Origin of the sequence: Streptomyces sp. SID13031 (assembly GCF_010548305.1) — a bacterium.
In the GTDB taxonomy this organism is placed as follows: Bacteria; Actinomycetota; Actinomycetes; order Propionibacteriales; family Kribbellaceae; genus Kribbella.
This window is the reverse complement of the sequence record NZ_JAAGLV010000002.1, coordinates 568776-626446: the sequence shown is the minus strand read 5'-3', so window position 1 is coordinate 626446 and position 57671 is coordinate 568776. Positions and strand designations below refer to the sequence as shown.

At 67.9% G+C, this 57671-nt stretch carries 49 protein-coding genes and 1 riboswitch (2 of these 50 cut by a window edge); of the genes, 23 read left to right on the top strand and 26 right to left on the bottom strand.

Annotation, left to right across the window (positions count from 1 at the left end; genetic code table 11):
• From G3I17_RS07050 to G3I17_RS07035, 4 genes are all read right to left on the bottom strand, one after another.
• Positions 1-525: the beginning of a geranylgeranyl reductase family protein gene (locus G3I17_RS07050; protein ID WP_164595046.1), read on the bottom strand. It extends 621 nt beyond the left edge of the window; the window shows 525 of its 1146 coding nt (coding positions 1-525); its start codon is at positions 523-525; the stop codon falls past the left edge of the window.
• Positions 526-570: 45 nt separating this feature from the next.
• Complete coding sequence (locus G3I17_RS07045) at positions 571-1389, bottom strand: hypothetical protein (protein WP_203589817.1); 819 nt, start codon at positions 1387-1389, stop codon at positions 571-573.
• 119 nt (positions 1390-1508) lie between these two features.
• Positions 1509-2801: an aldo/keto reductase gene (locus G3I17_RS07040; RefSeq protein WP_164595044.1), complete on the bottom strand. Its 1293-nt coding sequence runs from the start codon at positions 2799-2801 to the stop codon at positions 1509-1511.
• Positions 2802-2893: 92 nt separating this feature from the next.
• Complete coding sequence (locus G3I17_RS07035; protein WP_164595043.1) at positions 2894-3721, bottom strand: SAM-dependent methyltransferase; 828 nt, start codon at positions 3719-3721, stop codon at positions 2894-2896.
• 381 nt (positions 3722-4102) lie between these two features.
• On the opposite strand from G3I17_RS07035, the gene G3I17_RS07030 reads away from it, so the two are divergent.
• Positions 4103-4336: a DUF397 domain-containing protein gene (locus G3I17_RS07030; RefSeq protein WP_164595042.1), complete on the top strand. Its 234-nt coding sequence runs from the start codon at positions 4103-4105 to the stop codon at positions 4334-4336.
• 191 nt (positions 4337-4527) lie between these two features.
• Here G3I17_RS07030 and G3I17_RS07025 read toward each other — a convergent pair whose 3' ends face one another.
• Both G3I17_RS07025 and G3I17_RS07020 read right to left on the bottom strand, forming a co-directional pair.
• A complete protein-coding gene (locus G3I17_RS07025) occupies positions 4528-4713 on the bottom strand; it encodes a hypothetical protein (protein ID WP_020390521.1) in 186 nt (61 codons plus the stop codon).
• A gap of 26 nt (positions 4714-4739) precedes the next feature.
• Positions 4740-4931 (bottom strand): hypothetical protein, encoded by a 192-nt coding sequence (locus tag G3I17_RS07020; RefSeq protein ID WP_164595041.1) that lies wholly within the window; start codon positions 4929-4931, stop codon positions 4740-4742.
• Between the two features lie 472 nt (positions 4932-5403).
• Between G3I17_RS07020 and G3I17_RS07015 the strand changes: the two genes are divergently transcribed.
• A complete protein-coding gene (locus G3I17_RS07015) occupies positions 5404-6279 on the top strand; it encodes a helix-turn-helix transcriptional regulator (protein ID WP_343238222.1) in 876 nt (291 codons plus the stop codon).
• Between the two features lie 19 nt (positions 6280-6298).
• Here G3I17_RS07015 and G3I17_RS07010 read toward each other — a convergent pair whose 3' ends face one another.
• Positions 6299-6925, bottom strand: coding sequence for a DUF2461 domain-containing protein (locus tag G3I17_RS07010; RefSeq protein ID WP_164595040.1), 627 nt, complete (start codon positions 6923-6925; stop codon positions 6299-6301).
• A gap of 173 nt (positions 6926-7098) precedes the next feature.
• Here G3I17_RS07010 and G3I17_RS07005 point away from each other — a divergent pair, with 173 nt between their 5' ends.
• Positions 7099-8049, top strand: coding sequence for a zinc-binding dehydrogenase (locus tag G3I17_RS07005; RefSeq protein ID WP_164595039.1), 951 nt, complete (start codon positions 7099-7101; stop codon positions 8047-8049).
• A gap of 33 nt (positions 8050-8082) precedes the next feature.
• Here G3I17_RS07005 and G3I17_RS07000 read toward each other — a convergent pair whose 3' ends face one another.
• The 7 genes from G3I17_RS07000 to G3I17_RS06970 form a co-directional block, all read right to left on the bottom strand.
• Positions 8083-9243, bottom strand: a complete 1161-nt coding sequence (locus tag G3I17_RS07000; RefSeq protein WP_164595038.1) for an epoxide hydrolase family protein — start codon at positions 9241-9243, stop codon at positions 8083-8085.
• A gap of 63 nt (positions 9244-9306) precedes the next feature.
• Entirely contained in the window at positions 9307-10740 is a 1434-nt protein-coding gene (locus tag G3I17_RS06995; RefSeq protein ID WP_164595037.1) for a PLP-dependent aminotransferase family protein, read from the bottom strand.
• A gap of 27 nt (positions 10741-10767) precedes the next feature.
• Complete coding sequence (locus G3I17_RS06990; RefSeq protein ID WP_164595036.1) at positions 10768-11760, bottom strand: helix-turn-helix domain-containing protein; 993 nt, start codon at positions 11758-11760, stop codon at positions 10768-10770.
• Between the two features lie 178 nt (positions 11761-11938).
• Positions 11939-12199 carry a hypothetical protein gene (locus G3I17_RS06985; RefSeq protein WP_203589816.1) on the bottom strand — a complete coding sequence of 87 codons (261 nt, stop codon included), beginning with the start codon at positions 12197-12199 and terminating at the stop codon, positions 11939-11941.
• A 314-nt stretch (positions 12200-12513) separates the two neighbouring features.
• The gene (locus G3I17_RS06980) at positions 12514-15348 is read right to left on the bottom strand and encodes a TIM-barrel domain-containing protein (RefSeq protein WP_203589815.1); all 2835 of its coding nucleotides are present in this window, start codon (positions 15346-15348) and stop codon (positions 12514-12516) included.
• Between the two features lie 8 nt (positions 15349-15356).
• Positions 15357-18668, bottom strand: a complete 3312-nt coding sequence (locus G3I17_RS06975; protein ID WP_164595033.1) for a TIM-barrel domain-containing protein — start codon at positions 18666-18668, stop codon at positions 15357-15359.
• Between the two features lie 68 nt (positions 18669-18736).
• Positions 18737-20047 (bottom strand): ROK family transcriptional regulator, encoded by a 1311-nt coding sequence (locus G3I17_RS06970; protein ID WP_203589814.1) that lies wholly within the window; start codon positions 20045-20047, stop codon positions 18737-18739.
• Positions 20048-20381: 334 nt separating this feature from the next.
• On the opposite strand from G3I17_RS06970, the gene G3I17_RS06965 reads away from it, so the two are divergent.
• The 6 genes from G3I17_RS06965 to G3I17_RS06940 are packed head-to-tail and all read left to right on the top strand — an operon-like array spanning position 20382 to position 27874.
• Complete coding sequence (locus G3I17_RS06965; protein WP_203589813.1) at positions 20382-21551, top strand: ROK family transcriptional regulator; 1170 nt, start codon at positions 20382-20384, stop codon at positions 21549-21551.
• Complete coding sequence (locus G3I17_RS06960) at positions 21548-22462, top strand: sugar ABC transporter permease (protein WP_164595030.1); 915 nt, start codon at positions 21548-21550, stop codon at positions 22460-22462. Before G3I17_RS06965 ends, G3I17_RS06960 begins: the two co-directional genes overlap by 4 nt.
• A complete protein-coding gene (locus tag G3I17_RS06955; RefSeq protein ID WP_164595029.1) occupies positions 22455-23279 on the top strand; it encodes a carbohydrate ABC transporter permease in 825 nt (274 codons plus the stop codon). Before G3I17_RS06960 ends, G3I17_RS06955 begins: the two co-directional genes overlap by 8 nt.
• Before the next feature lie 28 nt (positions 23280-23307).
• Entirely contained in the window at positions 23308-24564 is a 1257-nt protein-coding gene (locus G3I17_RS06950; RefSeq protein ID WP_164595028.1) for a sugar ABC transporter substrate-binding protein, read from the top strand.
• Positions 24565-24572: 8 nt separating this feature from the next.
• Positions 24573-25715, top strand: coding sequence for a glycoside hydrolase family 15 protein (locus tag G3I17_RS06945; RefSeq protein ID WP_203589812.1), 1143 nt, complete (start codon positions 24573-24575; stop codon positions 25713-25715).
• A complete protein-coding gene (locus G3I17_RS06940) occupies positions 25715-27874 on the top strand; it encodes a TIM-barrel domain-containing protein (RefSeq protein ID WP_164595026.1) in 2160 nt (719 codons plus the stop codon). Before G3I17_RS06945 ends, G3I17_RS06940 begins: the two co-directional genes overlap by 1 nt.
• Before the next feature lie 568 nt (positions 27875-28442).
• On the opposite strand, the gene G3I17_RS06935 is transcribed toward G3I17_RS06940, so the two are convergent.
• On the bottom strand, positions 28443-31544 hold the full coding sequence (locus G3I17_RS06935) for a hypothetical protein (RefSeq protein ID WP_164595025.1): 3102 nt from the start codon (positions 31542-31544) through the stop codon (positions 28443-28445).
• Positions 31545-31894: 350 nt separating this feature from the next.
• Between G3I17_RS06935 and G3I17_RS06930 the strand changes: the two genes are divergently transcribed.
• Together G3I17_RS06930 and G3I17_RS06925 are read left to right on the top strand one after the other, a co-directional pair.
• Positions 31895-33442 carry an aldehyde dehydrogenase family protein gene (locus tag G3I17_RS06930; RefSeq protein WP_164595024.1) on the top strand — a complete coding sequence of 516 codons (1548 nt, stop codon included), beginning with the start codon at positions 31895-31897 and terminating at the stop codon, positions 33440-33442.
• Complete coding sequence (locus tag G3I17_RS06925) at positions 33439-34836, top strand: acetyl ornithine aminotransferase family protein (RefSeq protein ID WP_164595023.1); 1398 nt, start codon at positions 33439-33441, stop codon at positions 34834-34836. Before G3I17_RS06930 ends, G3I17_RS06925 begins: the two co-directional genes overlap by 4 nt.
• Positions 34837-34858: 22 nt before the next feature.
• Here the strand turns inward: G3I17_RS06925 and G3I17_RS40505 are convergent, their stop codons facing one another.
• Positions 34859-35041 (bottom strand): hypothetical protein, encoded by a 183-nt coding sequence (locus tag G3I17_RS40505; RefSeq protein WP_239062222.1) that lies wholly within the window; start codon positions 35039-35041, stop codon positions 34859-34861.
• A gap of 801 nt (positions 35042-35842) precedes the next feature.
• Positions 35843-36022, bottom strand: a complete 180-nt coding sequence (locus G3I17_RS40500) for a hypothetical protein (protein WP_239062221.1) — start codon at positions 36020-36022, stop codon at positions 35843-35845.
• A gap of 114 nt (positions 36023-36136) precedes the next feature.
• A riboswitch (cobalamin riboswitch) is annotated at positions 36137-36350 on the top strand.
• Positions 36351-36478: 128 nt separating this feature from the next.
• Here G3I17_RS40500 and metE point away from each other — a divergent pair.
• The 4 genes from metE (at position 36479) to G3I17_RS06900 (ending at position 41803) form a co-directional block, all read left to right on the top strand.
• Positions 36479-38794 (top strand): 5-methyltetrahydropteroyltriglutamate--homocysteine S-methyltransferase, encoded by a 2316-nt coding sequence (gene metE, locus G3I17_RS06915; RefSeq protein ID WP_164595022.1) that lies wholly within the window; start codon positions 36479-36481, stop codon positions 38792-38794.
• Positions 38795-38889: 95 nt separating this feature from the next.
• Positions 38890-39963 carry a HoxN/HupN/NixA family nickel/cobalt transporter gene (locus G3I17_RS06910; protein ID WP_203589811.1) on the top strand — a complete coding sequence of 358 codons (1074 nt, stop codon included), beginning with the start codon at positions 38890-38892 and terminating at the stop codon, positions 39961-39963.
• Between the two features lie 108 nt (positions 39964-40071).
• A complete protein-coding gene (gene rocD / locus G3I17_RS06905) occupies positions 40072-41274 on the top strand; it encodes an ornithine--oxo-acid transaminase (protein ID WP_343238221.1) in 1203 nt (400 codons plus the stop codon).
• A 4-nt stretch (positions 41275-41278) separates the two neighbouring features.
• Positions 41279-41803: a GNAT family N-acetyltransferase gene (locus G3I17_RS06900; RefSeq protein ID WP_164595021.1), complete on the top strand. Its 525-nt coding sequence runs from the start codon at positions 41279-41281 to the stop codon at positions 41801-41803.
• Positions 41804-42013: 210 nt separating this feature from the next.
• Here G3I17_RS06900 and G3I17_RS06895 read toward each other — a convergent pair whose 3' ends face one another.
• Positions 42014-42451, bottom strand: a complete 438-nt coding sequence (locus G3I17_RS06895) for a HutD family protein (protein ID WP_203589809.1) — start codon at positions 42449-42451, stop codon at positions 42014-42016.
• Positions 42452-42474: 23 nt separating this feature from the next.
• On the opposite strand from G3I17_RS06895, the gene G3I17_RS06890 reads away from it, so the two are divergent.
• Complete coding sequence (locus tag G3I17_RS06890; RefSeq protein ID WP_164595020.1) at positions 42475-42882, top strand: metalloregulator ArsR/SmtB family transcription factor; 408 nt, start codon at positions 42475-42477, stop codon at positions 42880-42882.
• Entirely contained in the window at positions 42882-43862 is a 981-nt protein-coding gene (locus tag G3I17_RS06885; RefSeq protein ID WP_164595019.1) for a cation diffusion facilitator family transporter, read from the top strand. The genes G3I17_RS06890 and G3I17_RS06885 overlap by 1 nt, the downstream gene beginning before the upstream one ends.
• On the opposite strand, the gene G3I17_RS06880 is transcribed toward G3I17_RS06885, so the two are convergent.
• From G3I17_RS06880 to G3I17_RS06860, 5 genes are all read right to left on the bottom strand, one after another.
• Complete coding sequence (locus tag G3I17_RS06880) at positions 43816-44337, bottom strand: GNAT family N-acetyltransferase (protein ID WP_164595018.1); 522 nt, start codon at positions 44335-44337, stop codon at positions 43816-43818. The two genes, G3I17_RS06885 and G3I17_RS06880, sit on opposite strands and share 47 nt — an antisense overlap.
• A gap of 183 nt (positions 44338-44520) precedes the next feature.
• Positions 44521-45183, bottom strand: a complete 663-nt coding sequence (locus tag G3I17_RS06875) for a response regulator transcription factor (RefSeq protein ID WP_239062220.1) — start codon at positions 45181-45183, stop codon at positions 44521-44523.
• Positions 45153-46328: a histidine kinase gene (locus tag G3I17_RS06870; RefSeq protein ID WP_164595017.1), complete on the bottom strand. Its 1176-nt coding sequence runs from the start codon at positions 46326-46328 to the stop codon at positions 45153-45155. Before G3I17_RS06870 ends, G3I17_RS06875 begins: the two co-directional genes overlap by 31 nt.
• A 7-nt stretch (positions 46329-46335) precedes the next feature.
• Complete coding sequence (locus G3I17_RS06865; protein WP_164595016.1) at positions 46336-46824, bottom strand: hypothetical protein; 489 nt, start codon at positions 46822-46824, stop codon at positions 46336-46338.
• A gap of 129 nt (positions 46825-46953) precedes the next feature.
• Positions 46954-47472 (bottom strand): CGNR zinc finger domain-containing protein, encoded by a 519-nt coding sequence (locus G3I17_RS06860; protein WP_164595015.1) that lies wholly within the window; start codon positions 47470-47472, stop codon positions 46954-46956.
• A 97-nt stretch (positions 47473-47569) separates the two neighbouring features.
• Between G3I17_RS06860 and G3I17_RS06855 the strand changes: the two genes are divergently transcribed.
• Positions 47570-48406: a hypothetical protein gene (locus G3I17_RS06855; protein WP_164595014.1), complete on the top strand. Its 837-nt coding sequence runs from the start codon at positions 47570-47572 to the stop codon at positions 48404-48406.
• A 33-nt stretch (positions 48407-48439) separates the two neighbouring features.
• Here G3I17_RS06855 and G3I17_RS06850 read toward each other — a convergent pair whose 3' ends face one another.
• The 3 genes from G3I17_RS06850 to G3I17_RS06840 form a co-directional block, all read right to left on the bottom strand.
• Positions 48440-50038: an ABC-F family ATP-binding cassette domain-containing protein gene (locus G3I17_RS06850; protein ID WP_164595013.1), complete on the bottom strand. Its 1599-nt coding sequence runs from the start codon at positions 50036-50038 to the stop codon at positions 48440-48442.
• 241 nt (positions 50039-50279) lie between these two features.
• On the bottom strand, positions 50280-51722 hold the full coding sequence (locus tag G3I17_RS06845; protein WP_164595012.1) for a HAMP domain-containing sensor histidine kinase: 1443 nt from the start codon (positions 51720-51722) through the stop codon (positions 50280-50282).
• A complete protein-coding gene (locus G3I17_RS06840; protein ID WP_343238231.1) occupies positions 51719-52402 on the bottom strand; it encodes a response regulator transcription factor in 684 nt (227 codons plus the stop codon). The genes G3I17_RS06845 and G3I17_RS06840 overlap by 4 nt, the downstream gene beginning before the upstream one ends.
• A gap of 195 nt (positions 52403-52597) precedes the next feature.
• On the opposite strand from G3I17_RS06840, the gene G3I17_RS06835 reads away from it, so the two are divergent.
• The 5 genes in view from G3I17_RS06835 to G3I17_RS06815 are tightly spaced (at most 12 nt apart) and all read left to right on the top strand, a layout consistent with a single transcriptional unit that may run on beyond the window.
• On the top strand, positions 52598-54400 hold the full coding sequence (locus tag G3I17_RS06835) for an ABC transporter substrate-binding protein (RefSeq protein ID WP_164595010.1): 1803 nt from the start codon (positions 52598-52600) through the stop codon (positions 54398-54400).
• A gap of 3 nt (positions 54401-54403) precedes the next feature.
• Positions 54404-55393: an ABC transporter ATP-binding protein gene (locus G3I17_RS06830; protein WP_164595009.1), complete on the top strand. Its 990-nt coding sequence runs from the start codon at positions 54404-54406 to the stop codon at positions 55391-55393.
• Complete coding sequence (locus tag G3I17_RS06825; protein WP_164595008.1) at positions 55393-56427, top strand: oligopeptide/dipeptide ABC transporter ATP-binding protein; 1035 nt, start codon at positions 55393-55395, stop codon at positions 56425-56427. Before G3I17_RS06830 ends, G3I17_RS06825 begins: the two co-directional genes overlap by 1 nt.
• The gene (locus G3I17_RS06820) at positions 56424-57347 is read left to right on the top strand and encodes an ABC transporter permease (RefSeq protein WP_164595007.1); all 924 of its coding nucleotides are present in this window, start codon (positions 56424-56426) and stop codon (positions 57345-57347) included. Before G3I17_RS06825 ends, G3I17_RS06820 begins: the two co-directional genes overlap by 4 nt.
• A gap of 12 nt (positions 57348-57359) precedes the next feature.
• Positions 57360-57671, top strand: partial view of an ABC transporter permease gene (locus G3I17_RS06815; RefSeq protein ID WP_164595006.1) — the beginning only. The gene runs 648 nt beyond the window's last position; the window shows 312 of its 960 coding nt (coding positions 1-312); it begins with the start codon at positions 57360-57362; the stop codon falls past the right edge of the window.

Sequence of the window (57671 nt, the reverse complement as noted above, 5' to 3'; positions counted from 1 at the left end):
GGCCCGATCCACCGGCGTCGGCGCATACCCTCGCAACGCCAGCGCCACGGGGCCGGCCTCAACCCCCAGCGCCCCACGGACCAGCGAGTACGCCCCGTCCGCACCAACCACCATCCGCGCTTCAAGCTCATCGACGAGCACCGACGCCGGCTGCACTTCGACCCGCCCCACACGCTGCTTGAGCAGTACCGCGCCCGCGGCCTGAGCAGCCTCGACCAGCCGCTCGTCGAACACGGTCCGCGGCACCACGTAGGCCGGCCGCGCCATCAACCGGTCGACGCCGAGCGATCCACGCCGCAACGACAGCCGGCGGACCGGCGTACGGTCGTCAACCAGCCCAGTGACCCCGACCGAGGCCAGCAGATCGAAGACTTGCGGCGCGATCCCGTCACCGCAGGCCTTGTCCCGGGGGAAGTCGTGCCGATCGAGCAACAGCACCGACAACCCCGGCTCAGCCGCCAGAGCTCCCAACGCTGTCGCTGCCCCGGCCGGACCGGCACCGACCACCACCAAATCCCAGATCACCCAGGCAGGCTACTTCTACTCTGCCGTGTCGATGCGCTGGTCGGGTCAGCGACCGCCTCGGCGACCGGGGCGGCGAGACGGTGGAACTGCCGGGATGCGGCGGGAGCGGGGGGTGCGGCGGTCGGCGTGACCGGTGCCTTCGGAGGAAGGGGCTACCGGGCGGGCCTCGTCGAGGTCGATGACCTTCGGGAGGGGCGGGAGGAAGGAAGGTGGGGTGAGGGCTGGGACCGGCTCTGGTCGGCGTCCGGATTCGCCGGCCGGTTCTTCGAGTGAGTAGTCACCCGAGGCGTTCGCCAGCGCGTCGCCAAGGTCGTCCGGGTCGTCGGCGAAGGAGTCGGAGCGGGCCGGCTTCGCCCGGGCAGCGGCCTCCTTGCTCACCTGAGGTTTCGGCCTGGCCAGGACGGGCGGTGGTACATAGGCCTTCTTCTGCGGGAGTTTTGTCTTGATGTCGATCCCGAGAGTGGTGATCAGGCTGCTGATCACCACGACCATGATCGCCACCGCTAGCACCGTGCAGGCGGCGAACAGGATCGACTGGCCGCCTGCTTTCCAGTTCGACGTCCCGGTCCGGCGCATCGCGGCGACCATCGCGACCACGAGGACGTTGGTGATGCCGACGGCGACGGTCGCCAGGATCGTCCAGACCAGGACCCGCCGTTCCAGCTCGACGTCGTCGGCCGCCGCGACCAGGCCGGCGATCAGCCCGGCCAGCACCGGCACGGTGTAGACCATCGCCAGCGTCAGGCCGGGGTTGGCGAGGAGGTAGAAGACGTCGAAGACGAGCGCGGTGCCGGCCAGTGCGGCCGCGAAGCAGATCACCATCGGCGGGTAGAACCGCACGATGGCCACCGCGTCGGCGGGCACCGTCCTGATCATCCGGAACGCAGAAACGTCAGTACTCCGTTGCTAGAGGCACTATCAACTCCTCATTGTGCCGGTACCCGATGCGTTGAGTCACAATCGGCACGCGTCCGATCACACCTTCAAGGGCAGCCGGTGTTCCTGACGGGCGGGTAGCTGAACTGCGTGCTCCGCGCGGTCTCGTCGGTGGTACCGGTCCGGCCGATCTTGCCGGACAGGAATCCTCCGGCGAGCGGGCTCCAGACCAGCGTGCCGAGCCGCTGATCCACGGCCATCGGCATGATCTCGCGCTCGACGTCGCGACCGGCCAGTGAGTAGTACACCTGCTGGGAGACGAACCGGTTGAGGCCGCGGAGGTCGGCGGCGCCCAGGTACTTCATCATCTGCCACGCCGCCAGGTTCGAGGCGCCGAGGTACCGGATCTTCCCGGCCCGTACTGCGTCGTCCAGCGCACCCAGGGTTTCCTCGACCGGGGTGAGCGGGTCGAAGCTGTGGATCTGGTAGAGGTCGATATGGTCGGTGCCGAGCCTGCGAAGGCTGTCCTCCAGCGCCTGCGTCACCCACAACCGCGACAGGCCCGTCTGGTTGGGGCCAGGGCCCATCCGGGCGAACAGCTTCGTCGCCAGTACGCCGTCGCGGCGGCGGGAGCCCAGCGCGCGGCCGAGGATCTCCTCGGACTCGCCGTTCGCGTAGAAGTCCGCGGTGTCGATGAGGGTTGACGCCGCTGTCGAGCGCCAGACCGACGAGCTCGTCGGCCGCCTTGCCGTCCAGCGCGCCCAGGATCGACCAGGGGGCGTGGTCCCGCCACCGAAGGTCATAGTCCCCAGGGCGATCCGCGAGACGAAGATCCCCGTGGCGCCGAGTTGCGTGTACTGCATGGTCCGCCTTCCGCCGGGTGCGCCGTTCGCACCACCTTGTCGACGGTACGAAGCCGCGGGCCGGCGGACCATCTCGTGGCGTCTAGGAAACTTGCGCGTTCGTCGCGGCCCGGAATTGCTCGGCGACCCAGTCCAGCCGGTCAATCGGTACCGCCGCGAGCGGATCATCGCGGTAGCGGGCGGGCGGCACCCCGGTGACGCGCTTGAAGGCAGTACTGAACGCGCTCTCGGTGGCGTAGCCGAACTCGGATCGCCGAACAGCTGCTCACCGTCGGCCGCCGGGGCCGCCCAGTCGGTGGCGAGCACGAACGTGTCGCGCGCGGCGAGCAGGAAGCAGTCGCCGGCCCGCAGCTCCACCGGGGCGCCGCCGTCGGCAGCGAGCCAGTACGAGCCGGACAGCACCACGCCGATCTTGATGTGGTCGCGAACGGGGAACCAGAGCTTCCAGGAGCCGGTCGCCTCGAACCCGCACAGCGCGGTGGTACGGACGTTCAACGCTGCGAACACATCGGACAGCGGGTCTGGCAACGGCTCCATGTCATCACAATAGAGTCCGTGGCTCCTGACCGCCGGACAGACAAAAGGCGCGCACCCCTAGAAGAGAGGTGCACGCCTTCGGTTGACTGAGGTCAGCCCTTCTTCGCGATCCCTGCCATCAGGATGCGCTGGTACGGCTGCAGGTCGTCGGCGTCCGGTACGTCGCCTTCGGGGTCCTCCGGGAACCAGCGGGCGAGGAAGTCCAGACCCGGCGGGACCAGCGGCAGACCGAGGAAGTGCTCGGTGATCCGCTCCGGGGTCCGGATCCAGCCGTTGCCCAGGCTCTCCAGGCCGGCCTGCTCGATCGCCTTCTGCAGCGGCTCACCGGTGTCGACGAAGTCGGTGATGAACAGGTAGCTACCCGGGGCCAGCGTGTCCATGATCGCGCGGACCCACTCGTCCGGCAGCTCGTCGTCGTGGAAGTGCATGTGGATACCGACGATCAGCAGCGCGATCGGGCGGCTCCAGTCCAGGTGCGCCTTGATCTCGTCGTTGTCGAGGATCTCCTGCGGCTTGCGCAGGTCCGCGGTGACGACGATGGTGCTGTCGTTCGTCGCCAGCAGCGCGCGCCCGTGGGCGAGCACGATCGGGTCCTTGTCGACGTACGCGACCTTGGCCTCGGGGTTGATCTCCTGGGCCGCCTGGTGGGTGTTCTTCTGCGTCGGCAGGCCGCTGCCGATGTCCAGGAACTGGTCGATCCCCGCTGAACGCACCAGGTACTGAACGCCCTTGACGAGCGCGTCCCGGTTGTCGATCGCGCAGCGACCGGCGTCCGGCACGTACTTCAGGTAGGTCGCCGCACCCTCGCGGTCGGCGGCGAAGTTGTCCTTGCCACCGAGCAAAGCGTCGTAGACGCGAGCGATGGTCGGTTGGGAGGTGTCGAACTCCGGAGCGGGATCCGGGCTGTCGGGAGTCGCCATCGACGCAGCCTTTGTCTGGTAGGGAATCGTTGCCGCCATCGTAGTGCATTTGCATACCAGCGGCAGCCTGGTGTGGCCCTGCGATGAGTGTCTGAGAGCCGATTTAACGAAGCCCGCACACCTGCCTGATTCCTCAACTTGGCAACCCCTTGCCGGGTTACGCCGAACGGCCCACCGGCCGTCGCCCGAACGCCCGACACCGGCTCGCGCGAGCCCTCGAGAGGGCCGAAATCGGTCACGGAAAGCTATCTGACAGACCTACCCAACAGGCGTTTGACGACGCTGCGTATTCAGCCAGACACGAGACCCCCAAACGTGTACGATGCAAATGCAAGCCCAAATGCACGTGCATATGCCAAAGACGTACGGAAGGTGCAGCTGATGACTGCTGTCTACAACGGCATGCCCGGCGACTCGGTGGACGAGCTGACCTGGCGGAAGAGTCAGCGGAGTGGCCCCCAAGGCAACTGCGTAGAGGTAGCGAAGCTTCCTGGCGGCGGTGTGGCGATGCGAAACTCGCGTCACACGGACGGACCGGCGCTGGTCTTCACCAAGGCCGAGATCGAAGCATTCCTCGGTGGCGTTCACGACGGCGAGTTCGACGACCTCGCCTGATCAACCGCAAGAGCAAGAGGCCCCTTCACCAGGCGAGTGGTGAGGGGGCCTCTTAACGTGGCCGGGCCTGATCAGGCCCGGCCGGGAACGGCAAAGGCCGGCCTTCCGCTAGGAGGCCGGCCTTTCTTTGCAGTACTGCTACAGCTGCCTAACTGCTACTGCCACTGCTGCTACTGCTGCTACTGCTGCTACTACTGAACAGTGAGCGGCCAGAGCTGCTCGCTGGGAAGCTCGGAGGCGCCAGTGGTCGCCGCACCGTCCACAGTGATCCGCAGACCGGTGAACTTGGGCGTCATCACCCGCTGGTAGCGCGAGGCCCGGTCGGGCTCCGCGACGTACTCGGCGATCAGGTGGTCGCCCAACCAGATCCGCACCATTTTCCGTCCTCCCGCTCGTTCAGTGGTCATCCCAGGCTCACGATCGGGTCGCCGTCCAGCAGGCGCTCCCCGCGGAGCCAGCCTTCGAAGGCCCAGCGCTGCTGCTCCGGGCAGCGCGCCACCAGTTCCTGGATCTCCCGCTCGGTCAGCTCGCCGGGCATTCGCTCGCCGGAAGGGCGGGCAGCGAACTCGACGGCGTCTGTGTCGTCGTCATTCATCGACTCGGGTTCCCCAACCAGTCATGCCGGCCGCACCGCCCGGCGGGTCTGTAGGACCGGCCTGCCGAATCACGCGATGTCACTTTTTGCGAGATTCAGCTCACCTTCTGTGCATGGATCAATCATGGCGGTCGCATGAAACGAATGCAAGCGCCAGATGCACGTGCATCCGCACGTTTTCGACTTGTGACCAACTGAAGGCTCAGCGAGGGGTCTCCGGAAGCTCATCTGAGCGCGAAACGGCCCGAAGACGCTGACCGGGAAGCGATTACCGGTACTACGCGACCTTCGGGCGCCGGCCCGGCACCTCGGGCCGGCGATCACGTACGGTGACATCGGCTGGCATCGATGCCGGACGCCGGACAGCACCCACGAGTCTTATGTAAGAACTTCGACAGATCGGGGCCGGGCCGTGAGATGATTCGGTCGGGGTGGAACGACCGCCATCTGGGAACGAGCTGGGGCGTCGGAGGTGAGTGTGACGGAGTCGGGCGCTCAAAGCGGGCCGACCGCGCTGAGGATCATCCTCGGCGCGCACCTGCGGAGAATGCGTGAGGCGGGCGGGATCACCCGCTCCGACGCGGGCTGGGAGATTCGCTCGTCGGAATCCAAGGTCAGCCGGATGGAGCTGGGCCGGGTCGGCTTCAAGGAGCGCGACGTCCGCGACCTGCTGACGCTCTACGGCGTCGACGACGGCGAGGAGCGCGAGCGGCTGCTGGCGCTGGCCCGCCAAGCGAACAACCCCGGCTGGTGGCACCGCTTCGGCGACGTACTGCCCAGCTGGTTCCAGTCTTATCTAGGGCTCGAGTCGGCCGCGCAGCTGATCCGTACTTATGAGCTCCAGTTCGTCCCCGGTCTGCTGCAGACCCCGGAGTACGTCCGCGCCGTCGTCCAGCTCGGCCGCGGGCTGCTCCCGGCCGAAGAGGTAGAGCGCCGCGTCTCCCTGCGAGTCAACCGCCAGGAGATCCTCCAGCGAGCGACGCCGGTCCGCCTGTGGGCAGTAGTGGACGAGTCAGTACTACGCCGCCCGATCGGCGGCCTCAAAACGATGCGGGTCCAGCTGGAAGCCCTGATCGAGGCCTCCCACCTGCCGAACGTGACGCTCCAGGTGATGCCCTTCGACTCCGGCGGCCATGCAGCCACCGGCGGCGCCTACAGCATCCTGCGTTTCCCGGAGCAGGACCTCCCCGACATCGTCTACATCGAGCACCTGACCAGCGCCCTGTACCTGGACAAGCTCGAAGACCTCGACCAGTACACAGCCACCATGGAAGCCCTCTGCGTGGCAGCACCCCCACCCAGCAAAACCCGCGACAAACTGGCCGCGATCCTCCACGACTTCACCTGAACCGGTTCCGGTCCGGCGGTCAGGCGTTGGTGGTGACCCAGTCCAGGAACGGGGCGGTGGCTCGCCAGGCTTGGCGGATCTCGTTGGCCAGGGCGGCGGTGTGGATGATCGGCTCGAAGCCGTAGGACTTGCCCAGGGTCATCGACTTGTGGCGCAGGAGGTCGATGCGGGGGTGGTCGGCGTTGTAGCCGCGAGGGGTGGTTTTGAGTTTCTCGCCGCCCAGGTCCCAGCCGGCCGACTGGAGTTCGGCGAGCAGCTTCTCGAGTTCCTTGCCTCGGCGGTCCTCATCGATGGCGGTGCGGATTCGCGCGAGGCGGTCGGCGGGGGCCTCGTAGAAGCCTGCGCCGACGCGGACGCCGGGGGCCGCCACCTGGACGTAGTACCCGGTTGACGGGCCGAGGGCGATGAAGGCGCCCTGGGCTGTCTTGTACGGCGTCTTGTCCTTGGCGAACCGGACGTCGCGGTACGGGCGGAAGATCTTCGCCGCTCCGAACTCCTCCTCCAGCCCGGCGAGCAGCGCGACCATCGGCGCGCGCACGGACTCTTCGTACACCTGCTTGTTCGCCGTCCAGAAGGTCTTGCTGTTGTCCATCTCGAGATCGTCGTAGAAGTCCAGCGCAGCCGCCGGAAAGCCGGTGAAACTCATGCGGCCACGATAGTTCGCCGGAGCCGGACCACCGCCGCCTAGGGTGGGCGCGAGCCCTCGGTGAGCCGGTGGCGGCTGAGAGTGAGCGCGGCATTGCAACAAGCTGCAACTCTGCGGCGCGGGAGGTTTACGGCCCTACGGTGGAACCCCCATCGAAAGAACGGAACCATTCCATGCGTGCCATCCAGGTCAGCCGGTTCGGCGGACCCGAGGTCCTCGTGCCTGCCGAGGTGCCGGCGCCGGTCCCGGTCGCGGGCCGGCTGCTGGTCGAGGTCCACGCCGCGGGAGTGAACTATGCCGACACCCATCGCACCGACGGTTCCTCCACCACCGCCACCGAGCTGCCCTTCGTCCCCGGCTCCGAGGTCATCGGCCGGACCGAGGACGGCCGCCGGGTCCTCGCCCCCACTTTCGAAGGCGGCGGGTACGCCGAACTCGCGCTGGTCGCCGCCGCCGACGCAGTGGACGTGCCCGGCAAGGTCGGAGACGCCGAGGCCCTCGCCCTGCTCGTCCAAGGACTCACCGCCTGGCACCTGCTGCGCAACAGCGCTCGCCTGTCACGCGGTGAATCTGTCGTGGTGAACGCCGCCGCCGGTGGGGTCGGCACGCTGGCCGTGCAACTCGCCAGGCACTTCGGCGCAGGCCGGGTGATCGCGGTGGCGTCGACCGATGACAAGCGCAAGCTGGCCGTCTCGCTCGGCGCGGACATCGCCGTCGACAGCGACCCGGACGGGTACGCCGCCAGAGTCGTTGCCGCGAACAACAATCGTCCCGTCGACGTGGTCCTCGAGTCGACCGGTGGCGCGACCTTCAACGCCGCCCTCGGAGCACTCGCCGGGTTCGGCCGGCTCGTCACCTACGGCAACGCCGGCCGCGAAGGCCGTCGCCCACTGCTCGACCCGGCCTTGCTCGCCAACCACAACCTCACCGTCGCCGGCTTCTGGCTCCGCCCCGCCCTCAAGCTCCCCGGCAACTACCGCGAGCCCCTCGCCGAGCTCTTCGACCTGGTCGCCACCGGCAAACTGGAACCGGTCGTCGCCGAGTACCCGCTGGGCGAAGCCCGCCAAGCCCACGAAGACCTCCGGGCCCGCCGCACCACGGGCAAACTCGTACTACGCCCGTAAGGCGCAGGCGATACCCGGATCACCGGCCGGCCGTCACACCTGGCTGACGCCCCGGAAGAAGGCGCGGATGTCGGCGACGAGCAGATCCGGTTCTTCCAGTGCGGCGAAGTGACCGCCGCGGGGGTACTCGGTCCAGCGGACGATGTTGTTCGTCAGTTCCGCGATCCGCCGTAGTGGGATGAAGTTGTCCTCGGGGAAATCCGCGAAGGCCGTCGGCGTCGCGGACGGCTCGATCGGGCTTCCCCAGTAGGCGGCGTGGTGGCGCTCGTAGTAGATCCGCCCAGCCGAGCCGGCGGTCCTGGTGAACCAGTAGAGCGACACGTTGGTCAGCAGATGGTCCCGATCGATCGGGGCCTCCCCCGACCACTCCTCGAACTTCTCCGCGATCCACGCCAGCTGGCCGACCGGTGAGTCCGTCAACGCGTACGCCAGCGTCTGCGGCCGGGTCGCCTGCAGATCGGCGTACCCCTGCTTGTCCTTCAGCCAGGCCTCGAACCGGTGCCACGACGCGAGCGTGCGTGCGCGCTCCTTCGGATCCAGCGCGGCCAGCTCAGCCTCCGTCGGCTCCGAGGTCACTCCAGCACCCGGGATCAGATTGAGGTGTACGCCGACAACGCGCTCGGGATAGAGCCGCCCCTGCTCCCGCGAGATCACCGCACCCCAATCACCACCCTGTACGCCGTACCGGTCGTACCCGAGTCGCTCCATCAAGTCGGCGAAGGCGCGCGCGACCCGGATCGCCTCCCAGCCCGTCTCGCGGGTCGGCCCCGAGAGGGTGAAGCCGGGGATGCTCGGCATCACCAGATGGAACGCGTCGCCCGGCTCGCCGCCGTACCGGCGTGGGTCGGTCAAGGGTCCCGCGATCCGCTGGAACTCGACGATCGAGCCGGGCCAGCCGTGCGTGATGAGCAACGGCGTCGCGTCGGGCTCGGGCGACCGGACGTGCGCGAAATGCACGCGAGCACCGTCGATCGTGGTGGTGAACTGCTCCCACTCGTTGAGCTCGGCCTCGGCTTTGCGCCAGTCGTAGTCGTGGCGCCAGTACTGGACGAGGTCCTTCAGGTGGTTCAGCGGTACGCCGTACGCCCAGCCGACTCCGGGCAGCTCCTCCGGCCAGCGGGTCAGGTCGAGGCGGGCGTACAGGTCGTCCAGCTCGGCCGGCGCGATGTCCACGCGGAACGGTTCGATGCTCATGGCAACACCCTCCCCTACCAGGTCGAGCCGATGCACCTTGTTTTCAAGGCAGTTCAAGGCAGTTCACGGCAGATGGCCGCGGAGCACGGCGAGGGCCTCGTCCATCTGCTCGACCGGCAGCGCGCCGTACCCGAGGATCAGGCCGCGAACCCGGGGAATGTCGGTGACCGAGTGGAACGTGAGAGCCATCACTTCACCGCCGAGTTCTTCGGCCCGGCGCGCCATCGCCAGGTCGTCGAAGCCGGGATCGTCGGACACGACCGAGACGTGCAGACCGGCGAGGCTCGGGAGCGGCCGGAGTACGCCGTCGAAAGTGGAGTGGAGTGCTGCCTGCAGATGGTGGTGGCGCTCGGCGTAGATGCGCCGCATCTTGCGGAGGTGGCGCGCGAGCCGGCCGTCGTCGATGAAGCTCGCGAGCGCTGCCTGCATCGGCTGCACCGAGTGCCAGTCCGCAACCCACTTCGCCTTCCGCAGCGCACCCCACAGCGGCTCCGGCGCGACGGCGAAGCCCAGCCGGATCGTCGGGAGCATGACCTTGCTGAACGAGCCGACGTAGACGACGGATCCCTGCCGATCCAGGCTCTGCAGCGGTTCGAGCGGCCGCCCGCCGAAGCGGAACTCGCTGTCGTAGTCGTCTTCGATGATGGTCGCGCCGGTCCGCGCCGCCCACTCCAGCAACGCCAGCCGCCGCGGCGTGGACATAGGTATGCCGAGGGGAAACTGATGCGCCGGCGTCACATAGACAAGCCGCGCATCATCTGGCAACGCGTCGACGACAAGCCCTTCGCCGTCTACCGGTACGCCAACGACGCGCATCCCCTGCGAGCGGAACAGCACCCGCGGCGGCCCGTACCCCGGATCCTCCACCGCCACCACGTCGCCCGGCTCGAGCAGTACGCGGCTGATCAGGTCGATCGCTTGCTGGATCCCGCTGGTGATCAGGACGTCCTCGAACCCACACCGGACCGACCGCGACACCGCGACGTGCCTGGCCACCGCCGCCCGCAACCGCGGATCCCCCGCCGGATCCCCATGCGCACCCGATCCGACCGCCCCCGCCCGCAACTGGTCCGCCACCGCTGCCCGCCACGCCCCGAACGGAAAGGCCCGCACATCGGGGATCCCCGCCCGGAAGTCGAACCGCGGCGTCGCCGCCGACAAGTCCGGCGGCTCCGCAAGCTCCGCCCACACCGGCCGAATCCGAGTTGTCCTCGGCGGTCTTGATTCGCCGGCCGGCAGCGGCGGTCCGGCCTGCTCGACGTGGTGGCTGACAAATGTGCCCACCCCGGCCCGGGTCTGCACGAAGCCCTCGGCGAACAGGCGTTCGTACGCCGCGGCGACCGTGTTGCGGGAGACCGACAACCGGCCCGCGAGCTCGCGGCTGGACGGCAGCACCTCGCCCGGGCGGAGCAATCCGCCCGCGACCAGCTCGACGATCTGCCGATAGAGCTGACCGGCGAGGTCCCCGCGCCCGTCCAGCTCGATCCGAAGGTCCACCCACACAACGTACCGATGCAGGACGCCTCAGCTCTGCTGGGAGATCGCCGAGTCGCGATCGAGCGTGGACTCGGTAGCGAGCAGCGCCGCCGCCAGCCCCGTCCGCGAGTACAGCACCCGTCGCCCGTCGCGGCGTGCTGTGAGCAGCCCGGAGGAGCTCAGCACCGACAAGTGATCGCTCACCGTCCCCGGAGCCAGTCGCAGCAGGTTCGCCAGCGTCGTAGTACTACGGGGGATGTCCAGCTGCTGCAGGATCGCCGCCCGAGAGCGCCCGAGCAGCGCGGGCAGCCGGCCGCACCCAGAGTCCCTGGCCTCCCAGACCAGCCCGGCCCCGCGAGCCGGGTAGCTGATCACCGGCACGCGACTGATCGGATCGACCGCCACCCGCGGCCAGCGGAACACCGACGGGACCAGCCAGAGGCCCTGCCCGTTGCACGGCACCTTCAGCTCAGTACTCGGCATGTCGACGCGCAGTACGCCGCTCTCGTAGCTGAGCTCGTCATGCAACCCGCCGACCGCCGAGCCGAACCCGTCGTTCGCTAGCGCCCCCGCATGCCGGGCGATGTCGGCGCCGACGATCGCGTCGATGCGCTCCCACAGCGGTTCGAGCACCAGCCGCCAGTACGCCGTCAGCGCGACCGTCGTTCGCTCGATCAGCTCATGCACGCTCATCCGCGCGACCCGGCCGGTCGGGACGAGCCGCCGGAACATCCCCAGATCGCGGCCGGCGACGGCCGGATCGGTCCAGCGCAACCGATCGAACTGCTCCAGTGGCGACGGCGGCTTGGCCCCCGGCTGGGGAGCGAGCAGATCCGGCGTCCACCTGCTGTTGGCCATCAACTCGAGCAGCAGCCGCAGATCGAACCGCGGTGAGCCGGGCAGCCGCTCCCGCAATCGGGTATGCAGCGCGTGGTACCGGGGGTGCACGAGAACCCCCAGGCTGGCGGCTGTCTCCCAGACCGCGTCCGTCGTGAACCTGACCTGCGCCAGGTCGTCCACCCCTACCTCGAACCTGATCATCCGGCCCCCTCCGATCCCCGTTCACTGAGCGCTGCCAGCGTAGGAATTCGCAGTACGGGTCAGTAGATCCGCCGTCCGGCCACTCACACCGGGCCGGTCACGCCCAGGTCACGACGGGCGGAGGCAGAGCAGCGGCGGCTCGCCGGCTCAGCTGCCGGGGCCGGACTGGGAGGAGTCGTCAGGCGGCGACGCGGTCGCGGACTACCTTGACGGTGAAGGCGGCGGCCAGGCAGAGGCCACCGGCGACCAGGACCAGCGTGACCAGGGTGCCCGAGTTGTTCAGGCGTCCGTCGCAGGCCATCGGGGTGATGCCACCGGCCGGCTGGAACACCGACCCGCATGTGGCCCCACCGGCCGAGACCGAGCGGAAGCCGAGGCCCACGCCGGCGAGCACCAGCGTCACCCCGGCGAAGATCAGAACCTTGTTGATCGCCGTCATGCCGGCACCCCTACGGATGCCAGTTCTGGCGGGCATGCCGACGGCACGACCGGACTGCCCCGTTGCACTTCGCTCACTCCTGACTTCGGCTGACACCTCTACGAACTTACGGTTCCCGGGGCGGCGAGCCACCTCCAGAGAGCCGTCAGCACCGAATCTTCACACAGTCCTTACTCAGGACATACCTGCGCGTGATGATGGTCTCAGAGCGCGCGACAGCCGGTGACACTGGCATCACAGTGCCAGGAACTGGACGACCGTCCAGAACCCGGAACGCGCTCTCCGGATACCGGAGAGCGCGTTGCCGCGAGGGTTCAGAGGGTGCCGGCGGTGGTCCCTCCCGAGCCGCTCGCGGGGGTCGTGAACGAGAGGTTCGGATCCGGGCCCCACTGGTCGGCGGTCGCCGGATAGTTCGCTTCCTGGCGTTTGATGCACTTCCATTCAACGGTCGTGCCGGGCGGCAGGTTACTGATGGTCCCCGTCCAGGTCGGGTACGCGGACGGTGCCAGCTTCACCGCGCTCGCCACCGACCAGGCCCCCAACTGCGGCGCGCTGCCCACGACGTACACAGACTGGCCAGTCGTCGTCGTCCCGTTGGCACAGCTGAAGGTCTTCGAAACGACCGCTTGACCGAGGGTGAAAACGAACGACTTCGCCGTACTCGTCGCCAGCGAGGCCGACTTGGCGACGACCAGGCTGCCGCCGGCGTTGTACCAGCCACTGGCCGCCGCGTCGAAGGCCGCCTTGTTCGCGTACTGCGTCAGCGCGGACCCGTTGAGCGTGACGCCCGAAGCCTGCGTGTCGGCCACCAACTCGACCACGTTCTGCCTCGATGCGGGTGCACCGGTGTAGGTGCCTGACGACGCGGCAATACCGACCGTCGCCGTGCTGCCTGACCTCGACTGGGTCAGATCGGTCGTCCGCTTCGCCCCGGTCTGGTAACCGATGGTCGACCCGTCGTCCTCGGCGAGCGTGAACGAGGACGACGTGGTGTCGGAGTACACCCGGGCGACCAGCTCGTTGCGGGTCGTCCCGTCGGCGCGTTTGCCAACCACGTTCATCGTCTGGTCGTCGACGGTCATCTTCGGGATGATCGCGCCGGCCCGGGCGTAGGCGGGCAGCTGGAACTTGCCGTTGCGCCACAGCGGTACGTCGACGAGGTTCTGGCCGGTACTGACCGTCTTGGTGTTGGTGTAGTAGTCGAACCAGGTGCCGGCCGGCAGGTAGACGTCCCGCTTGCGCTGGTTAGCCCCGGCCACGACACCGACGAGCAGGTCCTTGCCGATCAGCTTCTCGTTGCCGTTCTCCCGCACGTTCGAGTCGTTCTGGTACTGGTAGACCAGCGGCGGGATCAGCGGTTCGCCGGTCGTGTTGGCGCGATGCGCGAGCGAGTAGTAGTACGGCGTGAGCTCGTACCGCTGGCGCAGGTTGGCGAGGTTGCTCGGGACGTCACCGATCGAGTCGGGTGAGGTCTCCGCGCAGTTGCAGAGGTTCTCGGTGTGCGGCCGGATCGGGACGTCGAACCAGGACGAGTTCGCGAACCACTGGGTGTAGAGCTCGTTGAGGTCCGTGTTGAGCATCTCGCGACGGAAGCCGCCGATGTCCGAGCCGAAGTAGTCGATCCCCGACATGGACATCTGCATCTGGACGTTCTGCTGCGACGCGAGAGCCGTCAGCTTGGAGCCGATGTCGCCGGACCACATCGCAGTACCGGTCCGCTGGATGCCACCGGCTGCCGATCGGGCGAGCATGAACGGCCGCTGCTGTACTGCGTTGTCCGTGTATCCCTTCGCGATACCGCGAGCCCACTCCAGGTTGTAGAGGTTGTGGTAGTCGGAGTGCGCGTGCTTGCCCGCGAGCAGGCCGGCGGTCCAGTCGTTGGCGTCGTACATCTCGGGCTCACCGAGATCGAGCCAGTGGCCCATCACGCCGTCGTTGATCAGCGGCTGCCGCTGGGTGTTGTGCCACTGCGCGCTCGCGGCCGGCTGGGTCCAGTCGATCATCCCGCCGCGACCCCACCAGTCGTTCCCGGTCAGGTACGCCGGGGTGCAACTCGAGCAGCCCGCGCGGATCAGGTAGCCCGCGCTCGCCATGCTCGTGTGTTCCGGCAGGTTCTTGCCGACGTACGACTCCTCGATCGTCATCACGCCGACGCCGTTGGTGTTCTTGTACGTCGCCAGCTTGGTCGCCGGGTTGGGGAAGTTGACCGGATCCCACTCCAGCGTGCCCATCCGGGTGTTGTCGGAGCCCGCGGTGACGCCGCCGAACCAGTTGACGTCGAGCATCACGCCGTCAGTCGGGAACTTGTTCGCGCGCAACCCGGTCAGCGTGGTGTCGATCTCGTTCCAGTTGTCATAGCCGTACTCCGACATCCACAGCCCGAATGCCTTCTTCGGCGGCACCGGAGGACGACCCGTCAGCTCCAGATAGTCCTTGCGGAGATCGGGCAGGTCGGGTCCGCTCATCACGTACCAGCGGAGCTGATCGCCGAAGGTGTCCATCGTCCACGGGTCGCCGGTCAGATCCCACTGCTGCTTGTAGACCTGGTCGACGAACATGCCGTAGTTCGTGGTGTTGGCGCCGACCGCGAACAGCACCGGGATCTGCGCGTTGCCGACCGGGCCGTTGTCCGTGTCGTACAGCATCGCGTTGCCGTAGGTACCGCCTGTACGCTGCCGGCCGACCCAGTCGCCGTCGGCGCTGCCGCCCATGAAGAACTGCTCGCCCAGCCCGTACGCGTTCTGCATGGACGCTTTTGTGAAGCTCAGCCCCTTCCACGCCTGGCTGAGGTTGCGCGGGCAGGTGGTGTTGAGCAAGAGCTGCGGAGTGCGAGTGGTGTCGTAGACCGTCGCACACAGAGTGCTCGTGTTGACGTCCACCTTGATGCCAGGCGTCGTCAGTACGCCGCCCACCTGGTTGAGGCTGGTCGGACCGGGATAGTTGGTCTTGGCGATCTGCGTGGTGGTGAAGATGGGCGAGCCGGTGCCAGGTCCGGCCCCTGCCCCCATCTCGAAGTGCACCAGATCGTCATCGAGAAACTCCACCACCAGATAGTTGCCCCCGGCAGTGAACTGCACCCGCTGCACCACCGCCTGCGCTGCCTGAGTCGGCAGCACCACCAGCAAAGGCAACAACAGAAGGAATGCCATCAGCCGTTTCATGGCCGCACCACCCCGATGTTGTCCAGGTTGACCCCGCCGCTGCCATAGACCACCTTCACCACACGTTTCCCGGCGGTCAGGCTGGTCGTGAGACTGGCGGTTCCCCAGGTGTCCCAGTTACCAGTACTAGGCAGGTTCACCGACCCGACGCTGACTCCGTCCACCTGGATCGTGCGGGTAGCCGTCGTCGCAGCGCCGTTGGAGTAACGGAGCTTGATCACGTGGCTGCCGGTAACCGCCGCGTTGGCGTCGACCTGAACAGCATCCCCAGCGGTCTCGAACCCATCGACGAAACCGGTGCCGGTGAAGCCCGGGTGGTCGGTGTTCGTCGTAGTACCGGTGTTGCTGCCGAACTCGGCTTCATAAGCAGCCTTGTCGACACCGTTCAGTACTACGCTCCGCGCCGCCGCACTCGATGCGGTCTTGACCAGCGTGAGCTGCTGGACCGGATCCCAGTACCACCCGTCCGTCGCGCCTTGCAGCGCGGCGAGCGTGGCGTGGGCGGTCATCGTCACACCGTCCTTCGTCACCGACGAAGGCTTGCTGGACGCCACCTGCAGCGTGCTCTTGGTGGCGAGCGGCGGGACGCTCACGGTGACCTGGTGACCGGCGAAGTTCTCCGTCGAGGTGACCGTCCTGGTCTGGTTCGCCGAGTCCTCGAAGTACCCGTAGCTCGTCGTCCCGGCCGGGTAGACGCGGAAGGCGAGGTTCGTGTAGGTGTCGACGCTGTTGCCGATGTTCCCGCCCAGCTCGTAGTTCGCGTTCAGGTTGAGCGGGACGATCGCGCCGGCCTTGGCGAAGACGGGGATCGTGCCGGTGTCGGCGTTGTAGACCTTGGTGCCGGCACCTTGCGCCCGGCCGCCGTTCCAGAAGTCGTACCACTCGCCCGCGGGCAGGTAGACGCTCTTGCTGGTTGCGCCCTGCGTGGTGATCGGTGCCACCAGCAACTGCCGGCCGAACATGTACTGCTGGTCCTGCGCCGCCGCCGTCGCGTCGTCGGGATAGGCGATGCTCATCGCCTGCATCATCGGCAATCCCGTGGTGGAGGCGTTCTTGGCTTCCGTGTAGAGGTACGGGATCAGGTTCATCCGGGTGTTGGCAAACTTGCGGAACTTCGGGATCACCGTGGTGTCACCTGAGCGCGCCTGCACATTCCACGGCGTGCGGGCCTCGGAGACGCCCGGGTTCGACTTCTCCGAGTGGTACTGCATGATCGGCGAGAAGGTCGCCTGCGCCGCCGATCGGAGATACAGCTCGCTGCTCGGGAACGTGCCGGTGAACCCGGCCAGATCCCACGACCAGAACGGGACGCCGGACTGCCCGGCGCTCTGCCCGGCGCGGACCGCTTGCTGGAACGCATCGAAGGTCGAGGCCTGGTCGCCGGCCCAGAAGATCGAGTTCGCCTGCGCCCCCGACGTACCGCCCCGGCTGAACAAAGTGCCCTGGGCACCCTTCTTGGTGGTGACGAACTCGTTGTACGCCCGGGTGTACTCGTTCGGGTAGGCGTTGTGCAGCTCGTCGCCCTTGCGACCGGAACCGCTGGTCACGTTGCGCCCGAAGACGGCCTCGCTGCCGTCGGTCTTCAGGCCGTCGATGCCGACGTCGTCGAAGAGGTAGGACCGCTTGCTCATCCACCAGTTGGTGGCGGTGGTCTTGGTGAAGTCCGGCACGGTGCTGTTGCCGAACCACTGCCCAGCCGGGATCCGGTAGGCGCCACCGGCACCGTCACCGAGTACGTAGCCCTGGGCAACGGCATAGTCGCGGTCGTTGACGTGCTGCTGCGGAGCCGTCGGTGGATTCGTGTCGAAGTCCTGTTTCAGCACCGGGATCTGCCAGAGGATCATCTTGAGGTTCTGCGCGTGGGCGGCCGTCACCATCGCCTTCGGGTTGGTCCACGCAGTGCCGGCCGGGAAGGTCAGGTCGCTGTAGGCGAGCGCCTGGCTGCCCGGCTTCGCCGTGTACGTCGCGCCGTGCCACAGGTAGAAGGTCGCCTCGTCGCTCCACTGCTCGAGCACCATCGCGCTGTGCGGGATGTTGTTCGACGTCACGTTGGCGAGCTCGGCGTTCACCTCGGCCTGAGTGTTCCACTCGTTCGCAGACATCCACAGCCCGAACGACCACTTCGGTGGCAGCTTCGGGCGGGCGGTCGTCGCGGTGTACTGGTCGAGCATCTCCGCTCGGGTACCAGTGAAGAAGTAGTAGTCGACGGTCGAGTTGAGCGCGCCACCGGTGTCCACGGTGAACCCCGCCATATCGCTGAGGTGCGTGCCGAGGTTGAACACGGAGTACCGCGTGCTGGGCACGTAGATGCCGTAGCCGGCCGAGTTCGTGAAGAACGGGACGCTCAGGTACGTACGAGCCGTCGGGCCCTGGTCCTGGTACTGGTTGTAGACGAAGTTGTGGACGTCCTTGCCCCGCTGGTTCAGCGAGTCGTACCGCTCGCCGAGCCCCTCGAAGCGCTCAGCCACGGGCGAGAGCCAGTGGTCCTCGACCTTCGTCACCGTCGTGCTGCCGTCGCTCGCCCAGCCCGTGTTGCGGAAGGTCGCCGGGTCGTACTGCCGGGCGATGAGCGTCGTGCCATCGCCCTTGTAGACGGCGACGCGGTACGGAGTCTTCTGGATCTTGAGGACGACCTTGGTGGTGGCGATCTGCAATGTGCCCGCGCTGTCGGTCACCGTGTACGACGAGGAGCCGGTGATGTTGAGACCGCTCCCGGTCGGGGCGACCTGGACGTGGAAGCGATCGATCGCGGGGAAGGCGAAGCGCACCTTCGGCGTGAAGCTGCCGGCGGTGTCTCCGGTGGTGACGTCGACGCTGGTGCCGTTGTTGACGAAACCGGAGACGTTCCCCGTGCCGGAGTAGCTCGTGACGGCGAAGGAGAACGGGCCAGTGGTCTTCTGGTTCGCGCCGTCGACGTCGGCGTTGACCGTGTAGGTGATCTGGTCACCGCGCGCGAAGGTGCCGAGCGGGACCTTCCAGTACGTGTTGCCGCCGCTGTTGTAGTCGAAGGCGCCGCCGATGGGCGTCTGGTTGACGCCGTTCTTGGTCCAGGTGATCCAGACCGTCTGGCCCGACGAGATCGGCCAGGTGTTGGCCTTGACCTCGACGGCCTGGCCGGCCATCGGATCGCGGGGCGCGCGCTCGGTCAGGGCGGTGTTGTAGAGCTCGTCGGCGCCGTACGGGGCGTGGAAGACGCCGGTCAGCGTGCCGGCGTAGGCAGCGGTCGGGGTGAACTGGAAGAGGACCGCTGCGAGCACCAGGAGCGCAGCGACCCACCGCCTTCGCGACGGCGTCAAGACAAACCTCATCTAGGGGCCTCACTTCAGAAAGGAAAGAACAGGCGGTGTGAGGGCGAGGCCTCACACCGAGAGCAGGGTCAGGCGGAGCGCTTGGTTAAAGACGGGCGGTTGGCCTCGTCTGGGCGGAGGTTCGGCTGGAAGAGTTCTCCCAGGAACAGGCCTGCGGCGCCTTGCGCCCAGGCTTCGTCGTCCCAGTCGTCGACGACGATCTCCAGGTCACGCTGGAGTCCGTCGAACACAGCTTGGTTCAGGGCTTCGTCGAAGCCGGGAAGGAAGAGATCGCTCGCCCGGGTTCCCTCACCCGCGAGCACGATCAGTTTGGGATTGAGCAGGTTGACCAGATTGCCGACGGCCGTCCCCAGCGTGCGGCCGACTTGATCGAAGACTTGTTTCACGGCTTGTTCGCCGGCGCGGGCGCGCTCGGCGGCTTGCTCGATGGTGCTGCTCCCGGTCGCGGCCAGGATGGCCGGCTCCCCGATCAAGGCCTCCAGGCAGCCGCGCCCGCCGCAGTCGCAGAGCGGGCCGTCGGCAACAACTTTGGTGTGCCCGAACTCGCCCGCGCCACCACCGGCACCGCGGTACAGCCGTCCGTCGAGCACCATGCCGAGCCCGACACCACGCCCGATGCTCACCACGGCGACATCGGAGACTCCGCGCCCGGCGCCGAACCACTGCTCGCTGGCCACCAAGGTGTTGACGTCGTTGTCGACCACCACGGGCAACCCGGTGCGCTTGGTCAGCAACCCGGCCAGGTCGACGTCATGCCAGTCGGAGTACGTCGCATGCCGAACCAGCCCAGTGGCCCGGTCGATAACGCCGGCGAGCCCAACTCCGACGCCGTACACCGGGCTCGACCGGACCCCACCGCCCGACCCCGCCGAGCCGCTGGACCGGACGCTGCCCGACCCCGCCGAGCGGCTGGACCGGACGCTGGCTGACGCCACCGACCGGCTAGACCGGAGGCTGGCTGAGTCCGCCGAGCGGCGTGAGGCTTCGGCGCAGAGTTGCTTGACCAGGCCCGCGATCGCCCGCACGACGGTCGCGACGTCGTCCTCGGCGATACTCGCGGCGGCCCGCTCGACGATGCCGGCGTTGAGGTCGGTGAGCACGGCGATCACCCTCGTCTCGGTGACCTTGACGCCGATCACATATCCCGCGTCCGGCTTCAAACCGAGCAACACCGGCCGCCGGCCACCGCCGGAGGACGCAATCTCGCGCTCCTCGACAACGCCGGAGCCGATCAGCTCGCCGACGATCTCGGAGATGGTCGGCAGGCTCAATCCGGTCCGCTTGGCCAGCTCGGTCCGCGACACCAGCGCACCCCGCAGCTCCCCCAGCACGAGCGATGCGTTGATCTCCCGGATCAGCTCCTTGCTTCCTGCCCGCACTGGCTGCACCCGCCCACCACCCTTACTAAGGTCACCGAAGGAAGTCTCCGGAAGCTAACCCCGACACCCGACCGCCGTCAACACTTCGTCCCCGCCGACACGCCCCGTCAAGGCACCTCGTCCCGACCAACAGGACATAGTGCCGTTTCCCAGCCCGCTGCACGCTCAGCCCGCCGACTACCTACGGCGTTCGGGCGAGTACTACCTGTCCTCCGGGACGCAGCCTCTTGACGGACCCTTCGAACTGGGCTTACTTTCTGACTAAATTTAGTAGCGAAGTAAGTCGGGAGTGCACGTGGCGAGTGGTCAGGGTCCGATTCCCCGGGGCGATCTGGTGCCTTCGGGGATCGTGGGGTTGCTGGGCACCCAGGGGCCGACCTCGCGGACCGAGATCGCCAAGGGGCTCGGGCTGAGTCCGGCGACGGTCACCCAGGTGACCAAGGATCTGATCGCCCGCGGGCTGGTCGAAGAGCTGGAGTCGGTGCCGTCGAAGGGCGGCCGGCCGGCCCGCTTGCTGGGGCTCGTGACCGACGCGGGGGTTGCCCTCGGAGCCAAGGTCACCGCCGACCACGTCGCGGTGGTGACCGTCGAGCTGGACGGCACCGTGAGGTCGTCCACCGAGCTCGATTACGACCCAGGGGCCGAGGACGCGATCGAGCGACTCGGGCAGATCCTGGCCAAGCAGGTGGCCGAGCTCGACGACCGGCTGCTCGGGGTCGGCGTCGGCGTACCGGGGGCCGTCGACTCACAGGCGTCCGGCATCGTCGACGCGCCCACGCTCGGCTGGCGGTCCGCTCCCGTCGGGCCGGTACTGCGAAGCGCGATCGGCACGCCCGTCCTGGTCGACAACGACGTCAACACCCTGGCCGCGGCCGAGCGGCTCTACGGGATCGGCCGCGACCACTCGTCGTACCTGGTCGTCACGATCGGGCGCGGCATCGGCTGCGGCATCGTCCTCGACGGCGGGATCTACCGCGGCGCGAACGGTGGCGCAGGCGAGATCGGGCACATCCCGGTCTGGTCGCCGGGCACCGAGCAACCGCCTTGCACCTGCGGTTCGACCGGGTGCCTCGAGGCGTACATCGGTGCGGCCGGGATCGCCCGCACGGGCCGCGCCCGCAAGGTGGTCGGCCCGCGCGGCACACTCGCCACCTTGTTGCGGGCGGCAACCACTGGTGACACTGCGGCGCGACAGATCTTCGAAGAGGCCGGCGGGATCCTCGGACGGGCGCTCGCCGGCGTGATCCACACGGTCGACCCGGAGGTCGTCGTGCTGATGGGTGAGGGAGTGGATGGATGGGAGTTCTGGCAGACCGGGTTCGAGCCGTCGTTCCGGCGATCGTTGCTACCGGCCCGCAGCGCGGTACCGGTCGTGGTGGAGCCGTGGACGGAGGACCAGTGGGCTCGCGGAGCGGCGTCCCTCGTGCTCTCGTCCCCCTTCGACTCGGCCGGCAACGGCGGCGAGCAGAGCCGCCTCGTCCGCGCCCGGCTGGAGGCCCGATGAAGGCCAACGCGACCCCTACCCGCCGCCGAACCAGGCGGCCCGGCGGCGGGAAGCGGCTCGGCTGGGTGCTCTTCTTCCTGCTCCCCAGCGCGGTTCCACTCTTCATCTTCACGCTCGTGCCGATGGTCTCCTCGCTCTGGGTGAGCCTGCACAAGTGGAACCTGATCTCCCCGATGGAATGGGTGGGTCTGGGCAACTACAAGAACCTGCTCACCGACGAGATGACCCGCCGGGTCTTCCTGCACACGCTGATCTACGTCGCCGGCTACCTCCCGCTCGTGTACGCCGGTGGGCTCGGCCTCGCGCTCGCGCTCAACCAGAAGCTCAAGGGCCGCTCGTTCCTCCGGGCGATCTACTTCCTCCCCGTCGTCACCAGCTGGGTCGTCGTCGCGCTGGTGTGGAAGTGGTTGCTCAACCCGACGAACGGTCTCGTCAACCAGGTGCTCGGTGCCGTCGGCCTCCCCGAGCCCGGCTGGTGGACCGACCCCCACTGGGCCCTGCCTGCCGTCATCCTGAGCTCGGCCTGGAAGGACCTCGGGTTCGTGATGGTCATCCTGCTGGCCGGCCTGCAGTCGATCCCGTCGGACATCTACGAGGCCGCGAAGGTGGACGGCTCGAGCGCCTGGCAACGGTTCTGGCGCGTCACTCTCCCGCTGCTCTCGCCCTCGACCTTCTTCGTGGTGGTGATCTCCCTGATCAACGGTTTCCAGGTCTTCGACCAGGTCTACGTGATGACCGGCGGTGGCCCGCAGGGCTCGAGCCAGGTCGTCGTCGGCCAGATCTACGACCTCACGTTCCGGTACGGACGCGCTGGTGAAGCGTCCGCGCTGTCCTGGATCCTGTTCGCCGTCATCCTGCTGATCACCGTGTTCCAGATCCGCGGCCAGCGCCGGTGGGTGCACTATGCGTGACACCAGATCCCTCCCCGCCAGGCTCGCCCTGTACGCCGCCGTGCTGGTCGGCGCGGCGATCATGCTGTTCCCGTTCCTGTGGACGGTGATCACCTCGATCACCCCCGAAGGCTCGCTCGCCGACGGCCCGAAGCTCGTCGTCGACAACCCGACGCTCAACGCCTACCGGACGCTCGTCGACGCGATCCCGATCTGGCGGATCATCGTCAACTCGCTCGGGATCGCGATCCTGTCGACCGTGCTCCAGCTGATCACCGGCTCGATGGCGGCGTACGGGTTCGCCCGGTTGCACTTCCCGCTCAAGAACGTCGTGTTCGGCTTCTACCTGGCGACCCTGATGGTGCCGTTGCAGGTACTCGTCGTGCCGCTGTTCATCGAGATGAAGACGTTCAACCTGCAGGACACGTACTTCGCCCTGCTGGCGCCGACGATCGCCTCGGCGTTCGGGGTGTTCCTGCTCCGCCAGGCCGTCACCGCGGTACCGCTGGAGCTGGACGAGGCGGCCACCATCGACGGCGCCGGCCACCTGCGGATCTTCACCACCATCGTGTTGCCGCTGATCCGGCCCGCGCTCGCGACCGTCGCCGTGTTCGCGTTCATGGGCAGCTGGAACAGCTTCCTCTGGCCGCTGGTGGTGATCAGGTCGCCGGAGTTCATGACGCTCCCGCTCGGCCTGTCCACCCTGCAGGGCCAGTTCACCACCCAGTGGGACGTGGTGATGGCGGGCTCCGTCGTCTCCATCGTCCCGATCGCCATCGTGTACCTGCTCGCGCAGCGCCACATCATCGCCGGTGTCGCCCACACCGGTATCAAGTAAGCATCGTAAGAGAGCAAAGGAAACCGCCATGCGCCATCTCAAGACCGTGGGCCTCGGCCTGACCGCCGCGCTCGCACTCACCCTGACAGCCTGTGGGCAGGGCTCAGCCACCAAGGAAGCCGCGGCGCCGGAGGGCAAGTCCGTCGTGCGCTACATGAACTTCTCCTCCAACGACGGTCACGAGAAGGACCTGACGGCGATCGTCAACGCCTTCCAGACGGCCAACCCGAACATCACCGTCCTGGTGGAGACCGTCCCGTACGCGGACTACTTCACCAAGCTGCAGACCTCGGTAGCTGGTGGCACCGCGGCCGACGCTTTCGAACTGAACTACGAGAACTTCGTCACGTACGCGAAGAACGGCTCGCTGGCCGAGTTGAAGAACGTCGACACGGCGGCCTACAAGAAGTCGCTGGTCGACGCGTTCAACGACGGCGGCAAGCAGTTCGGCGTACCGGAGTCGTTCTCCAACGTCGTGCTCTTCTACAACAAGGCGCTGTTCAAGAAGGCCGGCGTGGCCGAGCCGACCGACGCGTGGACGTGGAAGGACGAGCAGGCGGCGGCCGTCAAGCTGACCGACAAGGGCGCCAAGGTCTGGGGTGACTACCAGCCGGTCTCGTACAACGAGTTCTACAAGGTGCTCGCGCAGAACGGTGGCGAGTTCCTGAACGCCGACCGGACCGAGGCGACCTTCAACTCGCCGCAGGGCGTCGAGGCGGCGAAGTTCCTGATCGACAAGGTCGGCAAGACGATGCCGACCGAGGCCGACGGCGCCGGTACGCCGGACTTCGACTCGAAGCTGTTCAAGTCGGGCAAGCTGGCGATGTGGCACACCGGGATCTGGATGTTCAGCGCGATGGCCGCGGCGCCGTTCGACTGGGATGTCGTGGTCGAGCCGGGCAACACGAAGAAGGCGTCCGCGATGTTCGTGAACGGCCTGGTCGTGTCGGCCGCCTCCAAGAACGCCGAGGCCGCGCAGAAGTGGGTCACCTTCCTGGCCTCCTCGGACGACACCACCAAGACCCGGCTGGCCACCTCTTGGGAGCTGCCGCCGGTGGCCGACGACGCCAAGCTGGCGCCGTACCTGGACCAGAAGAAGCCCGCCAACCGCAAGGCCGTCTTCACCGCACTGGAGGAGACCGTGCTGCCTCCGGTGATCGAGCGTCAGCAGGAGATGCAGGACCTGGTCACCGCTGAGCTGACGTCCGCCGCAGCCGGTCGCAAGCCGGTCGAGAAGGCGCTCGCGGATGCCCAGACCAAGGTCAACGGCCTGCTGAAGAAGTGAAGGAATCGATGATCTCCTCCGCCCTGGATCTGCAAGAGCTGACCCGCTTGCGGGCGCTCGCCGAGCACAGTCACGCCGTCATCACCGAGCACCAGGATGCCGGCGGCGCCTACCCCGCCTCGCCGACCTTCTCGGCGTACAAGGGATACGCGTGGCTGCGCGACGGTTCCTTCACCGCCGAAGGCATCTCCCGCTACGGCGATGTCGCCTCGGCCGGCCGGTACCACGACTGGGTCGACGGCGTACTGCGTCGTCGCCGCACGCAGGTGGACAACCTGCGCGCGGCGCTCGCCCGGGGTGAGGTGCCGTCGAACGAGGCGATGCTGCCGACGCGGTTCACCTTCGACGGTGAGGACGGCTCGGATCCCTGGTGGGACTTCCAGACCGACGGCTACGGGATGTGGTTGTGGTCGGTGGTCACCCACGCCGCGCGCCACGGGCTCGACCTGTCGCGCTGGCGGGAGGGGATCGACATCGCGGTCGACTACCTGGTCGCGTTCTGGGACCGGCCTTGTTACGACTGGTGGGAGGAGCACGTCGAGCATCGGCACGTGTCGACGCTCGGCGCGATCCATGGCGGGCTGGTTGCCGTCGGCACCTGTGAGGCGTTGCGATCGGCCCCTTGGTCGGCGGCGGCGCTGAAGGTTGCCGCCGACATCCGTTCGCTGGTGACCGCCGAGGGGATCGTCGACGGGCATCTGGTGAAGTGGCTCGGCAGCTCGGCGGTCGACGGGTCGTTGCCGGCCTGCATCGTGCCGTTCGGGCTGGTCGCTCCGGATGACTCGCTGGCCGCGATGACCCGGGCGGCGGTCGCCAAGGATCTGGACTTCGACGGCGGAGTGCATCGCTTCACGGCCGATGTGTTCTACGGCGGTGGTCAGTGGATCCTGCTGTCGGCGCTGCTCGGGTGGAACCAGGCGGCCGCGGGAGACACCGCCGGCGCGCTACGGCACCTGAAGTGGATCGCCGACCAGGTCGACGTCCACGGCGATCTCCCCGAACAGGTCCCGCATCACCTGCTCCACCCTGGTTCCCGCAACGAGTGGATCGCCCGCTGGGGAACGGTCGCCAGCCCGCTCCTGTGGTCCCACGGCATGTACCTGATCCTCGCCGACGAGCTCGGCATCACCACCGCTGAGAAGGACGCCTGATGCTCACCCACCGGCCGTACGGCATCGAACACCCCTACGCCACCTCCCCCGACCAACGCATCCCGGTCCAACCGCTGACCGGGCAACAGGTCCACCTGGGTGTGGTGGTCTCCCCCGATGTCGAGCGAGTGGTTTGCGAGTGGGGGTCTGCCGAACTCACGCTGGCTCCCGCTGAGACCAACGCGGCAGATGCCGCGGCGTTGGCTGGAGGCGAGGGCCACCTGGCCGAGGCGCAGGCGACCGCGCTCGGTGGCGATGGTGGCTGGTCGGTGGTCACCCCGCCGCTGACGGAGCCGGTGAAGTATCGCTTCCATGGTTTCGGTGATACCGAGGAGAGCACGGAGTGGTTCGAGGTTGCGCCGGCCGCCTGGGTCACCGGTCACGGTGAGGTGCGGGGTGGTGGTGAGCGCGTCAGCAGTGTCGAGTGGCTCGTCTCCGCGGTCGGCGTCCACCGCGCGCGGTTCACGCTGCCGCTGGCCGAGGGGGAACGGCTGGTGGGATTCGGGGAGCGGTACGACTCTCTGGATCAGCGGGGGAAGAAGCTCGATGCGGTGGTGTTCGAGCAGTACAAGTCGCAAGGGGTGCATGGGCGGACGTATCTGCCGATGCCGTTCGCGCACGTGGTGGGTGGCGACGGGTGGGGTTTCCACGTCCGTACTTCGCGGCGTACGTGGTACTCGTCGGAGGGTGACCGGCTCACCGTGGAGGTTGCCCTGGGCGACGAGGCAGTCGTTGATCTGGGCATCTATGAGGGGTCGGCGGACGAAGTGCTGAAGCAGTTCCTGGACGAGGTCGGCCGGGCTGAGGAGCTGCCGGACTGGGTGTTCCGGTTGTGGGCTTCAGGCAACGAGTGGAACACCCAGGAGCTGGTGATGGCGCGGATGGACGCGCATCGCGACCTCTCGATCCCGGTCGGCGCGGTGGTGATCGAGGCGTGGAGCGACGAAGAGGGCATCACCATCTGGCGCGACGCTCGGTATGAGGTGACCGCCGATGGGGGTGCCCATAGCAATAAGGACTTTGAGTATCGAGCCGGCGTGTGGCCGGATCCGAAGGCGATGATCGACGAGCTGCACGCGCGCGGGATCAAGGTCATTCTTTGGCAGATCCCGTTGCAGAAGACAGAGTTCAGTACTGGGCAGGTCGCGGCCGATGCCGAGGCGATGGTCCGCGACGGGCACGCAGTGCTGGAGGCGGACGGTACGGCGTACCACAACCGTGGCTGGTGGTTCCCGCAGGCGCTGATGCCCGACCTGTCCACCCAGCGCACCCGAGACTGGTGGACTGAGAAGCGGCGCTACCTCGTCGACGACCTCGACGTGGACGGTTTCAAGACCGACGGCGGCGAGCACGCCTGGGGACACGATCTCCAGTACGCCGACGGCAAACGTGGGGACGAAGGCAACAACCTCTTCCCAGTGCACTACGCGCGTGCCTTCGGCGATCTGCTCCGGTCGGTGGGCAAGGCGCCGGTGACGTTCTCGCGCGCCGGCTTCACCGGTTCCCAGGCGCACGGGATCTTCTGGGCGGGTGACGAAGACTCAACCTGGGAGGCATACCGCGCCTCGGTGACGGCCGGGCTCACCGCCGCGTCGTGCGGAATCGTCTACTGGGGCTGGGATCTGGCCGGCTTCTCCGGCCCGGTGCCGGATGCCGAGCTCTACCTGCGTGCCGCCGCAGCATCGGTCTTCATGCCGATCATGCAGTACCACTCGGAGTTCAACCACCACCAGCTCCCGCTCCGCGACCGCACCCCGTGGTACGTCGGCGAGACCACCGGCGACGAACGCGTCGTCCCCCTCTTCCGCCGGTACGCCGAACTTCGCGAGCGCCTGGTCGCGTACCTGACCGAACAGGCCGCGCTCACCATCAGCACCGACCGCCCGCTGATGCGCCCACTCTTCTTCGACTACCCGGCCGACGAGGAGATCTGGAACCACCCCCACCAATACCTGCTGGGCAACGACCTCCTGATCAACCCGGTCCTCGAACCAGCCGCCACCACCTGGACGACGTACCTCCCAGCAGGCGACTGGATCGACGTCTGGACCGGCGAGCCAGTCCCCCACGGCCTGGTCACCCGCGAAGTCCCGCTGGAGATCGTCCCCGTCTACTGCAAGGCCGACCGCTGGCCCGAACTCGCCGACACGTTCAACTAGCCACGCCCAACCGTCGCGTTCATTCGGCCCCGTTTTCACCCTGTGGATGACTCTCAGGTGGCGATGATGGGTGAATTCGGGGTGCCGTTGCCAGGGCGACTGTGGATTGCGTCGCCGGGCTGCGCAACCCACGTGCCCACTGACGCGCAATCCGCCGGAAGTCGTGCCCGGCGGGCTTCAGTGGGAAACTTTTGGTCGCCAGGTGCAAGTTTGTTTCCACCGAACCCCTTCCCCCAAAGGGATCCGGGCTCGACTGTCGGGTTGTTGTACCGCTGGCGTGACCTAGCACGCCAGCGGTACAACAAACAGCGTTCGTCCAGCACGATCACCCGCCCAGCGGCCAACAGGCGGCCGGCCGGGTAACCGCAAGCGCCTACGGCCCCGGATGGTGGCTGGCCTCACGATGGTGGGGATCAATTCGTCGTGGCCAGTCTTTCCAGCGGCTCCGGGATAGCCGCGACCAGGACCATCACGCAGCCCGGCGACGCAATCCACAGCACCCTTACCGCAGCAACCCCGGATCCACAGTCACGCACGCACCCACCACACAAGCCGTGGAGGGGTGGTCTCAACTGAGGCCGAGGGTGACGAGCAGGTCGTGCAGGGTTCCGTAGCCACGGCAATCCGGCGCGCACTGCTTGTCGGCCTGTAATGCCAGGTCGTTGTCGAGGTCGTTCTGACTGGCTTTTGACAGAGTCCAGCCGAGAGGGGCGGACAGGGACGGCTGGGTGCTTTGGCTGATCACGTAGACCGAGTTCGGCAGCTTGGTACGGAGCGTGGCGCAGGCGGCCGAGGTTGTGCAGAGCTGAGCGGCCGCTGCCGTTCGTGCTTCCCGGAGCAGGGCGCGATCCTTGGTCCCGTCCTCCTTGGCCGTGACGAGTTTGGTTGCCGGTGGCACCAGTAGCTCCGGCACCGAGGACAGCTCGGCGCCGGGTTTGAACGTGTTCCCGATCCCGTCCACCGGGTCGTCGTTGCCCACGCTGTAGTCCTTACCGGTGCCGTTCTCGATGTAGACGACCAGCGGGAGGACGACCTCACCGGTGCCCGCGGCAAGTACCTCGTCGTTGTGCTCGCGGACGGCGGTACCCCACGCAGGCGCGAGATCCACGATCGTCCCGATCCCCGTGTTGTCGGTGTAACCGCCGTCCACCAACTGCGCCGCCTTCAGATCACCACAACCGCCGATCACTCCGGAAGGCGTCACATAGGGGAACCGGCTGGCCAGCAGACCCCCGGTCAACGCCTGCAGATTGCCGACGCAGCCGGCTTGCTGTTGACCCGTCTTCGGCCCGAATGCGCCGAAGAGGTCGTAGTCGTGCGCCCCGGCGACACCGGCCCCGCAGACCGGCGCGCCATCCGCGGTACGGGCTCCTTCGCTGAGGTCGACCTGGCTGACCAGCGCGCGGCAGCCATTGCGGACGGCGGTCGTGGTCAGAATCAGCTGCCCGGTCATCGCCTCCTCGGCCTTACCGTCCGCCGGCAAGAACTGCGTGCGCAGCTTAGGCACCTTGCGCTCCCACGCCGTCTCCATCAGCCCGGCCCGATCCAGTGGTTGGCGCGCGGGCGTCCGGTACTCCGCGGCTGCATCGAAACGCAGCCCGGCCATGCTGGCGAGCAGATCGCTCGACATCAACGAGATCGTGGCTGCCCCGAGCGCCTCATGCCCGGCCATCGCCTTGACCGCCGCCAACGGCTCATCCGTGAAGCGCGCCACGGTCAGACCGAACGCGCCCCCGCTGGCACCACCCGAGAACAGCACCGCGTGCTTGGCGCACTTGTTGCCCGTCATACTGATCTTCTCAAGCGCGGAAGCGGTCCAGTACGTCGCCCGGATGCCGCCACCCTCCGCCGCGACCATCAGCATCGGCCGCAGGCTGAGCCCGCCATCCAGCGGGACCGTGCACTTCGTCGGCTGCGCTACCCACGCGTCGAAAGCCGCCTGCATGGTCGGCCGCTCAGGCAGGCCCGCAGCGGCGGTGTTCGCCGTCAACGGGTGCACTTCGGTCTTGCCGCCGATCAGACTCGTCGCCACCATCGCGAAGATCAGCATGCCGAGGATCGGGGTGGCGCGCAGCCGCAGCCACTTGGTCTGGAAGATCTCCGGCGGTTGCCGCTCCTGCGCATAGGCCACGATGACGCCGACCAGGACCACGAGCGTCGCCAGCGCGAGCATCGTCGCCGCCAGTACGCCGAGAACGTCGGCGAACCGTCGCGGGAACGAGCCCAGCAGGAGAATCGCGAAGCTGGCACCGAGCACGAACCCGGCCCGCACCTTGCTCCGCGGGATGGCGTCGACCGCCGTCTCACCGTCCGGGTTCACGCCAGGCGTGGCGAGACGCCCGTACCAGCCGAGTACTCCGGTCGACTCCGGACGCCCCCACTTCTGGATCGCCTTCAGGACCGGCCAGGAAACGAGCCAGGGACCGACCCCGAGCACCACGCCGATCACGAGCGCCACCGACGGGTGCACGACGTACGACGAATCGAACAGGCCGACGGCGTCGCCGGCCGCGAGCCCGGCGAACGCGCGAACCATGCCCAGACCACCCAGCGAGACCGCCGTCACCGCGAGCATGTCACCGGCGATCATCACGTCACGCGGGAACCAGCTGCCGACCTTGCGCAGCGCCTTCGGCCTTACCTCCGCCTTGTCACGCAGGAGCTTGGACAAGCCGAGCACCAGCAACGGGATCAGGCAGAACACGAGCAGCCGTCGCTTGAAGACCTCACCCTGGCCGGACAGCGCGATCCCGACTGCTACCAGGGGCAACAGGATCGGGCCGACGATCCAGAGCATCAGGTTCTGCCGGCGGTCCTTTCCTTCCTTGTTGTAGAAGGGCCAGCCGTGGCTCTCGCCGCGCACTCGCCGCACGGCCCAGTCGGCGCGAAGCCTGCCCAGCAAGAAGATCACGGGCAGCAGCACGGCGTAGTACAGGAAAGCGGCGATGAGCGCCTGACCGACGCCGGTGCCGGTGTCGAGCCAGCTGCGCTGGACGTCCGGGAGCTGGTCGAGGACGTCGGTGCCGGGCACGACCGTCAGCAGGGCCAGCGGCAGGAAGGCCAGCATGCTGAAGCGCTGAATCCACAGGGCACGGCGGATCCGCGGTACTGCGGCCTTGATCGTCGGCCAATGACCGCTGACCAGCAGGACGAGGACCGCGGCGAAGGCGAGCCACTTGAGCATGGTGATCACCATGAGGACGACTGCCCAGGTGTCCGAGACGCAGTTGCCTCCCGCGCAACGCTGCGTGCCGAGCCAGTACGTCATCAGGTTCTCGAGCACGTCGAGCCCGGCCAGCACCAGCACCGGACCGATGGCGACGAAACGTCTCAACGCCGGTACATAGATGGCGATGAAGACGAGGTCGAGCAGCAGATAGATCGCCAGCAAGGGCAACCAGTCGTTCAGTTGCTCACTGGTGAACTTGCCGTGCCAGCCGCCGTACTCCGACGCGGCCGCGGGCCCGCTCATCCCGTTGAACGACCACGACGATCCGCCCTCGGCGAGGAACCCCGCCCCCAACAGGCTGACCTCGTTCATCGCCAGCCAGACCGCCCCCAGCCCGGCCAGCATCGCCCCCACCCACCGAAAATCAGCAGGCTTCGGCGCCTTCTCCTCCCCCGCAGCCGCGACCTCTACCGGCTGTTCCCCGACGGGTTGTTCCCCCACCACTGCGACCATTGCCCATTCGCCCCCACGGCTTACGGCTAGTTACGTGCAGTTACATTTGCGCACACTCCGCTGCGGGCAACAAGAGTTCGCGATGATCTTCTGCCGCTCGAAAGAAACCTTCGTCACTCATCAGGTGGACGAGGCCGGCGGGTCAGGTGCTATAAAGGCCCGGACAGATGAGCAGGCGCTATCAGGAAGGGGACCGTCCAATGCGACTCGCTGGTTCCCTCAAGCCGCTCACTCTGCTTCCCCCCGGCTAGGGCCCTCATCGCAGCCCATCGACCAGTTCCTGGTCGGTGGGCTTCTGCGCGTCCCCGATCGCCCGGCCACTCCGCGAAGGAGCATTCATGACCGAGAAATTCCGCGTCACCTACGCCACCTTGACCGCCGACAACGAAGACCTGCACGCCGCCTACGACAAGGGTCTCGACGAGGCCCGTAGCTGGCTCGGTACCACCCTTACCCCGATCGTCGACGGCATCGCCCGGCCCGGCGGAGAAGCTTTCGAGGTGACGAGTCCGGGCGACCCGTCGCTGCTGCTCTGCACCGTCAAGAGTGCGGTCGCCGACGACGTGAACGATGCCGTCGCCGCCGCCACAGCCGCCGCGCCCGGCTGGGCCGCAACCCCTTGGAAACAAAGGATCGCGGTACTACGCCGCGCCGCGGACCTGATCAGCGAGCGTTCCAACGAACTGGCCGCGCTGATGAGCCTGGAGGTCGGCAAGAACCGCCTCGAGGCGCTCGGCGACGTCGAGGAGTCCGCTGACCTGATCCGGTACTACTGCCGCCAGGTCGAGGACAACGACGGCTTCATCCGCCCGATGGAGCAGCTCTCCGACCGCGAGCAGACGACGAGCGTGCTGCGTCCGTACGGAGTGTGGGGTGTGATCAGCCCGTTCAACTTCCCGATGGCGCTGGCCGCGGGGCCGGCCGGTGGAGCGCTCGTCGCCGGCAACACGGTGGTGCTCAAGCCCAGCCCGCAGGGGTCGTTCACCGCTGCCAAGCTCGCCGAGTGCCTCGGTGACGCCGGGCTGCCGGCCGGCGTGTTCAACCTGATCCCCGGTGGGGATGCCGTCGGCGGTCTGCTGGTGGCCCACCCGGGCGTCGCCGGGCTGACCTTCACCGGGTCCTACCAGGTGGGTATGTCGATTTACCGCAGCTTCGCCACGTCGTACCCGAAGCCGGTGGTCTGCGAGATGGGCGGTAAGAACCCTGCCGTCGTGTCGGCGCAGGCGGATCTCGACCTCGCGGCGGCCGGGATCGCCCGCTCCGCGTTCGGGTTCTCCGGCCAGAAGTGCTCGGCGTGTTCGCGCGTCTACGTGCAGCGCGAGGTGTTCGAGCCGTTCGTCGCCGCGCTGGCGGAGAAGGCTAAGGCAGCGGTCGTCGGCGACCCGACGGCCCGCGACACCTTCGTCGGCCCGGTCATCGACCCGAACGCCGTCCAGCGGTTCCTGGCCGCGGTCGCGCACTCCCGCGAGCACGGCAAGGTAGTGGCCGGGGGCAACGTCATCGAGGGCAACTACGTCCAGCCCACCGTCGTGACCGGCCTGTCCAAAGACGATCGCCTGCTGCGGGACGAGCTCTTCGTCCCGTTCGTCGCCGTTGTGCCGGTCGACTCACTCGACGAGGCGCTGACCCTCGCCAACGACACCGACCTCGGCCTCACCGCCGGATTCTTCTCGGCCGATGACGGCGAGGTCGACGAGTTCCTCGACCGGATCGAGGCCGGCGTCGTCTACGTGAACCGCGCAGCCGGTGCGACCACCGGCGCCTGGCCCGGCGTCCAGCCCTTCGGCGGCTGGAAGGGCTCCGGCACCTCCGGCAAGGCCGGTGGCGGCCTGTACTACGTCCAGCAGTTCCTCCGCGAACAATCCCGAACGGTGGTAACCCGATGACCACGACCATCCCCTCGACCCAAGCCGACGCCACCCGCGGCGCAACTCAGGGCGTAACAGACGGCACAGCCGGGCCGGACTGGCTGGCCGGGCGCCCGGTCCCCGATGTGCAGACGGCGCTGCCAGGCCCGCTGTCCCGGGCGATCGTCGACCGCGACGTCGCAGTGACCAGCCCCTCGCTCCCCCGGGCCTACCCACTGGTCCCCCAGCGCGGCACGGGCTGCGTCATCGAAGATGCCGACGGCAACCTCTTCCTCGACTTCAACGCCGGTATCGCCGTCAACTCGACCGGCCACTGCCACCCGCGCGTGGTCGAGGCGGTCAAGCAGCAGGCTGAGACGCTGCTGCACTACTCGGCGAGTGACTTCTACCTGCCGATCTACTCGGAGATGTGCTCGGCGCTCGCCGCCACCGCGCCGATGGACGACCCGGTCCGGGTCTTCCTCAGCAACTCCGGCGCCGAAGCCGTCGAGGGTGCTCTCAAGCTCGCCCGATACGCCACCGGCCGTCCGTACGTGATCAGCTTCTTCGGCGCGTTCCACGGCCGCACCTACGGCGCTGTCACCTTGACCGCGTCGAAGGCGAAGTACCACCAGGGCTTCGGCCCGTTGCTGCCGGGCGTGCTGCACGCGCCGTACGCGTTCAACGGACGTGACCCGATCACCGGGGCGCCGGTGCACGACGAGGACGCGACTTTCGACTACCTGGAGAACGTGCTTTTCCGGTACCAGGTGACGCCGACCGAGGTCGCCGCGATCTTCGTCGAGCCGATCCAGGGTGAAGGTGGCTACATCGTCCCGCCGGCCGCCTGGATGGCGCGACTGCGCGAGCTCTGCGACCGGTACGGCATTCTGCTCGTCGCCGACGAGGTCCAGTCGGGCGCCGGGCGGACCGGCAAGATGTGGGCGATCGAGCACCTCGGCGTCCAGCCCGATGTGCTGATCTCCGCCAAGGGTCTCGCCTCCGGCCTCCCCCTCGGCGCCTTCATCGCCAAGGCGAACCTGATGGAGAGCTGGAAGCAGGGCGCCCACGGTTCGACGTACGGCGGAAGCCCGATCCCGTGCGCTGCGGGCCTTGCCACGCTCGCGGTGATCGAGGAGGAGGGGCTGCTCGCCAACGCCGACATCATCGGCCGACAGTTGATGACCGGACTGCGGGAGCTGCAGCAGAAGTTCTCCGACCAGATCGTCGACGTGCGCGGGCTCGGCCTGATGATCGGCGTCGAGTTCCGGACCGCCGCGCAGGCCAACGCCGTTCAGCAGCGGGCGTTCGAGCGTGGGCTGCTGGTGCTCGAGTGTGGCGAGAGCTCGATCCGGATGTCGCCGCCGCTCGTGGTGACGGAGGCTCAGGCGCGGACCGCGCTGGAGCTGTTCGCCGCCGCCCTGGCCGGATGACGCTGCCCGGATGACCGTCTTCTCACGGGCCCCTGGCAACGACCTCCCGGTGGTTGCCAGGGGCACCGGCGCCTTGCTCTTCGACACCGCCGGCCGCCGGTACCTCGATGGCTCGGGCGGTGCGATCGTCGTCGGCATCGGCCATGGGGTCGAAGAGGTCGGTGAGGCCATCGCGCGGCAGTCCAAGCTCGTGGCCTATGCGCATGGGACCGTGTTCAGCTCGGCGGCGCTGACCGACTATGCGGATGCGCTCGCCCCGCTGCTGCCGCTGGACGACGCCCGGATCTATCCGGTCTCGGGCGGCAGCGAAGCGGTCGAGACTGCGTTGAAGATGGCTCGCGCCTACCACCTGGCGCGCGGCGAGGACCGGTCCGTGGTGATCGGCCGCGAGGGCGCCTACCACGGCAACACTCGCGGTGCGCTGGACGTGTCAGGCCGGCCGGGATTGCGAGCGCCCTACCTTCCCTGGCTGGGATCGGCGCGACACACCACGACGCCGTACGAGTACCGCTGTCCATTCCCCGACACCCACCCGGCCGGTTGTGGCACCCGGCACGCCGCCGAGCTGGAGCGGCTGATCGTTGCCGAGGGCCCCGAGAACGTCGCGGCCTTCATCGCCGAGCCGGTGTCGGGTGCGGCACTCGGCGCCTGTGTCCCGCCAGACGACTACTGGCCCGCAATTACGGCCGTCTGCCGCAAGTACGGCGTACTGGTGATCGCGGACGAGGTGATGACCGGCTTCGGGCGCACTGGCCGCTGGTTCGCCTGTGAGCATTGGGATGTGCGGCCCGACATCCTCGTCGCCGCGAAGGGCGCGGCGTCCGGCTACTGGCCGCTCGGATTCGCCGCCTGCAGTGGCGAGGTGCACGAGAAGATCGCCGGCTTCACGCACGGCTTCACCTACTCGCACCACGTCGTCGGCGCGGTCGCAGGACATGCCGTCCTGAAGGTACTGCAGGAGCGCGACCTGATCGCCGCCTCCGAGCGGCAGGGCGCCTTGCTGAAGTCATCCTTGGAAGACGCCCTCGGCGACCACCCCGCGGTGGGCGACATCCGCGGTCTCGGCCTGTTGTGCGCCGTCGAGTTCGTCGCCGATCGGGAGACCCGTACGCCGTACCCGCGAGCCGATCGCGTCGCCGAACGGATCGTTGCCGCTGGTAAGGAGAACGGCGTGTTGCTGTACCACTCCACCGGATGTGCCGACGGGGTGAGCGGCGACCTGATCCTGTTCGGGCCGCCGCTGGTCATCACCGACGCCCAGATCGCGGAGCTTGCCGAGCGCGCGGCGAGCGCAGCAAGTAAGGTGGTGGACGCAGTTGGTTCGTCCTGCTCGCCAGGTAGGACGTCGTAAGAGGGAACCCGGTGTGAATCCGGGACTGCCCCGCAGCGGTGAGTGGGAACGACCGCCGTCATACGCACTGGGCCCGCAAGGGTTTGGGAAGCGACGGCCAGTAGGTGTCTGGCAACAGGCGTGCCCATGAGTCCGAAGACCTGCCACTGCCCACGTGCGCCCAGCGCTCGTGGATGACCTCGGTGACCTCGTGGGAAGGTCTGCGTGCGCATGGCCGCTCTGGGCCTGCGCCTGCTGTCCCCTTCCGCGAGTTGCCTGGTCTTTCGAGACGCGCTCACGAAGGAGAGACGCTTGACCAGCAAGTCCGCAGCCGCGGCAGCACGGGCCACCGTGTACGGCTACCCCCGGCAAGGTCAGAACCGTGAACTGAAGAAGGCCATCGAGGGCTACTGGAAGGGCAGCGTCAGCGCGGACGCCCTCCGGCAGACCGCGAAGGAGCTGCGCGAGGCCAACTGGCTGCAGCTCGTCGCCGACGGCATCGACGAGGTCCCCACCGGTGACTTCTCGTACTACGACCACGTACTCGACACGACCGTCCTGGTCGGCGCGATCCCCGAGCGCCACCGCGCCGCCGTCGAGGCGGACCCGCTGGACGGGTACTTCGCGATGGCGCGCGGCACCCAGGAGGTCGCGCCGCTCGAGATGACGAAGTGGTTCGACACCAACTACCACTACCTGGTCCCCGAGCTCGGCCCGGACACCGTCTTCACGGCCGACTCCGCCAAGCAGGTGACCGAACTGGCGCAAGCCGTTGCCCTCGGCCTCAAAGCCCGCCCGGTCCTCGTCGGCCCGGTCACCTACCTCCTACTGGCCAAGCCCGCTCCGGGTGTCGCCGACACCTTCGAGCCGCTCTCGCTACTCGACAAGCTCCTCCCCGTGTACGCCGAAGTGCTCGCCGACCTGCGTGCGGCAGGAGCCGAGTGGGTGCAGCTGGACGAGCCCGCACTCGTCCAGGACCGCACGCCTGACGAGCTGGACGCCACGGCCCGCGCCTACGCGACGCTCGGTGGACTCACCGATCGCCCAAAGCTGCTCGTCGCCTCGTACTTCGACCGGCTCGGCGAGGCGTTGCCCGTGCTCGCGAAGGCGCCGGTCGAAGGCCTCGCGATCGACTTCACCGGTCCGGCCGCGGCCAACCTCGACGCCCTCGCATCGGTCGCCGGGCTGCGCGACAAGCGCCTGGTCGCGGGCGTCGTCAACGGCCGCAACATCTGGATCAACGACCTCACCAAGTCGCTGGCCACCTTGGCGACGCTGATGGGCCTCGCCGGGCAGGTCGACGTCAGCTCGTCCAGCTCCCTGCTGCACGTCCCACTGGACGTCTCGGCCGAGACCGGGCTCGACCCGGAGGTCCTGCCCTGGTTGGCGTTCGCGCGCCAGAAGACCGCCGAGATCGCCACCCTCACCCGTGGCATCACCGAGGGCACCGAAGCGATCGCGACCGAGCTCGCCGCCAACCGCGCGGCGCTGGAGTCGCGAGCCGCCTCTGCGCTGACGAACCGCCGCGAGGTCCGCGACCGGGTCGCCGCCGTGACCGAGTCGGACAGCCGCCGCTCCATCCCGTACGCCGAACGCAGCGCGGCTCAACGCAAGCGACTCGGGTTGCCGTTGCTTCCGACAACCACCGTGGGGTCGTTCCCGCAGACCAACGAGTTGCGCACGGCAAGGGCCGAGCTGCGCGCCCAGCGGATCGGCGTACCGGAGTACGACGAGCGGATCGAAGCGGAGATCCGGGAGGTGCTCGCGTTCCAGGAGAAGGCCGGGCTGGACGTGCTCGTGCATGGCGAGCCCGAACGCAACGACATGGTCCAGTACTTCGCCGAGCAGCTGGACGGGTATCTAGCGCTGCAGCACGGCTGGGTGCAGTCGTATGGCACCCGGTATGTGCGGCCGCCGGTGCTCGCTGGTGACATCTCGCGGCCGGAGCCGATGACGGTTCGCTGGTGGAAGTACGCGCAGTCGCAGACCGATCGGCCGGTCAAGGGCATGCTGACCGGGCCGGTCACGATGCTCGCCTGGTCATTCGTCCGCGACGACCAGCCGCGCAGTGACACCGCTCGGCAGGTGGCTCTCGCCCTGCGCGACGAGGTGAACGACCTGGAGGCGGCCGGCGCCGCGGTGATCCAGGTGGATGAGCCGGCGCTGCGAGAGACGCTGCCGCTGCGGCGGGCCGATCGAGCGGAGTACCTGACCTGGGGTACCGAGGTCTTCCGGCTGACGACCAGCGGGGTGCGGGCGGACACGCAGATCCACACCCACATGTGTTACGTCGAGTTCGGCGACATCCTCAACGCGTTGGACGAGATGGACGCCGACGTGGCGAGCCTGGAGGCAGCGCGGTCGCACATGCAGGTCGCGCACGAATTGGGCTCGGCCGGCTATCCGCGCGAGGTCGGGCCGGGTGTCTACGACATCCACTCGCCTCGGGTGCCCGGTACGCCGGAGATCGTCTCTCTCCTGCGCAAGGGGCTCGACGCGATCCCGGCCGACCGGCTGTGGGTCAACCCGGACTGCGGGCTGAAGACGCGGGGCTGGCCGGAGGTTCGCGACTCGTTGCAGAACCTCGTCGGCGCGGCGCGCGAGGTACGGGACGGCCTTCCGTCCTGACCACTCATTGACCGACCGGGACCAGTCTTTGTCGGAAGGCTGGTCCCGGTCCTCCTTCCCATCCCACCGTGCCTTGTGCGACTGGGTCGCATAGCATGCTCGGCGTGAGGCTGACACGTGGGGAATGGGTTTCGCTCGGCGGGATGACCGCGTTCATCGCACTACTCCACGTGGCCGGCTGGGGGCTGCTGGCGCTCGTGATCGCGCCACAGCACTACCAGCTCGGATCGGCCGGGGTCTTCGGCGTCGGGCTGGGCGTCACGGCGTACACGCTGGGGATGCGGCACGCGTTCGACGCCGATCACATCGCCGCGATCGACAACACCACCCGTAAGTTGATGGCGGACGGTAAACGCCCGGTCTCGGTCGGCTTCTGGTTCTCGCTCGGCCACTCCAGCGTGGTGTTCGGGCTCTGTTTCCTGCTCGGCATCGGCGTCCGGGCGCTGGCCGGGCAGGTCGCCGACGACTCGTCCAGGCTGCAGCAGCTCACCGGGATCATCGGCACCGCGGTGTCCGGGGTCTTCCTCTACGTCATCGCGATCCTCAACCTGATCATCCTGCTCGCCGTGCTCAAGGTGTTCCGGCGGATGCGGGCGGGCGACTTCGACGAGGCAGCGCTCGAGGAGCAACTGAACAAGCGCGGCCTGATGAACCGGATCCTGGGCGGCGCGACCAAGGCGGTCACCCGGCCGTGGCAGATGTACCCGATCGGGCTGCTCTTCGGACTCGGCTTCGACACCGCAACCGAGGTCAGCCTGCTCGTCCTGGCCGGCGGGGCCGCCGCGTTCAACCTGCCCTGGTACGCCGTACTGACGCTGCCGATCCTGTTCGCGGCCGGGATGAGCCTGCTCGACACGCTCGACGGCTGTTTCATGAACTTCGCCTACGGCTGGGCGTTCTCCAAGCCGGTCCGCAAGGTCTACTACAACCTGACGATCACCGGTCTCTCGGTCGCGGTGGCGTTGCTGATCGGCAGCATCGAGCTCGACTCGATCCTGACCGACAAGCTCGGTATCACCCACGGGCCACTCGCCGCGATCGCCGGCGTCGACCTCAACTACGTCGGCTACGCGATCGTCGCCCTCTTCGTGCTCACCTGGCTGACCGCCTTCGCGATCTGGAAGTACGGCCGGATCGAGGAGAAGTGGACCGCCCGGCTCCAGGCCTGACCGCTCCGATTGCCCGAATGTCGGACAATTCGCGGGTGGGGGTTCAGGCGGCGCAAGCCAGGCTCTAAGCTCGCCTGGTCTGAGCCCCTCGCGACGAAAGGCAGATTTGTGACCGACCCGATCACGCTTGAGAACGAGTACGGCGCGCACAACTACCACCCGCTGCCCGTGACCGTCGCGACGGCGGAGGGTGTCTGGATCACGGACACTTCGGGCGAGCGCTATCTGGACTGCCTGGCCGGCTACTCCGCGCTCAACTTCGGCCACCGGCACCCCGCGCTGATCGCCGCCGCGACCGAGCAGCTCGGCCGCGTCACGCTGACCAGCCGCGCCTTCCACCACGACCAGCTCGGCCCGTTCTGCGCCGAGCTCGCCGCCCTCGCGGGCAAGGACGCGGTACTACCGATGAACTCGGGCGCCGAGGCGGTCGAGACGGCGCTCAAGCTCGCCCGTCGCTGGGGCTACCTGATCAAGGGTGTGCCCGACGGCCAGGCCACCATCATCGTTGCTGATGGCAACTTCCATGGCCGGACCATCAGCATCATCAGCTTCTCCGGCGACGCCGAGGCGCACGACAACTACGGCCCGTACACCCCCGGCTTCCGCTCGGTCCCGTACGGCGACGCGGCCGCGCTGGAGGCCGCGATCGACGAGACCACCGTCGCCGTGCTGCTCGAGCCGGTCCAGGGCGAGGCGGGCGTCGTCGTGCCGCCCGAGGGGTATCTGGCCGCCGTCCGCGAGGCCTGCACCAAGAACCGGGTGCTGATGGTGGCCGACGAGATCCAGTCCGGCCTCGGCCGCGCGGGCGCCACCTTCGCGAGCTCGCGAGCGGGCGTAGTACCGGATGTCTACATCCTCGGGAAGGCGCTCGGCGGCGGCATCATGCCACTGTCGGCCGTCGTCACCGACCGCGCGGTGATGGACGTCATCACGCCCGGTACGCACGGCAGCACCTTCGGCGGGAACCCGCTCGCGGTCGCGATCGGGCGGGGCGTGATCAAGCTGCTCGAGCCGGGTGACCTGCAGGAGCACGCACTGGCGATGGAGCAGGAACTGCGCCACCGGCTGGAGCCGCTGCAGGCTCAGGGGCTGGTGGGTTTGCGGGTGCACGGTCTGTGGGCGGGGCTGGATCTCGATCCCGCGCTCGGCACGGGTCGCGCCCTGTGCGAGAAGCTCGCGGAACACGGCGTACTGGCCAAGGACACCCACGGCTCGACGATCCGGCTGTCACCCCCGCTGGTGATCACCACCGGCGACCTCGACTGGATGACCGAGCGACTGGCCCTGTCGTTGAAGGCGCTCGCGGGCTGAGCTGATGATCCAGGTGCGGCGCGCGACAGCGGATGACGGCGAAGTGATCGGGGTCGTGCATGCAGCCTCCTGGGAGGCTGCCTATGCACCGTTCTTCGACGAATCGTTCTCCGCGGAGCAGATCAAGTCGAGGCTGACCCGCTGGCATGACCGGGTCGCCTCGCCGGAGGGCCTGATCATGCTCGCCACCGTCGACGGGCGCGCGCTGGCCTTCTCCTGGAGCATGCGTTCCTCGGCGGAGCGCGCCGAGATCTACAGCTTCTACGGGCATCCCGACGGCTGGGGCACCGGCGTCGCGGCAGCCCTGATGACCGAGACCCTGCATCAACTGCGCGCCGACGGCTTCACGACGGTCCACCTCTGGACCCTGCGCGACACCCCGCAGTCCCGCCGGTTCTACGCCAAGTCGGGCTTCACCGAGACGGGTGCCACCACCGAACGCGACTTCGGTGATGGCACCCCACTCGCACAGGTCGAGTACGAGCTCGAGCTCGGTCAGCCCAGCGGACAGGCCGCGATCGTCGTCTGATCGGTAACGTTGCCGTCGGCATCGACCACCTACATCAGCTTTCGTTCCAGACGGCTGCCGCCCCGGCATGGTTGGAGATCCGGCGCGACACGTGGAGTGGGATGGCTCAGGACTGGTGGCCGGACTGGCCTCGCCGAGTCCCGATGAGTTTGAAGCCCTGCGTCTGCAGGGGATCGAAGAGGTGCCTTAGCCGCGGACGTCCGCCCTCACTCAATAGATCTGCACTTCGACGAGGATGTCGCCCAGGTCGACCAACAGTCCCGGCTGATCGTGGTCGCGTTGCTCCCAATCCGGTCGCGAGATCGCTGTGAGGGCGCCGGCGCATCGGCCACGGGTCGTCATCAGGTTCACTGCTCGACCAGCTCCCGCGACGAGCTCCACCGTGACGCTCGCCTCGCCGGGGAAGGAGGTGGCCCTGTAGTGAGCCACCGGCCGATACTCCCCGTCGATGCGCAGGACCAGGTCGACCAGCGGCAGGAAGGTCCGGTCGACGCCCGGGAAGTCCGAGAAGGCCGCGTCCGCCTCGAGATCGGCGACGCTGAGCCGCCAGCCGGCCGGATCGTCGACGAGTTCCCGCGTGGAGCCGGCCCCATTGCGCCAGGCGACGGGGTCGAAGTCATCAGGAGTCAGGATCCTGGCCAAAGTCATGGTGGCTAGCCTACAGTGGACGTATGAAGAGTTCTGCAGATGTGCAATCCCCGGCGGTGATCGACAGCTGCAACGTCCGGCTGGTCGATCCGGAGCGGGTGGCGGCCGTCGATGCCAGGATGCCTTCTGAGCAGGATGTCATCGACACGGCCGATGTGTTCGGGCTGCTGGGCGATCCGCGGCGGTTGAAGTTGCTGGTCGCGCTGCTCGACGGGGAGTTGTGTGTCTGCGACCTGGCGGCCGTGACGGGGATGAGTGAGTCGTCCACGTCGCACGCGTTGCGGTTGCTGCGCGCCCATCGGGTGGTTTCGGTACGCCGGGATGGCCGGATGGCCTACTACCGGCTCGACGACGCGCACGTGCGGATGCTCGTCGACCTCGCCGTCGCTCATACCGAGCACACCGACGCGATCCACCCGGAGCGTGGCTGATGGGTGCCGGGCACGGTCACGGTCATGGCGTCAGCGCCGAGGCTGACCGGAAGCTGCTCAGTGGCGCGCTGGCGCTGATCCTGGCGTTCATGGCCGCTGAGGTGGTCGTCGGTTTCGCGGCCGGATCGCTGGCGTTGATCACCGATGCCGCGCACATGCTGACCGACGCCGCCGCGATCGCGCTGGCGTTGATCGCGATCCGGCTCTCCGCCAGGCCGCCGGCGGGTGGTTTCACCTACGGGTTGAAGCGGGTGGAGATCCTCTCGGCACAGGCCAACGGGATCACCCTGCTGCTGCTCGCGGCGTTCTTCGTCTACGAGTCGGTCAACCGGATGATCCACCCGCCCGAGGTCCAGGGCGCGCTGGTCCTGATCACCGGCGTCGTCGGCATCGTGGTCAACCTTTTCGCAACCTGGCTGATCAGCAAGGCGAACCGCACCAGCCTGAACGTCGAGGGCGCGTTCCAGCACATCCTCAACGACCTGTTCGCGTTCGTCGCGACCGCGATCGCCGGTCTGGTCGTGCTGCTCACCGGCTTCGCCCGCGCCGACTCGATCGCCGCGCTGATCGTCGCCGCGCTGATGCTCAAGGCGGGGATCGGCCTCGTCCGCGACTCCGGCCGGATCTTCCTCGAGGCGGCTCCGGCCAGGATCAACCCGGCCACGGTCGGCGCCGAGCTGTGCGCAGTACCGGGGGTGGTCGAGGTGCACGACCTGCACGTCTGGGAGATCACTTCCGGCGAGCCGGCCGCGTCGGCGCACATCCTGGTCAGCGAGGGGCTCGACTGCCACCTGATCCGCAGCCAGATCGAGACGCTGCTGGCCGAGCGGCACCACCTGACCCACTCGACGCTGCAGGTCGACCACGCGTCAGGCGACGTACAGGCTGCTCACTGCAGCGATGCGCACGGCGCTGTGCATCGCCCCGTTGAGATCACAGCCGCTGGAACAGGACCTGACCCGGCCATTCCGAATCACTGACCGGTACGCCGAACGGCTCCGCGCGGGTGAACCCCTGCTTCTCGTAGTACCGGATGAGCGCGCCGTCGCCGCCCCCGAAGCAGTCCACTCGGAGCAGTTCCACGCCGAGCCCCCGCGCGAGCGTGCGCGCGTGCTCCAGCAGGTCGGTGCCGATGCCGGTGCCCTGTAGCACCCGATCCGTCACGAGCAGCCGGATGTACAGCTCGGGCTCGGTGGCCGGCGGAACGTAGGACGTCGCGTCGCCCACCGCGAGCGCACCGACGACCCGCCCGTCGAGCTCGGCGATCCAGAGCCCGTCGCCTGCCACGAAGCCCTCGATCTGGGCTACCCGTCGCGGGTCGGTCGAGTGCGCCTCGGTCCCCCACTGGCCGGTCCGCCCGTTGGCGACCAGCCACTCGGTCGCCTTGTCGAGCAGAACCAGGACCGCCGGAACGTCGTCGAGCCCGCCAGCCCGGATCGCCAGAGAAGATGTCACCTCACCATCCTCTCAGGCCCAGTGCCCTGCGTCCGAAGTTGTTTGAGTGATTGCGGTGGTCAGGTGCGTGCCTCGCGGTGGCGGGGGAGCGGCCTCGATGTTTTTCCATCGTGGCCGTTCCTCCGCTGCCGCGAGGTGCGTGCCTGGGCGCCGCAAGCGCCAAAGAACTTCGGACGCAGGGCACTAGCCCAGTCCTCGGCGGTAGGCATAGGCGACGGCCTGGGCGCGGTCGCGGAGACCGGCTTTGGCGAACAGGTGGTTGATGTGCGTCTTGACCGTGGCCTCGCTGACGACGAGCCGACGGGCGATCTCCGTGTTCGAGAGGCCGGCCGCGATCAGCCGCAGGACCTCGATCTCGCGCGGAGTCAGGCCGTCCGCCTGCTGGGGCGCCGGTACGGTGGTCGTTGCCTCGATCAACCTTCGCTGCACGTCACCGTCGATGATCGACTGGCCGGCGGCCGCGGCCTGCAACGCGCGGCCGATCGACTCCGCGTCGGCATCTTTGGTGAGGAACCCCCGGGCGCCGGCCTTGAGCGCGCCCAGCACCGAATCGTCGTCGCTGTAGGTGGTGAGCACGACGACCTCGGTGCCCGGATGCTCCGCGCGCACCCGCCGCGTGGTCTCGACGCCGTCGCAGCGCGGCATCCGGAGATCCACCAGCAGGACGTCCGGCGCGTACTCCGCGACCAACTCGAGGGCCTCGAGGCCGTCGGAAGCGGCTGCCACGACGTCGATCCCCGGGAGCAACCGCAACAGCGTCACCAGCCCGTCGCGCACCACCGTCTGATCGTCGGCGACCACCACTCGCAGATCGCTCATCCCGGTATCACCAATCGAACGCGCCATCCGTCCTCCGTCGGCCCGACCTCCAGGCTGCCACCGATCAACTCGGCCCGCTCCCGCATCCCGAGCAAACCGTAGCCCCCGCCGACAACGTGAGCCGGCGGCTTGCCGGGGTGATCCTCCACCGTGAGCGCGGTCCTTGCGTCTTCGAACCGGAGTACGACGTCGACCGGTGCTCCCGGCGCGTACTTCCGGGTGTTCGTGAGCGCTTCCTGCAAGGCGCGGTAGAGGGCTGCCATCGCCTCGGACGGCAGATCGCGCGATACTCCGGTGACCTCGAAGGTCGCTTCGGCCCCGCTCTCCAGCCGGTACGCCGTGACCAGGTCGGCCATCGCGCGGGCGTCGGGGACCGAGTCCTCTCGCAGCGTCGCCACGGCTCTGCGCGCCTCGGACAACCCCTCCGCCGCGAGCCCCTGTGCCTTGGTCACCTGTTCGATCGCTTCTTCCGACGCGCCGTCGCGGACGAGCATCAGCCGTGCTCCTTGCAGATTGAGGGACAAGCCGGCCAGCGAATGAGCCAGTACGTCGTGCACGTCCCGCGCGATCCGGGCCCGCTCCGCCAGGGCGGCCGCTCGGCTGTGCTCCTCGATCGCGGCCTGCTTGCGCGCGAGTGAGACCTGGAGCTCGTCGAGCTGCTCCTCGCGAGCCCGGCGGTTGATCGAGGCAAGCAAGATCGCGATCACGCCGACCGCGATCCCGATCGCGGAACTGACCGAACCGGTCACCAGCAGCAGCGGCACGCTGGCACCGAGGATGCCGAGCACCACCACCAGAACCTCGGCCCGTCCCGGTAGGTGATACCGGACGGCTGCCCGGACCGCCCAGAACGGCAACACCGCCAGCACGCTCTCCGGCAGCGCATACCAGAGCACGGACCCCGCCACCACGAACACCAATAGCGCCGCCGTCCGTACCGGCGACTTTTCGCCGTACCGCAGAATCAGCACGTTGCTCGCGACAACCATTGCCGCCAGCAACAAGACGAGGGGGAGCGGCAACCGTTCGGGATCCGCCGCACCGCGCGAGATGATCAGCGTCGCGACCACCAGAATGGTGGGCGCCAACCGCAAGGCTGTGGTCGCCAGGGACGAGCTCCAGAGCATCGCCACCCGGCGCCACGCCTCGGCCCCCCAGCCCCGCTCGGTCATACGATCATCATGCCCGCTCGACGGCGAACGGGATGCGCAGGCGCTGCGCGCGGAGGTAGACGGCGACGTTCTGGGCGGCGATGCTCAGGCCGAAGGTCAGCAGCAGGGCAGCTGTGGTGAGGGAGCCGTTGAGGCCCATCGCCGCGCCGGCGAAGCCAGCGCCTACCCGGATACCGATGGTCAGCAGCCACAGCGTGAGGGTGGTGGCCGTGCCCTTCTGGTGCAGGCCGCCGTCACGGGTCGACAGTTGAGTGCTCGCGCCGCGGGCGAACCCGATCAGGATCAGCACCGCGACGTCGAAGACGAAGAACGCCAGCTCGCCGGCCGATGCGGTGTCGAACTCCCCGCGGGCGGACGCGAGCCCGATGACGACGAGGACCAGCGGCACCACCACCAGCGACCTCTGCGTCACCATCGAGCCCCGCAGTTGCCGGCCCATCACCCGGACCACGACCAACGCTCCGATCACGATACCCAGCAGCAGATTGACCGACATCACACTTCCCTTTCCGAGGAGTTCTGTTACTGAGAACACTCCTCGGAAAGGGCTTCGGGTTCGTCGGCCTCCAGGTGTGACCCGGATGGATCTCCACCTCAACCCGTGGGTGGAGACGCACGCGCGCCGTTAGCTCTTTCTGCTGCGGTAGGCGGCTGAGGCCATTCGGTCGTTGCAGAGTTCGCAGCAGTAGCGGCGGCGGTTGGCCTTGGTGCGGTCGACGTAGACGCAGCGGCAAGGATCGCCGGCGCAGGTTCGCAGCCGGTCGGCGGCGCCGTCCGCGACTGCTCGCGCCAGCGCGTCCGCTGCTGACACCGCCAGCCGTGCGACCGGGTCGGCTCCCCCCGTCGCCGCCAGTCGCGGGCCTGCGACCAGTCGCGGCTGCGCGCCGTATCGGGTGAAGATCTCGTTCAGCACCTCGTACTGCGAATCCTCTTCGGCGAACACCCGGTACAGCTCACCACGCACGCCGCGGACCGGCTCGAGATCCGCGGCGGTCAGTTCCGGGTCCGCGAGCTCGTGGTGCGCGGCCAGCCGGGTGACGAGCGGGATGCTCAGCCGGTCGCGCGGGTTCTCCAGCAGGTCGTACGAGTTGCAGAAGTCCAGCACGAAGCCCAGCCAGGGGTCGGTGGCCGGCACGCTGCTCATTCGCACATCCTCCCCCGTCTTGACCGCTTGGCCGCACGGCTCTACCGTCGTCAGTTGTTAAGGGAGTTTAACAACTGATTTGAGCTGAGGGGTGGGTATGAAGAGATTCGTGGTGGCGACGGTGGTGGGCGCGTTGGTGCTCGCGGCCGGCGGGGTGACGACGGCGGTAGCCGATCAGACCGGTCGCGGGCACAAATCCGAGCCGGTGGTGGTCACGGACATCCAGATTCCGGTCCACGGGCAGGCGCCGGTGACGGCGTACCTGGTCCGGCCGGCTTCTTCTTCGAAGAAACACGACACGCTCGCGGGGGCGCTCTACCTGCACTGGTTCGAGCCGCCGAACTCGACCCAGAACCGAACCGAGTTCCTGTCCGAGGCGATCGCGCTGGCGAGCAAGGGCGCGGTCGCGATCCTGCCGCAGCTCACCTTCCCGTGGGCGGGCGATCCGGTCGGCGACAAGACCGATCGGACCAAGGTGACGAACCAGCTCGCCGCCGTCGAAGCGGCGTACCGGGCGTTGCTCGACCAGGACGGCGTGGATCCACGGCGGACGGCGGTGATCGGGCACGACTACGGCGCGATGTACGCGTCGCTGCTGGCCAAACGCGCGCACGCGCTCGTCTTCATGGCAGGTGACGCCACCTGGGCGAACTGGTTCGACAAGTTCTGGCTCGGCCTGCCCGCCGACCAGACCGTTGCCTACCGCAAGGTTTTCGCCGGGCTCGACCCGGTCGACAACGTCGCGCAGGCCCACGAGGTCTACTTCCAGTGGGCCGGCCGCGACATCTTCGTCACACCGGAGGTACAGGCCGCCTTCAGCTCCGCCAAACCGAAGGCAACCGTCACCCTCTACGACCACGCCGACCACTTCCTCGACCAACAAGCCAAAACCGACCGCCTCACCTGGGTCAGCACCCAGCTCGGCCTGCACTGACGCGACGAGCCCACCAGTGGTGGGCTCGGCACGTCAGGCGAGGGAGACGAGGTCTAGGTAGTCGTCGGTCCAGAGGTCTTCGGTGGCGTCGGGGAGGATGAGGACTCGGTCGGGGCGGAGTGCCTCGATGGCGCCCTCGTCGTGGGTGACCATGATGATCGCGCCCGGGTAGCTGCCGACCGCGCCGAGGACCTCGTCGCGGGAAGCAGGGTCGAGGTTGTTGGTCGGCTCGTCCAGGAGCAGCACGTTGGCGCCCGAGTGGACCAGGCCGGCCAAGGCCAGCCGGGTCTTCTCGCCGCCGGACAGTACGCCGGCCGGCTTGTCCGCGTCGTCGCCGGTGAACAGGAACGACCCGAGCACGTTGCGTACCTCGCCATCGGTCAGGCCCGGCGCGACGGACGCCAGGTTCTGCCGGACTGTACCGGCCAGGTCGAGCGTGTCGTGTTCCTGCGCGAAGTACCCGAGCCGCAACCCGTGGCCATGGTTGACGTGGCCGCCGTCCGGCTGTTCCCGGCCGGCGAGGATCCGTAGCAACGTGGTCTTGCCCGCGCCGTTGAGGCCGAGGATGACCAGTCGGCTGCCACGATCGACGGCGAGGTCGACGCCCTTGAGCACCTGCAGTCCGCCGTACGACTTGGTCAGCCCGGCGGCCGTCAGCGGGGTACGACCGGAAGGGGCCGGGTCGGGCAGGCGGATCTTGGCGACGCGGGCGGTACGGCGTACCGGCTCGAGGTCGTGGAGGAGCTTGTCGGCTCGCCTCGCCATGTTCCTGGCGGCGACGGCGGTCGAGGCTCCGGCACGCATCTTGTCGGCCTGCGCGTGCAGGACCGCGGCTTTGCGCTCGGCCGTGTGGCGTTCCCTGGTACGACGGCGTTCGTCGAGCTCAAGCTGTTCGAGGTACTTCTTCCAGCCCGTGTTGTGGACGTCGATCGTCGTGCGCTGCGGATCCAGGTGGAACACCCGGTTGACCGTTGCCCTGAGCAACTCTCGATCGTGGCTGATCACCACCAGGCCACCGCTGTAGCCGAGCAGGAACGACCGCAGCCACCCGACCGAGTCGGCATCCAAATGGTTGGTCGGCTCATCAAGCAACAACGTGTCGTGCTCGGCGAAGAGGATGCGCGCCAACTCGACCCGCCGCCGCTGGCCGCCCGACAGCTCCCCGACCGGCTGGTCGAGAGCCCTTGCAGGCAACCCAACCCCAGCCGCAAGCCGAGCCGCCTCACCCTCAGCCGCATACCCACCCCCAGCCTGAAACTGCGCCTCGGCGCGCGCATAAGCAGCCATCGCCCGCTCCTGCGCCTCGCCAACGGCACTACTCATCGCCACCTCGGCCTTCCGAAGCCGCTGCACCGCGATATCAAGCCCACGAGCAGACAAAATCCGAGAGGTGGCAGTGATGGCCGGATCGGCCGCACGCGGATCCTGCGGCAGATAGCCGACAGACCCAGTGACCCCGACACTCCCGGCCGCCGGCCGCTCATCCCCGGCCAGCGCCTTCATCAGGGTTGTCTTACCCGCGCCGTTACGGCCAACGAGACCGATCCGGTCACCCGGGCTGATGTGAAACGAAAGGTCGGACAGCAGCAGCTGGGCGCCGACGCGAATATCTACACCGCGGACGGTGATCATGATGGTTACTCTCTGTGATGTCTAACGGACGCACTTCGGGTACGAAAGCGAGTCCGCAACTAGACACAGAGGCTGGTAGCCATACCTCCAGGGTAGGTCGCCACCGCCAGCCCGTCAGCCGATTTATGGGCAGGCCTGTCCCGAGCGACAGGACATAGTGGCTGACGCCGGGCGCGCTGAGGCTCGGGTCAGCGGGAACCCGGCTGCCAGGGCGCACTATGTCCTGTCGGTCGGGACGCGGTCAGGGGTTTTTGGCGGGGAGTTCGATGATGAAGCGGGCGCCGCCTTCGGGGCGGTCTTTTACCTGGATGGTGCCGTGGTGCCATTCGACGTGGCGGGCGACGATGGCCAGGCCCAGGCCGATGCCGCCGCGTTGGGTGTCGGTGCGGCTGTCGGGGGAGGTGTTGCCTCGGCCGAAGCGTTCGAAGATGCGTTCGCGGTTGGCTTCGGGGACGCCTGGGCCGGCGTCGTCCACGAAGATGATGACGCCCTTGCCCCCTGCTCTGACGCTGACGCCCTTGCAGCCGCCGGCGTGTTGTTCGGCGTTGTCGACGAGGTTGGCGATGACGCGTTCGAGCCGGCGCTTGTCGGCCTCCATCGTCAGGTCGGCGGCGTCCGGTGCGACGTCGGTGATCTCCCGGCCGGCGGTCGCGTCCGCGGCGGCGCGGACCAGGTCGCCGATCCGGACCGTCTCGCGAGTGCCCTGGTCGCCGCCGTCGTCGCGGGAGATCTCCAGCAGGTCGATCACCAGCTGACGGAACCTGTCCAGGTCGTCGCCGAGCAGTTCGAGCGGCTCGCGAACCGACCCCGGCAGCTCCGCGCGATGGTTCTGGATCAGCTGCATCGAGTTCATCATCGTCATCAGCGGTGTTCGCAGCTCGTGGCTGATGTCGCCGGCGAAGCGGGCATCGGCGACCACCCGTTTCTCCAGCGCCGCCGCGGTCTGGTTGAAGGATCGCGCCAGCCCACCGAGATCAGGATCGTTCTCCGCCTCCAGCCGCGCGTCGAGCCGCCCGCGCGCCACCGCCGCCGCGACGGAAGTCAGCTTGGCCAGCGGCCGCAACGCCACCGTGCTGGCGAGCCGCCCGACCGCCAGCCCCAGCAACGCGGTCACGATCGCGGCCAGGATCAGCGTCAGCTTCAGCGTCCGCAGTGTGTTGTCGAGCCGGTTCAACGGATGCAGCTCGAAGAAGGCCTCGCCCGGACGCCCCAGCGCCACCCCGACGGCAAGCACCTGATTCCCGCCCACCTCGATCCGCCGATGCACCTCGAGCCCGTTCCGAGCGGTCTCCACCATGTCGGTCGGTACTTGGTCCGCCGACGCCGACATCGTGTACCAGGCGCTGTCGTAGCGCATCAGCATCGCCGCCGAGTCCGTGGACGGCAGCGCCTCGACCAGGTTCATCACCTCGGTCGACGTCAGCGAGTCGATCGTCCCGCACTCGGGCTCGGCATTCAGGCGGCGTACCGGCCCGCAGGAAGCGGTCAGTCCGTAGAGCGCGTAGTGCAGCGTCGCCGCGTTGTCCGAGGTCTCCACGATCGCCGACGAGATCCGTTGGTCGGTCAGATAACTGGAGACCACGCTCCAGGTGACCAGAGCCAGTACGCCGGACAGTCCGAGCGCAAGCAGCCCATAGGCCAGCATCACCCGGTCGCGCAGCCCGAACCGCCGCCGCAACGTCAACTCACCAGTCGATAGCCGAGACCCCGGGCGGTGACGAGGTGTTTGGGGGTGGCCGGGTCGCGCTCGATCTTCAGCCGCAGCCGCCGGATGTGCACATCGACGATTCGGCTGTCACCGAAGTATCCGTAGCCCCAGACCTTCGACAGCAGGTGCTCACGGCTGCACACCTTGCCCTGCAGGCTGGCGAGCTCGACCAGCAGCTTGAACTCGGTCCGGGTCAGCGGCAGTACCGATCCGTCCCGCACCACCTCGGCGGCCGGTACGTCGATCTCCAGGTCGCCGACGACGAACTGCTCCAGGACCGGCGTGCCGTTCGGCTCGACCCGGCGCAGCAGCGCCCTGATCCGCGCCGATAACTCCTTGGCTACCAGCGGTTTCGTTACGTAGTCGTCGGCGCCCGCTTCGAGCCCGGCGACGACGTCGTGGCTGTCGGTCCGCGCGGTCACCATGATCACCGGTACGTCGCTGGTGCGCCGGATCTCCCGGCAGACGGTGAATCCGTCCCGGTCCGGCAACATGATGTCGAGCAGCACGACGTCCGGTGGCTCGCGCCGCAGCGCCGTCAACGCGTCGAACCCGTTGGCTGCCTCGGAGACCTCGTAACCCTCGTCCTCGAGGGCAAGCCGCAATACCCGCCGAATGCGCGGTTCGTCATCGACCAATAACAAGCTGTGCGCCACGTCACCAGTGTCGCTCGACATGGGGCCTACTCCCAATCCCCTGAGGTAGGTGACGACTGTCATGTATTCGACATCTGGCCGCCGGGCGGTTGATGACAAGACGTTGACGGTTCCGTGACCGGGCCGTCAGGACCGCCCGCCAGTTCTAGTTTCGGCCCTATCACGACAGACAGAGCATGTCTCGGAGGAGGACCAATGGCCAGTTCCGGAAGACGGCTCGCGGCGGTGGCGATCGTCGCCGTCACGAGTCTCACGCTGGCAGCGTGCAACGCCGACCAGGGAACCACATCCGGTGGTACGGACACCAATTCAGGCGGTACGCCGGTCACCGGCGGCACCCTGAACATGCTGGGCAAGGGCGATGTCGACTACATGGACCCGAACGTCAGCTACTACTCGGTGGGTTACATCAACCTGCGGATGTGGAGCAGGCAGCTGTTCACCTACCCGGCCGACGCCGGCGGTAAGAACACCACCCCGGTCGCGGACCTCGCCACCGAAATCCCGACCGCCGCGAACGGCGGAATCAGCGCCGACGGCAAGACCTACACGATCAAGATCCGGCCCGGGGCCAAGTGGAACACCAGCCCGGCCCGCCAGGTGACCGCCGCCGACATGGTCCTCGGGGTCAAGCGGACCGCGAACCCGGTCCAGCCGTTCGGCGGCATCCCGGACTTCGCCAGCCTGATCGTCGGGTACCAGGCCTTCGCCGACGGCTTCGCCAAGGTGCCGAAGACGGTCGCCGCGATCCAGAGCTACATCGACAAGACGCCGCTGCCGGGCGTGGTCGCCAAGGACGACACCACCGTCGTCTTCAAGCTGACCCAGCCGGCCACGTATTTCGTCGACATGCTGACCCTGTCGGCCTTCTCGCCCGCGCCGGTCGAGTCGCTCAAGTACCTGCCGGCCAGTACCGAGCTCGGCAACAACTACCCCTCCGACGGCCCGTACAAGGTCGACTCCTGGGTGCCGACCAAGTCGATCACGTACTCCCGCAACCCGGCCTGGGACCCGTCGACCGACCCGGTCCGCAAGGCCTACGTGGACAAGATCGTGGTGGACGAGACGGTCAGCCAGGACTCGGTCCAGCAGCAACTGCAGACCGGTACGCCGAGTGCCGACCTCGAGTGGGACGTCGCTCCCCCGCCGTCGCAGCTGCCCGCATTGCAGGCCAAGAAGGACCCGAACCTGACCATCGGTGACACCGCGGGCTCCAACCCGTACGTCATCTACAACACCGCCTCGCCGAACAACAACAAGGCGCTGGCCAACCCCAAGGTGCGGCAGGCGATCAGCTACGCGATCAACCGCGACCACATCCTGCAGGTACTCGGCGGCCAGACGCTCAACCCGCCGCTGACCCACGTCCTGCCGGACGTCATCGTCGGCTCGAAACAGATCGATCCCTATCCGTACAACCCGGACAAGGCCAAGCAACTGCTCGCCGAGGCCGGCTACCCGAACCTGACGCTGAAGTTCCTCTACCGCAACGCGACCGAGGGCAGCAGCAAGTCCTTCCAGACGATCCAGCAGGACCTGTCCAAGGTGGGCATCACGGTCACCGGCGTACCGTCGCCGAACGCGGACTTCTACGTGAAGTACCTGCAGGTACCGACCGTCGCCGAGCGCGGCGTCTGGGATCTGTCGCTGGCCGGCTGGGGCGCCGACTGGTACGGCAACGCGGCGCTCTCGTTCTTCAACCCGTTGTTCTCGGGTGCGCCGTCGTTCCCGCCGATCGGCAGCAACTTCGGTCTCTTCAACGACCCGGCGACCAACGCCTTGATCAAGCAGGCCATCGCAGCGCCGACCACCGACGCGGCCGCCGAGCTGTGGGCCAAGGCAGACGCCCAGGTGATGAGCCAGGCCGCCTTCTACCCGCTCACCAACAACAAGCAGGCCAACTACCACGCCGCACAGGTGCACAACGCCGTGTACGTCCCGTCGATGCAGAACTACGACCCGACGAACGTGTGGCTGGCCAAGGACAAGCAGGGCTGACCCGTGCCGAACTCGGACGCTTTGCTACAGGTTCGAGACCTGAGGGTCTCGTTCGACACCCCGGACGGCACCGTCCGCGCCGTCCGGGGGCTGTCCTTCGACGTCGAGCGCGGCCGGACCCTGGCCGTCGTCGGCGAGTCCGGCTCGGGCAAGAGCGTCTCCACCCAGACCATCACCGGTCTGACCCGGGGCGCCCAGGTGTCCGGTACGGCGTACTTCGACGGCACGGACCTGATCACCGCCGATGCGTCGACCCTGCGCAGGTTGCGGGGGGCCAAGATCGGGATGATCTTCCAGGATCCGCTGTCCAGCCTGCACCCGCAGTACCGGATCGGCTGGCAGATCGTGGAGATGATCCAGGCGCACGACCGGCACATCTCCAAGCAGGCGGCCCGGCGCCGGGCCGCCGAGTTGCTCACCCTGGTCGGCATCCCGCGCGCTTCGGAGCGGATCGACGACTACCCGCACCAGTTCTCCGGCGGGATGCGGCAACGGGTGATGATCGCGATGGCGATGGCCCTCGACCCGGCGCTGCTGATCGCGGACGAGCCGACCACGGCGCTCGACGTGACGGTCCAGGCGCAGGTGCTGAGCGTGATGCGCAAACTGCAGGAGGAGTTCGGCACCGCGATCATCCTGATCACGCACGACCTCGGCGTGGTCGCGGAAATGTCCGACGAGGTGATCGTGATGTACGCCGGTGCGGTGATGGAGCGGGCGCCGCGCCGGGACATCTTCTATCGCAATCATCACCCTTATACGCAAGGGCTGCTGGCTTCGCTGCCGGCTCACAGCGGCAAACGGCTGACCCCGATCCAGGGCACTCCGCCGAGCCTGATCAACCTGCCGGCCGGCTGCCCGTTCGCGACCCGGTGCTCGCACGTCTTCGACCGCTGCCGGGTCGAGACGCCGCCGCTCACCGATGTACAGGGTGATCCGCGGCACCAGTCGGCCTGCTGGCTGGACCACGACGTGACCAAGGCGGTGGCCTGATGACAGAGACCCTGGAGCGATCCGCGGACGCACTGCTGAAAGTGCAGGACGTCCGCAAGGAGTTCCCGACCCAGCGCAAGGAGGTGGTCAAGGCGGTCGACGGCGTCTCGCTGGAGGTGCGCAAGGGCGAGACGCTCGGACTGGTCGGCGAGACCGGCTGCGGCAAGTCGACGCTCGCCCGCTGCATCGCCCACCTGTACGACGTGACGTCGGGCTCGGTCTGGTTCGACGGGACCGACCTGACCGGGTTGTCGCGACGACAGATGCGGCCGCTGCGGCGGGAGATCCAGATGATCTTCCAGGACCCGTATGGTTCGCTGAACCCGCGGCGCCGGGTCGGCTCGATCATCGGCGACCCGTTCGCCATCCACGGCATCTCCGCCGGCGCCGAGCGCAAGCGCAAGGTGCAGGACCTGATGGCGCTGGTCGGGCTCAATCCCGAGCACTACAACAGGTTCCCGGCCGACTTCTCCGGTGGGCAACGGCAGCGGATCGGCGTCGCCCGGGCGCTCGCGCTGCGGCCGAAGCTGGTCATCTGCGACGAGCCGGTGTCGGCGCTGGACGTCTCGATCCAGGCGCAGATCATCAACCTGCTGGCCGATCTGCAGCACGAGTTCGATCTGACCTACGTGTTCATCTCGCACGACCTGTCGGTGGTCCGGCACGTGAGTGACCGGATCGCGGTGATGTACCTCGGCAAGATCGTCGAGGTCGCGCCGACCGACCAGTTGTTCGAGCAGACCAGGCATCCGTACACCCGCGCACTGCTGTCCGCCTTGCCGGTCGCGGACCCGGATACCGCCGACAGCCGGGAGCAGATCATCCTCGTGGGTGACATCCCGTCGGCGACGAACCCGCCTGCGGGGTGCAGGTTCCACACCCGGTGCCCGAAGGCCCGAGCGCAGTGTGCGGTCGCCGAGCCGGGCCTGGAGCCCGCGTTCAATGACGATCCGGCGCATCGGACCGCGTGCTTCTTCCCACTGGCGGTCGGCGAGGATCTGTCGGCCGCAGTACCCGAACTGAAGGCATCATGACCGCAGCGCTGGAGGCGATCGAGGCACCAGCGGCTGCGATCGAGGGGCGTAGTCCGCTGGTGCTCGCGGTCGCACGGCTGCGCAAGGACAAGGTGGCGATGATCTCGCTGGCCGTGATCGTGCTGATCATCTTGATGGCGATCTTCGCGCCGGTCTTCGCCGCGATCACCGGGCACCCGCCGAACGAGCAGTACCGCGACCTCGGCCTGACGCCGGACGGCCTGCCCAAGGGCCCGAACGGGACGTTCTGGCTGGGCACCGACGACCTCGGCCGCGACATCCTGGTCCGGATCGCCTACGGGGCCAGGGTTTCGCTGCTCGTCGGCGTACTGGCGACCGCGATCACCGTCTCGATCGGCGTCGTCCTCGGCCTCGCGGCCGGGTTCCTCGGCGGGATCGTCGACACCATCCTGGCCCGGCTGATCGACGTCGTGTTGTCGGTGCCGTTCCTGCTGGTGGCGATCGCGCTGGTGTCGGTGACCGGCCCCAGCCTGACCGTGACGGTCTGCGTGATCGGCTTCTTCAGCTGGGCCTCGGTGGCCCGGATCGTCCGTGGGCAGGTGCTGTCGCTGCGCGAACGCGAGTTCGTCGAAGCGGCTCGCTCGCTCGGCGCCGGTGACGGCCGGATCATGTTCGTCGACGTACTACCGAACGTGCTCGCGCCGGTGATCGTCTACACCACGCTGCTGATCCCGGTGGTGATCGTCACCCAGGCGACGCTGTCGTTCCTCGGACTCGGTCTGCCGCCGCCAACGGCCGACTGGGGCGGCATGATCAGCGCCTCGCAGAACTACTACACGACCGCCTGGTGGTTCATCTTCTTCCCCGGGATCGCGCTGCTCGTCACGACGCTCGCCTTCAACCTGTTCGGCGACGGCGTACGGGACGCGTTCGATCCACGGGCCGACCGGCTGCGCTGAAGGGAGTCCGCGATGGCACTGTTCCTGCTCCGCCGGATCGGCCACGGCATCCTGGTGCTCTGGCTGATCTCACTGGCCGTCTTCGGTCTGTTCTTCGTTGCCCCCAGCAACGTCGCGCAGACGCTGGCCGGCCGGCAGGCGACCCCGGACACGATCGAGTTGATCAAGCACCGGCTCGGGCTCGACCTGCCGATCTGGAAGCAGTACCTGCACTTCGTCGAGAACGCGGTGCAGGGCAACCTGGGCTACGACTACTACCACCAGGTCGCGGTGACGTCGATCATCGGGCAGGCGCTGCCGATCACGGTGTCACTGGCGCTCGGC

What these genes read in the sequence shown, in the direction of transcription:
- G3I17_RS07040 (WP_164595044.1), bottom strand. Translation starts at nt 2,801, where the DNA reads ATGGAGCCGTTGCCAGACCCGCTGTCCGATGTGTTCGCAGCGTTGAAC.
- G3I17_RS07035 (WP_164595043.1), bottom strand. Translation starts at nt 3,721, where the DNA reads ATGGCGACTCCCGACAGCCCGGATCCCGCTCCGGAGTTCGACACCTCC.
- G3I17_RS07030 (WP_164595042.1), top strand. Translation starts at nt 4,103, where the DNA reads ATGACTGCTGTCTACAACGGCATGCCCGGCGACTCGGTGGACGAGCTG.
- G3I17_RS07025 (WP_020390521.1), bottom strand. Translation starts at nt 4,713, where the DNA reads ATGGTGCGGATCTGGTTGGGCGACCACCTGATCGCCGAGTACGTCGCG.
- G3I17_RS07020 (WP_164595041.1), bottom strand. Translation starts at nt 4,931, where the DNA reads ATGAATGACGACGACACAGACGCCGTCGAGTTCGCTGCCCGCCCTTCC.
- G3I17_RS07010 (WP_164595040.1), bottom strand. Translation starts at nt 6,925, where the DNA reads ATGAGTTTCACCGGCTTTCCGGCGGCTGCGCTGGACTTCTACGACGAT.
- G3I17_RS07005 (WP_164595039.1), top strand. Translation starts at nt 7,099, where the DNA reads ATGCGTGCCATCCAGGTCAGCCGGTTCGGCGGACCCGAGGTCCTCGTG.
- G3I17_RS07000 (WP_164595038.1), bottom strand. Translation starts at nt 9,243, where the DNA reads ATGAGCATCGAACCGTTCCGCGTGGACATCGCGCCGGCCGAGCTGGAC.
- G3I17_RS06990 (WP_164595036.1), bottom strand. Translation starts at nt 11,760, where the DNA reads ATGATCAGGTTCGAGGTAGGGGTGGACGACCTGGCGCAGGTCAGGTTC.
- G3I17_RS06985 (WP_203589816.1), bottom strand. Translation starts at nt 12,199, where the DNA reads ATGACGGCGATCAACAAGGTTCTGATCTTCGCCGGGGTGACGCTGGTG.
- G3I17_RS06980 (WP_203589815.1), bottom strand. Translation starts at nt 15,348, where the DNA reads ATGGCATTCCTTCTGTTGTTGCCTTTGCTGGTGGTGCTGCCGACTCAG.
- G3I17_RS06975 (WP_164595033.1), bottom strand. Translation starts at nt 18,668, where the DNA reads ATGAGGTTTGTCTTGACGCCGTCGCGAAGGCGGTGGGTCGCTGCGCTC.
- G3I17_RS06960 (WP_164595030.1), top strand. Translation starts at nt 21,548, where the DNA reads ATGAAGGCCAACGCGACCCCTACCCGCCGCCGAACCAGGCGGCCCGGC.
- G3I17_RS06955 (WP_164595029.1), top strand. Translation starts at nt 22,455, where the DNA reads ATGCGTGACACCAGATCCCTCCCCGCCAGGCTCGCCCTGTACGCCGCC.
- G3I17_RS06950 (WP_164595028.1), top strand. Translation starts at nt 23,308, where the DNA reads ATGCGCCATCTCAAGACCGTGGGCCTCGGCCTGACCGCCGCGCTCGCA.
- G3I17_RS06945 (WP_203589812.1), top strand. Translation starts at nt 24,573, where the DNA reads ATGATCTCCTCCGCCCTGGATCTGCAAGAGCTGACCCGCTTGCGGGCG.
- G3I17_RS06940 (WP_164595026.1), top strand. Translation starts at nt 25,715, where the DNA reads ATGCTCACCCACCGGCCGTACGGCATCGAACACCCCTACGCCACCTCC.
- G3I17_RS06930 (WP_164595024.1), top strand. Translation starts at nt 31,895, where the DNA reads ATGACCGAGAAATTCCGCGTCACCTACGCCACCTTGACCGCCGACAAC.
- G3I17_RS06925 (WP_164595023.1), top strand. Translation starts at nt 33,439, where the DNA reads ATGACCACGACCATCCCCTCGACCCAAGCCGACGCCACCCGCGGCGCA.
- G3I17_RS40505 (WP_239062222.1), bottom strand. Translation starts at nt 35,041, where the DNA reads ATGCGCATAGGCCACGAGCTTGGACTGCCGCGCGATGGCCTCACCGAC.
- G3I17_RS06910 (WP_203589811.1), top strand. Translation starts at nt 38,890, where the DNA reads ATGCTCGGCGTGAGGCTGACACGTGGGGAATGGGTTTCGCTCGGCGGG.
- G3I17_RS06900 (WP_164595021.1), top strand. Translation starts at nt 41,279, where the DNA reads ATGATCCAGGTGCGGCGCGCGACAGCGGATGACGGCGAAGTGATCGGG.
- G3I17_RS06895 (WP_203589809.1), bottom strand. Translation starts at nt 42,451, where the DNA reads ATGACTTTGGCCAGGATCCTGACTCCTGATGACTTCGACCCCGTCGCC.
- G3I17_RS06890 (WP_164595020.1), top strand. Translation starts at nt 42,475, where the DNA reads ATGAAGAGTTCTGCAGATGTGCAATCCCCGGCGGTGATCGACAGCTGC.
- G3I17_RS06885 (WP_164595019.1), top strand. Translation starts at nt 42,882, where the DNA reads ATGGGTGCCGGGCACGGTCACGGTCATGGCGTCAGCGCCGAGGCTGAC.
- G3I17_RS06875 (WP_239062220.1), bottom strand. Translation starts at nt 45,183, where the DNA reads ATGGCGCGTTCGATTGGTGATACCGGGATGAGCGATCTGCGAGTGGTG.
- G3I17_RS06870 (WP_164595017.1), bottom strand. Translation starts at nt 46,328, where the DNA reads ATGACCGAGCGGGGCTGGGGGGCCGAGGCGTGGCGCCGGGTGGCGATG.
- G3I17_RS06865 (WP_164595016.1), bottom strand. Translation starts at nt 46,824, where the DNA reads ATGTCGGTCAATCTGCTGCTGGGTATCGTGATCGGAGCGTTGGTCGTG.
- G3I17_RS06860 (WP_164595015.1), bottom strand. Translation starts at nt 47,472, where the DNA reads ATGAGCAGCGTGCCGGCCACCGACCCCTGGCTGGGCTTCGTGCTGGAC.
- G3I17_RS06855 (WP_164595014.1), top strand. Translation starts at nt 47,570, where the DNA reads ATGAAGAGATTCGTGGTGGCGACGGTGGTGGGCGCGTTGGTGCTCGCG.
- G3I17_RS06850 (WP_164595013.1), bottom strand. Translation starts at nt 50,038, where the DNA reads ATGATCACCGTCCGCGGTGTAGATATTCGCGTCGGCGCCCAGCTGCTG.
- G3I17_RS06835 (WP_164595010.1), top strand. Translation starts at nt 52,598, where the DNA reads ATGGCCAGTTCCGGAAGACGGCTCGCGGCGGTGGCGATCGTCGCCGTC.
- G3I17_RS06825 (WP_164595008.1), top strand. Translation starts at nt 55,393, where the DNA reads ATGACAGAGACCCTGGAGCGATCCGCGGACGCACTGCTGAAAGTGCAG.
- G3I17_RS06820 (WP_164595007.1), top strand. Translation starts at nt 56,424, where the DNA reads ATGACCGCAGCGCTGGAGGCGATCGAGGCACCAGCGGCTGCGATCGAG.